This window comes from Chryseobacterium sp. T20, assembly GCF_047345655.1.
Classification (GTDB): Bacteria; Bacteroidota; Bacteroidia; order Flavobacteriales; family Weeksellaceae; genus Chryseobacterium.
The window spans coordinates 458905-516575 of record NZ_JBLFDU010000003.1 but is presented as its reverse complement, the minus strand read 5'-3'; the positions used below and the strand labels follow the sequence as shown (position 1 = coordinate 516575).

The 57671-nt window shown below is 37.4% G+C and carries 51 protein-coding genes (2 of these 51 only partly in view); 31 read left to right on the top strand and 20 right to left on the bottom strand.

Features of this window, described 5'->3' with window-relative positions; translation table 11 throughout:
• On the top strand, positions 1–210 hold the final stretch of the coding sequence (locus ACMA47_RS10795) for a sulfurtransferase (RefSeq protein ID WP_413929794.1). 627 nt of this gene lie to the left of the window's left edge; only the last 210 of its 837 coding nucleotides appear in the window; the start codon falls outside the window, past its left edge; its stop codon occupies positions 208–210.
• 53 nt (positions 211–263) lie between these two features.
• Here ACMA47_RS10795 and ACMA47_RS10790 read toward each other — a convergent pair whose 3' ends face one another.
• The 10 genes from ACMA47_RS10790 to ACMA47_RS10745 all read right to left on the bottom strand — a co-directional run bounded on the left by ACMA47_RS10790 (position 264) and on the right by ACMA47_RS10745 (position 7115).
• Positions 264–590 (bottom strand): SUF system Fe-S cluster assembly protein, encoded by a 327-nt coding sequence (locus tag ACMA47_RS10790; RefSeq protein WP_034691980.1) that lies wholly within the window; start codon positions 588–590, stop codon positions 264–266.
• A 3-nt stretch (positions 591–593) separates the two neighbouring features.
• The gene (locus ACMA47_RS10785) at positions 594–1295 is read right to left on the bottom strand and encodes a 3'-5' exonuclease (RefSeq protein ID WP_413929793.1); all 702 of its coding nucleotides are present in this window, start codon (positions 1293–1295) and stop codon (positions 594–596) included.
• A 19-nt stretch (positions 1296–1314) separates the two neighbouring features.
• Complete coding sequence (locus ACMA47_RS10780) at positions 1315–1662, bottom strand: tRNA-binding protein (protein WP_034691975.1); 348 nt, start codon at positions 1660–1662, stop codon at positions 1315–1317.
• Positions 1659–2168 carry a hypothetical protein gene (locus ACMA47_RS10775; RefSeq protein WP_413929792.1) on the bottom strand — a complete coding sequence of 170 codons (510 nt, stop codon included), beginning with the start codon at positions 2166–2168 and terminating at the stop codon, positions 1659–1661. The genes ACMA47_RS10780 and ACMA47_RS10775 overlap by 4 nt, the downstream gene beginning before the upstream one ends.
• A 126-nt stretch (positions 2169–2294) precedes the next feature.
• A complete protein-coding gene (locus tag ACMA47_RS10770; RefSeq protein WP_413929791.1) occupies positions 2295–3305 on the bottom strand; it encodes a trypsin-like serine peptidase in 1011 nt (336 codons plus the stop codon).
• Positions 3306–3378: 73 nt separating this feature from the next.
• Positions 3379–4224: a caspase family protein gene (locus ACMA47_RS10765; RefSeq protein ID WP_413929790.1), complete on the bottom strand. Its 846-nt coding sequence runs from the start codon at positions 4222–4224 to the stop codon at positions 3379–3381.
• 262 nt (positions 4225–4486) lie between these two features.
• Positions 4487–5131 carry a response regulator transcription factor gene (locus ACMA47_RS10760; RefSeq protein WP_034691955.1) on the bottom strand — a complete coding sequence of 215 codons (645 nt, stop codon included), beginning with the start codon at positions 5129–5131 and terminating at the stop codon, positions 4487–4489.
• Positions 5128–5898 carry a sensor histidine kinase gene (locus ACMA47_RS10755; RefSeq protein ID WP_413929789.1) on the bottom strand — a complete coding sequence of 257 codons (771 nt, stop codon included), beginning with the start codon at positions 5896–5898 and terminating at the stop codon, positions 5128–5130. Before ACMA47_RS10755 ends, ACMA47_RS10760 begins: the two co-directional genes overlap by 4 nt.
• Before the next feature lie 13 nt (positions 5899–5911).
• The gene (locus ACMA47_RS10750) at positions 5912–6556 is read right to left on the bottom strand and encodes a hypothetical protein (RefSeq protein ID WP_413929788.1); all 645 of its coding nucleotides are present in this window, start codon (positions 6554–6556) and stop codon (positions 5912–5914) included.
• Positions 6557–6569: 13 nt separating this feature from the next.
• Positions 6570–7115 carry a hypothetical protein gene (locus tag ACMA47_RS10745; protein ID WP_413929787.1) on the bottom strand — a complete coding sequence of 182 codons (546 nt, stop codon included), beginning with the start codon at positions 7113–7115 and terminating at the stop codon, positions 6570–6572.
• Positions 7116–7361: 246 nt separating this feature from the next.
• On the opposite strand from ACMA47_RS10745, the gene ACMA47_RS10740 reads away from it, so the two are divergent.
• Positions 7362–8231: an ATP-grasp domain-containing protein gene (locus ACMA47_RS10740; protein ID WP_413929786.1), complete on the top strand. Its 870-nt coding sequence runs from the start codon at positions 7362–7364 to the stop codon at positions 8229–8231.
• A 142-nt stretch (positions 8232–8373) separates the two neighbouring features.
• Here the strand turns inward: ACMA47_RS10740 and ACMA47_RS10735 are convergent, their stop codons facing one another.
• The gene (locus ACMA47_RS10735) at positions 8374–9198 is read right to left on the bottom strand and encodes a universal stress protein (RefSeq protein ID WP_413929785.1); all 825 of its coding nucleotides are present in this window, start codon (positions 9196–9198) and stop codon (positions 8374–8376) included.
• 229 nt (positions 9199–9427) lie between these two features.
• Here ACMA47_RS10735 and ACMA47_RS10730 point away from each other — a divergent pair, with 229 nt between their 5' ends.
• The 16 genes from ACMA47_RS10730 to ACMA47_RS10655 all read left to right on the top strand — a co-directional run bounded on the left by ACMA47_RS10730 (position 9428) and on the right by ACMA47_RS10655 (position 30364).
• Positions 9428–10546: a sensor histidine kinase gene (locus ACMA47_RS10730; RefSeq protein ID WP_413929784.1), complete on the top strand. Its 1119-nt coding sequence runs from the start codon at positions 9428–9430 to the stop codon at positions 10544–10546.
• The gene (locus ACMA47_RS10725) at positions 10543–11307 is read left to right on the top strand and encodes a LytR/AlgR family response regulator transcription factor (protein WP_413929783.1); all 765 of its coding nucleotides are present in this window, start codon (positions 10543–10545) and stop codon (positions 11305–11307) included. The genes ACMA47_RS10730 and ACMA47_RS10725 overlap by 4 nt, the downstream gene beginning before the upstream one ends.
• A gap of 270 nt (positions 11308–11577) precedes the next feature.
• Positions 11578–12699, top strand: coding sequence for an efflux RND transporter periplasmic adaptor subunit (locus ACMA47_RS10720; protein ID WP_413929782.1), 1122 nt, complete (start codon positions 11578–11580; stop codon positions 12697–12699).
• A 29-nt stretch (positions 12700–12728) separates the two neighbouring features.
• The gene (locus ACMA47_RS10715) at positions 12729–15887 is read left to right on the top strand and encodes an efflux RND transporter permease subunit (protein ID WP_413929781.1); all 3159 of its coding nucleotides are present in this window, start codon (positions 12729–12731) and stop codon (positions 15885–15887) included.
• Entirely contained in the window at positions 15874–17289 is a 1416-nt protein-coding gene (locus ACMA47_RS10710) for an efflux transporter outer membrane subunit (RefSeq protein WP_413929780.1), read from the top strand. Before ACMA47_RS10715 ends, ACMA47_RS10710 begins: the two co-directional genes overlap by 14 nt.
• Positions 17290–17546: 257 nt before the next feature.
• A complete protein-coding gene (locus ACMA47_RS10705) occupies positions 17547–18125 on the top strand; it encodes a DUF4840 domain-containing protein (RefSeq protein WP_413929779.1) in 579 nt (192 codons plus the stop codon).
• 103 nt (positions 18126–18228) lie between these two features.
• A complete protein-coding gene (locus ACMA47_RS10700) occupies positions 18229–18795 on the top strand; it encodes an RNA polymerase sigma factor (protein ID WP_413929778.1) in 567 nt (188 codons plus the stop codon).
• Complete coding sequence (locus tag ACMA47_RS10695) at positions 18788–20185, top strand: outer membrane beta-barrel protein (protein WP_413929777.1); 1398 nt, start codon at positions 18788–18790, stop codon at positions 20183–20185. Before ACMA47_RS10700 ends, ACMA47_RS10695 begins: the two co-directional genes overlap by 8 nt.
• Before the next feature lie 42 nt (positions 20186–20227).
• Positions 20228–21190, top strand: a complete 963-nt coding sequence (locus ACMA47_RS10690; protein WP_413929776.1) for a T9SS type A sorting domain-containing protein — start codon at positions 20228–20230, stop codon at positions 21188–21190.
• Positions 21191–21658: 468 nt separating this feature from the next.
• The gene (locus tag ACMA47_RS10685) at positions 21659–22048 is read left to right on the top strand and encodes a hypothetical protein (protein ID WP_413929775.1); all 390 of its coding nucleotides are present in this window, start codon (positions 21659–21661) and stop codon (positions 22046–22048) included.
• 99 nt (positions 22049–22147) lie between these two features.
• Positions 22148–23032 (top strand): DUF3347 domain-containing protein, encoded by an 885-nt coding sequence (locus ACMA47_RS10680; protein WP_413929774.1) that lies wholly within the window; start codon positions 22148–22150, stop codon positions 23030–23032.
• Between the two features lie 30 nt (positions 23033–23062).
• On the top strand, positions 23063–23704 hold the full coding sequence (locus ACMA47_RS10675) for a DUF3347 domain-containing protein (RefSeq protein WP_413929773.1): 642 nt from the start codon (positions 23063–23065) through the stop codon (positions 23702–23704).
• A gap of 2 nt (positions 23705–23706) precedes the next feature.
• Positions 23707–24168 (top strand): heme-binding domain-containing protein, encoded by a 462-nt coding sequence (locus tag ACMA47_RS10670; RefSeq protein WP_413929772.1) that lies wholly within the window; start codon positions 23707–23709, stop codon positions 24166–24168.
• 10 nt (positions 24169–24178) lie between these two features.
• Complete coding sequence (locus tag ACMA47_RS10665) at positions 24179–26473, top strand: multicopper oxidase family protein (protein ID WP_413929771.1); 2295 nt, start codon at positions 24179–24181, stop codon at positions 26471–26473.
• A gap of 321 nt (positions 26474–26794) precedes the next feature.
• Positions 26795–29155 (top strand): TonB-dependent receptor, encoded by a 2361-nt coding sequence (locus tag ACMA47_RS10660; protein ID WP_413929770.1) that lies wholly within the window; start codon positions 26795–26797, stop codon positions 29153–29155.
• A 6-nt stretch (positions 29156–29161) separates the two neighbouring features.
• Positions 29162–30364, top strand: a complete 1203-nt coding sequence (locus tag ACMA47_RS10655; protein WP_413929769.1) for a hypothetical protein — start codon at positions 29162–29164, stop codon at positions 30362–30364.
• Between the two features lie 152 nt (positions 30365–30516).
• On the opposite strand, the gene ACMA47_RS10650 is transcribed toward ACMA47_RS10655, so the two are convergent.
• Entirely contained in the window at positions 30517–32640 is a 2124-nt protein-coding gene (locus tag ACMA47_RS10650) for a TonB-dependent receptor domain-containing protein (RefSeq protein ID WP_413929768.1), read from the bottom strand.
• A 10-nt stretch (positions 32641–32650) separates the two neighbouring features.
• Positions 32651–33859 carry a PepSY-associated TM helix domain-containing protein gene (locus tag ACMA47_RS10645; RefSeq protein ID WP_413929767.1) on the bottom strand — a complete coding sequence of 403 codons (1209 nt, stop codon included), beginning with the start codon at positions 33857–33859 and terminating at the stop codon, positions 32651–32653.
• Between the two features lie 282 nt (positions 33860–34141).
• Here ACMA47_RS10645 and ACMA47_RS10640 point away from each other — a divergent pair, with 282 nt between their 5' ends.
• The 3 genes from ACMA47_RS10640 (at position 34142) to ACMA47_RS10630 (ending at position 39678) form a co-directional block, all read left to right on the top strand.
• Positions 34142–35677: a YifB family Mg chelatase-like AAA ATPase gene (locus ACMA47_RS10640; RefSeq protein WP_413929766.1), complete on the top strand. Its 1536-nt coding sequence runs from the start codon at positions 34142–34144 to the stop codon at positions 35675–35677.
• A gap of 441 nt (positions 35678–36118) precedes the next feature.
• Complete coding sequence (locus tag ACMA47_RS10635; RefSeq protein WP_413929765.1) at positions 36119–39226, top strand: amino acid adenylation domain-containing protein; 3108 nt, start codon at positions 36119–36121, stop codon at positions 39224–39226.
• Between the two features lie 161 nt (positions 39227–39387).
• On the top strand, positions 39388–39678 hold the full coding sequence (locus tag ACMA47_RS10630) for a hypothetical protein (RefSeq protein ID WP_413929764.1): 291 nt from the start codon (positions 39388–39390) through the stop codon (positions 39676–39678).
• Between the two features lie 160 nt (positions 39679–39838).
• On the opposite strand, the gene ACMA47_RS10625 is transcribed toward ACMA47_RS10630, so the two are convergent.
• From ACMA47_RS10625 to ACMA47_RS10615, 3 genes are all read right to left on the bottom strand, one after another.
• On the bottom strand, positions 39839–41065 hold the full coding sequence (locus ACMA47_RS10625; protein ID WP_413929763.1) for a spondin domain-containing protein: 1227 nt from the start codon (positions 41063–41065) through the stop codon (positions 39839–39841).
• A gap of 132 nt (positions 41066–41197) precedes the next feature.
• The gene (locus tag ACMA47_RS10620) at positions 41198–41674 is read right to left on the bottom strand and encodes a YdeI/OmpD-associated family protein (protein ID WP_413929762.1); all 477 of its coding nucleotides are present in this window, start codon (positions 41672–41674) and stop codon (positions 41198–41200) included.
• A gap of 78 nt (positions 41675–41752) precedes the next feature.
• Positions 41753–43960, bottom strand: coding sequence for a S46 family peptidase (locus ACMA47_RS10615; RefSeq protein WP_413929761.1), 2208 nt, complete (start codon positions 43958–43960; stop codon positions 41753–41755).
• An 86-nt stretch (positions 43961–44046) separates the two neighbouring features.
• Between ACMA47_RS10615 and ACMA47_RS10610 the strand changes: the two genes are divergently transcribed.
• Positions 44047–44481, top strand: coding sequence for an META domain-containing protein (locus ACMA47_RS10610; protein WP_413929760.1), 435 nt, complete (start codon positions 44047–44049; stop codon positions 44479–44481).
• Between the two features lie 111 nt (positions 44482–44592).
• Here the strand turns inward: ACMA47_RS10610 and ACMA47_RS10605 are convergent, their stop codons facing one another.
• From ACMA47_RS10605 to ACMA47_RS10590, 4 genes are all read right to left on the bottom strand, one after another.
• Positions 44593–45012: a hypothetical protein gene (locus tag ACMA47_RS10605; protein WP_413929759.1), complete on the bottom strand. Its 420-nt coding sequence runs from the start codon at positions 45010–45012 to the stop codon at positions 44593–44595.
• A gap of 6 nt (positions 45013–45018) precedes the next feature.
• A complete protein-coding gene (locus ACMA47_RS10600; protein ID WP_413929758.1) occupies positions 45019–47541 on the bottom strand; it encodes a beta strand repeat-containing protein in 2523 nt (840 codons plus the stop codon).
• A gap of 6 nt (positions 47542–47547) precedes the next feature.
• Positions 47548–48021: a T9SS type A sorting domain-containing protein gene (locus tag ACMA47_RS10595; RefSeq protein WP_413929757.1), complete on the bottom strand. Its 474-nt coding sequence runs from the start codon at positions 48019–48021 to the stop codon at positions 47548–47550.
• A 150-nt stretch (positions 48022–48171) separates the two neighbouring features.
• Positions 48172–48879: a LytR/AlgR family response regulator transcription factor gene (locus ACMA47_RS10590; RefSeq protein WP_413929756.1), complete on the bottom strand. Its 708-nt coding sequence runs from the start codon at positions 48877–48879 to the stop codon at positions 48172–48174.
• 194 nt (positions 48880–49073) lie between these two features.
• Here ACMA47_RS10590 and hflX point away from each other — a divergent pair, with 194 nt between their 5' ends.
• From hflX to ACMA47_RS10545, 9 genes are all read left to right on the top strand, one after another.
• A complete protein-coding gene (hflX, locus tag ACMA47_RS10585) occupies positions 49074–50297 on the top strand; it encodes a GTPase HflX (protein ID WP_413929755.1) in 1224 nt (407 codons plus the stop codon).
• The gene (locus ACMA47_RS10580) at positions 50297–50932 is read left to right on the top strand and encodes a DUF4919 domain-containing protein (protein ID WP_413929754.1); all 636 of its coding nucleotides are present in this window, start codon (positions 50297–50299) and stop codon (positions 50930–50932) included. Before hflX ends, ACMA47_RS10580 begins: the two co-directional genes overlap by 1 nt.
• A 20-nt stretch (positions 50933–50952) precedes the next feature.
• On the top strand, positions 50953–52239 hold the full coding sequence (locus tag ACMA47_RS10575) for a cation:proton antiporter (RefSeq protein WP_306595895.1): 1287 nt from the start codon (positions 50953–50955) through the stop codon (positions 52237–52239).
• Between the two features lie 8 nt (positions 52240–52247).
• Positions 52248–52964 (top strand): DNA alkylation repair protein, encoded by a 717-nt coding sequence (locus tag ACMA47_RS10570; protein ID WP_413929753.1) that lies wholly within the window; start codon positions 52248–52250, stop codon positions 52962–52964.
• 133 nt (positions 52965–53097) lie between these two features.
• A complete protein-coding gene (locus tag ACMA47_RS10565; protein WP_413929752.1) occupies positions 53098–53766 on the top strand; it encodes a hypothetical protein in 669 nt (222 codons plus the stop codon).
• Positions 53767–53783: 17 nt separating this feature from the next.
• Positions 53784–55802, top strand: coding sequence for a hypothetical protein (locus ACMA47_RS10560; RefSeq protein ID WP_413929751.1), 2019 nt, complete (start codon positions 53784–53786; stop codon positions 55800–55802).
• On the top strand, positions 55803–57041 hold the full coding sequence (locus ACMA47_RS10555; protein ID WP_413929750.1) for a hypothetical protein: 1239 nt from the start codon (positions 55803–55805) through the stop codon (positions 57039–57041).
• A gap of 29 nt (positions 57042–57070) precedes the next feature.
• Complete coding sequence (locus ACMA47_RS10550) at positions 57071–57409, top strand: DUF6122 family protein (RefSeq protein ID WP_413929749.1); 339 nt, start codon at positions 57071–57073, stop codon at positions 57407–57409.
• Between the two features lie 66 nt (positions 57410–57475).
• Positions 57476–57671: the 5' end (the start) of a calcium:proton antiporter gene (locus ACMA47_RS10545; protein ID WP_034691860.1), read on the top strand. Its footprint extends 875 nt past the window's final position; 196 of the gene's 1071 nt are visible here — the first part of the coding sequence; the start codon lies at positions 57476–57478; the stop codon falls past the right edge of the window.

Sequence of the window (57671 nt, the reverse complement as noted above, 5' to 3'; positions counted from 1 at the left end):
TTTCTGAGCCCAGAAGTCTTAAGAGAAAAATATGCTAAGTTATTACAAAATAAGCCTGATCATCTGATCATTCACTGTGGATCGGGAGTTACTGCCTGCCATACTATTTTAGCTCTGGATTATGCAGGATTTCCCATTCCGGATCTGTATGTAGGTTCATGGAGTGAGTGGAGCAGGAGAGAAGGAAAAGAAATTGCTAAAGACATTTAAAAACAAAACCCCGAAAAATTATTTTCGGGGTTTTATATTGTTAAAGGTAATTTTTAAAGCATTCCCAGCTCAAACTTTGCCTCTTCGCTCATCATATCCTTATTCCAGCTTGGTTCGAAAGTAAGCTCTAAATCTACACTTTTTACGTTCTCTACTTCAGCCACTTTATCTTTTACTTCCTGAGGAAGGGTTTCTGCCACAGGGCAGTTGGGAGTAGTAAGGGTCATTATAATTTTTACGTCAGCATCATCGGAGATCTGGACATCGTAAATCAGCCCTAATTCGTAGATATCTACCGGAATTTCAGGGTCATATACGGTTTTTAGTACACCAATGATTTCCTCACCAATGTCAGCAATTTGATCGTCTGTAAATTTCATTTTTTAATCTAGATTGATATTCCTTTTCAACAAATCTTCCTGACGCATACGCCGGAAAATATTTGCCAAAGTTAAGACATCTTTTTCACAATAGTCAACAATTCTCTGCAAGTCTTTTTCTATGTAGTAAATTGATGAAACCATTGAGCCGTCAATATCATCTTTCGGAGTAGGAATACCAAAGACATGGGCCAGTAATTCCAGCGATACAAAACTCTTATAATCTCCAAATTTCCACAGTTCCATTGTATCGATGTGAGGAACTTCCCATGGTTTTTTTCCAAACATCTGAAACGGAGCAGGAGGCTGCATTCCATTGATAAGATAGCGTCTGGCAATCCACGGAAAATCAAATTCTTTTCCGTTGTGGGCACAGAGAATCACATTGTAAAGTCTTGGGCTGTTGAAAATTTCTCCAAATTCCTGAAGCATTTTCTTTTCATCATGTCCGGAAAAGCTTTTTATTTTTAAGGTTTCATTCTTTTCAACCATTCCGATGGTGATGCAGATAATTTTTCCAAATTCGGCCATAATACCGGCTCTTTCATAAAATTCTTCTGCGGTGACATCATCTTTTCTCTGAAATTTTGTTTTTTTGTCCCACAGATACTGATCGGTTTCGGATAAATCGTCCCATGATCCAGCTTGTGGAACGGTCTCAATATCAAGGAATAAAACTCTTTCTAAGGGGATGTTCTGTATCATATGTGTTTTTGTTGGGTGTCTATCCTACCTGCATTCCATTTTTTGTAGGCAATGAAGGAGCTAAAAGAGTAACATCTTTTTTGTCCTCACCATATAATCCTAACACAAGACATTCACTGAAGAAATTGGCAATCTGCTTTTTAGGAAAATTGACAACCGCTAAAATCTGTTTTCCTACAAGTTCTTCTTTTTCATAAAGAGAAGTAATTTGTGCCGACGATTTTCGGATTCCTAGGTCTCCAAAATCTATTTCCAGCTGATAAGATGGGTTTCTTGCTTTTTCAAAATCATTCACAGAGATGATGGTCCCGCATCTGATGTCTATTTTTTCAAAATCTGCCCAGGTGATATCTGGTTTTACTGTCATGGTAATTCGTTGATTAAATGTTCTACTTCTACTTTCTGTTCTGCATATTTTTGTTGCAACACTGAGCCTTCACCCATTCTTTTATAATATTCCAAGGCCTTTCCTCCAAAGAATTTTTTATGAAAATCTGAAACCTCAGGAATCTGCGGAAATACTTTGTGAAAAAGCATCTCATAATACGCCTGAAACTCCCTTTCATTTTTGTCTTCAATAACCTGTCCGGGAGCCTTTTGTCTTACATGAAGCATTTCATGGGCTACCATATTCAAAACAAGGTTCAGGTCAAAATCAAATAAATTTTTCGGGATCATTACAGTCTGTGGTCCTCCCAGCTCTCCTTCTGCCGTAAGAAGCATTGAAGTAGGAGAGAGTTCTTCCCTGAATCCGAAACCTGCAAAGTTTTCATGCTCCAGCTCAAATGAATGGATCAGGTATTTTGCTGCATCCAGAATCTGGTTATGTTCTTTGTAAGCTTCAAGGTGTAAGTTGATCTGCTCGAAATTCATCTGAAATATGTTTTAAACAAATGTATTAAAATATTGAGAATACTGACTCAATTGGTCTGTTATTTTAGTTTACATAAAAAAGCCTGCCCCGAAAGGCAGACTCTTGATTGAAGCTAAAAAAATAAATTAAGGATGTTCATTTCTTGCTCTGATGACCAGATTGACTAAATCTGAGCCGCCACTTGCAAAATTATCGCTTGGATTATGCGCGCTTTGAGTAGCCACAGCATACGGAGAACCGTCCCAATATCCCCAAAAAGGACCTCCGCTTTGTCCAGGCCATATATCTGCCTTATGGCTCATGCTTTCGTTGTCATCAGCACTCCAGAAATCTCCATCCAGTGCGATACCTGTTTGGTAGGTAGGTCTTTGCGTTCCTGTAAGGTCTCCCGGATATCCTGCGTGAGTCCAGTAAGCTCCTCCATCCCATGAATCTGAGTAGGATTTTGAGCCTAACCAGCCTGTGCTGTTTCCGATAGGTCTGTCTAACACAATCACTACATAATCGTATTGGATTTCTGTAGAATCAATCGTTGGGCCAGCAACTTTATACTTGTAATAGGTTAATGTACCCCAAGCCGTTCCGTATGGAGCGCTTCCGTTGTAATACATTGGGGTGAATTTCAGCCATCCTGTGGTATTATTAGGCTGCCAGTCTACAATATGAGAGCAGGTAAGAAGGTGTCTTGGTCCGATCATCACACCACTTCCTGATCCTAAAGAACTTTCCACTCTTCCTACACATCTCCATGGATAGGCTGTAGAATTATATACTTTTCTCTGATCTGCTCCAAAAATAGTTCTTGCATTTTCCTGAGTCAGGAAAGAATCTCTTTCAATAAATTTAGGTTTACGGTCTTTTTTAGGTTCCAGTTTTGGATTATATTCAAAATCAGCATGGGTAGGGTAGAAATGGTCAGTTTCCAGAGATCTGTTTTCTGCTGTTTTTTCATCCATAGGCATTCCTATAGTTTTCATCCCTTTAGGAAAAGTTCTTCCGTTAATGGTTTCCATAGCCGGAGCCTGGTTGAATAATTTTTCAATGGCTGATGGTTTTTCAGCTGATTTTGCTTTAACAGTTCTAAGTCTTAGAACTTCTTCAGCGGTCATTGGATTGTTGTTTTCAATTTTAGACATGATTATTATTTTTAATCTGGTATATTCCTACTCTTTTGATGGCTTTTCGGATTCCGCCGTAATGGTTGTATGATTAAGTGAATATTTTTTGTGAAAATTCTGAAGTCATGCTTTCCGTCTGGTTAATTTGCGCTGCTCCCATAGCGGCTAAGGCGATAGCAACCTGTTTATCCAGAGTTTTTCTGACGATATTTCCATTCGTAGCACGCAATATTTTACAGAAATGATAGGTGAAATACCCTCGAATTTGTCCACTGATATTTCCTTCCATCGATACCTGATTGTCTTTCGCTGCAGCCCATAACGTGTGATTCATTCCGGTAACAGGCACAAGGGCTTTAGTAAGAACAGTTGATTTTTTTGAACTTTTAGAAGTCTCCATTTCACTGGCGTATGTCAGATAAAATTCATCCTCAAGCATTGGAGGAATGTAACGAGCGGTTTCATTCAGAAAATCTGCTTCCAGTCCCAGATCCATTTTTCGGGTTCCAGTTCCGGAATAACAGCAGTCGAAAATGACTTCCATATTCACTCCGGCTTTTAGCTTACTGAGAACGGTTTTAAAATCATCATCACGAATCACTCCGTTATTGGCATAATCGTGCGGACAAATAGCTTCATCCAGACCATCCAGTTCCAGATCTGATCCTATATTAGCCACTCTGGTTCCGTGTCCTGAATAATAAAAAACCAGAGAATCTCCTTTTACACTTGTGCTGATCATGGATTTCAGATAGTTCAATATATTCGCTCTTGTAGCATTCTGATTGGTCAGGATTTTAATCTTTGCCGGACTAAAACCACAGATAACCAATGTATTTGCCATGTCTCTCGCGTCATTTACACAGCCGTTAAGATCGGGACCTCCGTATCCGATGGGTGCATAATCATTAATACCTACGATAAGTGCTTTTTTCATTGTATTAGTTTTAAAAATATTCCCTACTCTGTTTCGGCTTTTCGGGGGCTGCCTTTCTGTGTTTTTTTCTATGACAAAATTCCATCATTCCGAAGGACAAAAACAGAGGAGAAAACCGTATTTTGAAAAAGGAAAAACACCTTTTTATTTGTATATGAATGGGTTATGAAGAAAAAATCCGGCAGCTTGAAAAGCTGCCGGATACATAAAAAGAATGTAAAGATGTTTGTTTTTTCAGGTAATAATAAGGTTGAAAATTAAATTAGCACAGATCATGTTTCATGGCAAAAAGCACCAGACCCGCTCTGTTTTTTATATCCAGTTTCACAAAAACCGAATCTCTATAGCCGTCAATAGTTTTTGGACTGAGGCACATTTTGTCAGCTATTTCTTTGTAAGTGAGTTCACTGCAGGCCCATTTGATAAACTCTTTCTCTCTGTCTTTCAGCTCTGAAAGCAGAGATGCATTTTTGGCCTCTTCTGTTTTTACTTTTAATAACTTTTGAGCCACAAAATCAGTATAAAAGCTGCCTTTCTCAAATACCGTATCAATAGCCTGGAAAAGAATGGAGGGCTGCATGTCTTTCAGCAGATAGCCTTTAGCGCCTGCTTTAAGCATTTTAATTAATATTCTTTCATCATCATCCATGGTAAGGGCAATGACTTTAATATCGGGATAATGCTCTGTAAGCCATTCTGTAGTTTCTATACCATTTTTATAAGGCATATTAACATCCATCAGTACTACAGCAGGTAATTCTGAAGCCTTTTCCACACCAGCAATAAATTCTTCTCCATTGGGATGATTCATAATGACCCGATATTGAGTGTTTTCTGTGATCATATTCTCCAGTGCTTTGGAGATTAAGGTATGATCATCAACGATCGCTATGGGAATAGTTTTCATAATAAATTTTTATGATAGGTTATCAATGTTTGTGTTCCTTTATTAAGTTCTGAGTGTATAGACAGTTCGGCATGAATCAGCTTGGCTCTCAGTTCCATATTTTTCAATCCTGAGCCATCCTGAATAATGCTTGTATCAAAGCCTTTTCCATTGTCTGAGATACTGATGTGTAGTTGTTCACAATCATCCTCCATTTGTATGGAAACATTTTTGGCTTTGGAGTGTTTCAGAATATTGTTAATACTTTCCTGAATAATCCTGAAAAGGATCAGGCCATGTTTGGGAGAAATATCAATATCCTGTTTTTGGGTGATAAATTCTATTTTCAATAATTTTAGTTTTTTGATCCTTTTAACTTCTCTTTCAATGGATTCTGCCAGTCCGAAATGAATGATCTGTTCAGTAATCAATGTTTTAGACAGGTTTCTGATATCCTGTATACATTCGCCCAATAATTCATTGAGTTCGATGAGGTCTTCTTTTTCTGTATTTTGGAGTTTGGTAATCAGTTGGTTTTGGCGCAAACGAACGACGGATAGTTTCTGTCCCAGATCATCATGCAATTCCTGCCCGATATAATTGAGGGTCTGTTCTTTCATTTCTACCTGAGAAGTCGCCAGTTCCTTTTCAAACCGAAGATCTTTTTCTTTTTGCGCAATCAGCAGTGTTGTTTTTTTCTTGATAAAGACCGCATAAATGAAGATCATTGTCAGTACAACGATGAATAAAGTAATCGTAAAGATGATGACCAAATTATTCTCTTCCATATCTGAAAAGCATTTATCTTATTCTTTCCTGTTTATTCCAGATTAAACCTAATATAATTATCCCGTTACTGATCAGATTCAGCATAAATAAAATAAAGAAATAAATAGTCTCCGAAACAGTAGTTCTGAAAAAAAGTATCGGAATACTTCCAATAAAAAATATCATTAAAGATACTGATATCCAGAAGGGTAAATAGTTTTTAATTTCTAATATTTTGTCAGAATTAAAGGTTTGGTACAGGAACAAAATAATTGAAAACAGCAACAGAAGAATATCTACATAGAGCATATTAAAAGAAAAATGATGAAGCAGATCATCTTCTGTATAAAACATAACAACAATATTGAGCACAAAAAGAATCAGAATAATCATCTGTATCTTTTTGAGCAGCGGAACATACAGTAATTGGTAATAATAAAATAAATACAGAAAAAAGACAATCATTAAAAAACCAATCACATAAAAGATGTCCGTAGGCAGATTTGTCAGCTTGAAATAGAAATAACAGGAAATATCAATCAGGGAAAACAACAGATATCCAATGATAAAAAATAAATTTTCCTTTCCGGTTTTTCTATATTTTATGATCATTAAAATCATCACTATAATGGATATGATCATCGATATCTGTTTCCCTGTTTCAATATTCCAGTTCATAATTTTGTGTTTTTTAAGGCATTGTTCCGGATAACGTTTTTGGTGGAGGTGCCAGATTGGTCATGTTCATAGATTCTATAGAAGGAACATCTGTATTTTCTTCAGTTGTTGCTGATCTGGCCATGGCCTTGTCTCTTTCTCTTTTTTGGGCGGTAGGAACCAGAAATATGGTTTGATAGCCTGCATATTCAGGTTTTGCCATTCTGTTTTTAGGATGATTCATTGGATATTTTCCCATGTAAATCCTGATTCCCGGATTTTTTAATTTTTGTTTTCTGGCATTTTCTTTTACATATTTAATATAACCTTCCATATCTTCAAGCGAAAACCAGTACCATCGCGAATCGGGTTCACCGTTTCTGTACTTCATGAGAATTTCATGATTGGTTCTGGTGTACTCATCAAAAAGAACCCGGCCTTCACGATAGCTGATCAGTTTCTTTTTATAACTGTTGCTAACGGGTTCTTTAGGAGGTTCGGAGCAGCTGATCAGACAAGAAGTCAAAATAAATGCTGCACAAAGCAGAGATAAAATCTTAGTAAAAAAGGAAGTTTTCATTTTTATGGTTTTTAATTTTATGGAACAAAATTAGCTAACGGCACAACTATAAAAAAGAGGGAAAACACTGTTTTTATCCTTTACTAAATTTACGACTTTTTGATACTCAAATAAATAGAATGTGTTAATTTGTTTTTCTTTCCGGCAAAATACCCAATTGTATCCTTCAAAATAAAAAGATCTGTGTCTCTGTTTATGGGCAGAATATTCCGAAATTGAATCAGAAATAAAACTCAGAACAGAAGCATGAAAATCACAATCACAGGCTATAAAAAAGAAGAAAAATTTTTACAGGGAGTAACCAACGATGAGGATACGGAACTGATTAATTTTTTACTCAATAAAGGATTAGACATCGTTCCCACCATCTGGAATGATCCAAATGTAGACTGGAACAGCTATGATGTAGTTGTCATCAAATCTCCGTGGGATTATCACAATCATTTAAGTGAATTCCTGAACTGGCTGAACAACCTCAAAAATTCAGGAATAAAAGTATTGAACCCTGTTGAGATCATCCAATGGAACAGTGATAAGCATTATCTGAAAGATCTTGAAGAAAAAGATCTTCCTGTAATTCCCGCAGAATATATTGAAAAAGGATCTGTATTGGGAAAACATTTTTTTGATCATTTTAATACTGAAAAATTGGTGGTAAAACCGTGTGTAAGTGCCGGAGCACAAAATACAATTACTGTAAGCAAAGATAATTTCAACGAACGTTCTGCAGAAATTGAAACCCTTCTGAAAGAGCAGGATTATATGGTGCAGCCTTTTGTAGAGGAGATTAAAAATGGAGAATGGTCATTTCTGTTTTTTAATGGAAAATACAGTCATTGTTCATTAAAAACACCTAAACAGGGAGATTTCAGGGTGCAGCATTATCATGGAGGAAGCATCAGTTATCCTGAACCGAATCCTTTGCATATAGAACAAGCGGGGTTGTATTTGAAAAGTCTTCCGGAAGAAACTCTTTATGCAAGAGTAGATGGCGTTTTAATCAATAATGTATTTCATTTAATGGAATTGGAGCTTATAGAGCCTTATTTATTTTTGAATGGTAATCCTGATTTACTGGAAAACTATTATGAAGCACTAATGGCTCTGACAAAATAATTTAGAGTGAATAATTTTTTAAAATTAAAATAAAAATAGGACCGGAAAGAGATTTCCGGTCCTGTTAAACAAGATTAAGTGTAAAATTTAGCCTTTAAAGGCAAAAAGGATAATTCAAATGTGAACAGATTTTTATTGATGCTTAATCTATGTTTAGGGGAATTGATAGTAATGGTATTTTATTCTTATAAGCCATGATGGCTGTTTTACTTCGATGAAACAGGGATTCCACAAGATTATATTTATAAGGAACCATGGTTAAAAGGTCTGGCCCCGTCAGTCTTATTTCCTCTTCAATCGCCTTGATCACTTCAATAGATTGAATCATTTTAAAACTGTACTTGATATCATCCAGATCATATCCCGAGTTCAGGTCAATATCATGAATAACCTCAGCAAAATCTTCTAATCTTTCACTTACATTGAATACCTCAATCTCAGCATTAAACTCATTAATAAAATGGTAAATATCATTCATGGCAGACCAGGTCATGCTTTTGTGAGTATCATAGGCAAAAAGTATTTTTCGGATTCCCGTATATTCTATGTGGGCAGGAATAATGAGTATCGGTTTTTTTATTCTGTGAATGGCCCTTGTCACACTGTTTCCTAAAAGCTTTTGTTCCAGTGTTTTCTCCGCCATTCCCATCACCACAAAATCACATTCGTGGAGTTGCATACAGTTTTCAAGCTCTTCAATAAAATTGCCGGAAGCCAGATGATGTTGGGTTTCGACAGCATATAATCTTTTAAGCTCAGCTACCTTATCCTCCAGATGTTTTTGATTTTTAATCGTTTGAGTGTAGAAAAAATCAGCTGAAGCCTGTGCATTCAAAGCATGGATAGAAACGGTTTGCAGATTAAAAAGGATAACCCTGTATTTATTTTCTTTAGCCATAGAAGCTGCATAATGAGTGGCGTTTTCAGCTTCCTGGGAAAAATCTGTGCAGACAATTAATGTTTTCATTGTACCGGATTTAATACCACAAAACTATGATAGACAGCTATTCCCTTACTCTAAAAATGATGTGATGTTGCATAAAATGATGATGAAATGTCTTTTTCAGGTGATGAACCGTCACATCCATTTGAACACTGTTATTTTACGTTTCATGTCCTGTTTTGGCGGTCTCGTCTAAAATGGAGGATACTCATATAAAATCTATTTCTATATTTACATTCATAAAATCCCGGATATGAATAGGATTTCTACCATCAGGAAAAATATAGTACGGAATAAGAAGATTCTTTCCACCATGAAAAGGAGGCTCGTAATCTGGGCTCTGGCTGTAGTCACTTTCTGTGTTTTCTCCTACCTTATTGATCCCTTTGATCCTGTTTGGAAAGGATATCTGGACGCTCCCATGAAGATGATTCTGGAAGATGCCACATGGATTGTCTTTTTTTCCATCATCATTTCAGAGGTAAGTATATTTATTGACAGAACACTCAATAAGTGGCTTCCCTGGAGAAACAGAACCGTAAAACGACTGTTCATCCAATGCTTGCTCCAGATCGTAGGAAGTGTGATGATCGTGATCATTATTAATGCTATCGTAGACTGTACCTCAGTGACATTACCCGAAATGGATTCCCGCAAAGAATATACACTCCTGGGACAATGGATTGCAACCAATATTGTAATATCGTTGATTATCAGTGCTTTTAATACCGTAGATTATTTATTGGAAAACTGGAAAAAAACAGCAGTAGAAGCGGCTCAACATAAACTGAGGGCTTCCAAACATAAGCAGGCTGCGATGGCTGCTGAACTTCAGGCTCTTAAGCTGCAGATAGATCCTCATTTTATTTTCAATAATTTAAGTGTATTGTCAGAACTCATTCTGGAAGACCAACAGCTGGGCTATGATTATTCTGAGAAGTTTGCAAGAGTATACAGATATCTTTTAGTCAATTCCAAAAAAGACATCATTGCCGTAGAAGAGGAACTCAAATTTTTAGAATCCTACATTTTTCTGATTGAAAAAAGAATTGGCGAAGGCGTTATATTCAAAATAGATATTGAAGAAGAATACAGATCCAAATTTACCCTTCCACTGTCTTTACAATTGTTGGTTGAAAATGCCATTAAACATAACCAGACTTCAAAGGTAAATCCTTTGGAAATTCATGTTTATACGAATGCTCAGGGCGAGCTGGTAGTCTCCAATACATTTCTGCCCTTAATCAATAAGCCGGATTCCTCAGGAGTAGGGCTTACCAATATTGTTGCACGGTACGAAATCTTAGGATATCCTAAACCTGTGATTGAAAGAACAGAAGATAAATTTATTGTAAAACTCCCATTGATATGAAGATTAATAAAGTTTTAATCGTTGAAGACGAAAGACCGAATGCTGACAGATTAAAAAGACTGCTGTTAAAGTTAAGACCACATATCGAAATTCTGTCTGTGGAAGACTCGATCACCTCAACGGTACACTGGCTGGAAAATAATGTGGTTCCGGATGTTATCATGATGGATGTGCGCCTGGCAGATGGACTCAGCTTTGAAATATTTAACAAACATGAAGTTAAAAGTGCTGTCATATTTACCACAGCATATGATGAATATGCAGTACAGGCATTCAAATACAACAGTGTGGATTATCTTCTGAAACCTGTTGAAGAAGAAGAACTGGATGCTGCTTTAAAACGCTATGAAACCTTTATGGAATCCGTTCCGGTAGTAGGAACAGCCATTGAAGGACTGTTGAATTATATCCAGCCGAAAGACTACAGAAAACGTTTTCTGATCGCACACAGAGACGGATATAAAACCGTTCTGGCAGAAGATATCTTATACTTTTACACCGAATTGGGAATCAGCAAAGCGATGCTGAATACCGGAGTGGTAGAAAATGTTCCGCAAACTCTTGAAGAACTTGAAAAACAGTTGGATCCTAAATTCTTTTTCCGCGCCAACAGACAATTTATCATCCATATCAATTCTGTAAAACAGATTTTTAATCATTTTAACGGAAAATTAAAGCTTGAATTGAGGAAACAGCCTGATCTGGAGGTCATTGTAAGCCGGGAAAAAGCTTCCATTTTCAAATCCTGGATGGATTATTAATTCTTTAAAAATATAAACGAGATTGCTTTTACCTAAGGCAATCTTTTTTGTTTCACTTATGAAATGCCTTAATTCCTCTTTGGCGATTTCACTCTTATTTCCACCCGAAAATCTCTTTTTTATCACAATAATAAACGAAAATAGCGGTTTTCTTTTCATTTTTCCTATCATACGTTTCACCTGCGATTAACGACACTTCACCCAACTTCTGAATGAATATCACTATAAGATGAAGTTATTTTGCTCCTGTAAAATTTAAAAACCAATGTTATGAATTACAGAAAAGGATATCTGGTACTTTCACTTACAGCTGCAGCGATATTGTACTCATGCGGTTCCGGGAACGGCCAGGAAAATGCTCAGCAGATGCAGCAGGCATTGCCTACAGATTTTATCCAGGTGAAGTCCGGAGATGCAGATGTGTCTACAGGATATCCGGGAAGCATAGAAGGACAGGATAATGTAGATATTAAAGCACAGGTGACAGGATATCTGGAAGCAGTATATATCAAAGAAGGACAGTATGTAAGCAAAGGACAGACCCTTTTCAGAATAAATCCATCCGTATACAACGAACAGGTAAATACCAATGAAGCCGCCTTGAAATCTGCTATTGCAGCCCAGGAAACAGCAAGACTTGAAGTGGAAAAGCTGAAACCTCTTGTAGAAGGAAAAGTAGTTTCCGATATGCAGTTGAAAACAGCACAGGCAAGTTACAAAGCAGCATCGGCACAGGTAGCACAGGCACAGTCATCCTTAGGATCATCAAAGATTAATGCCAATTTTACCTACATCAAAGCTCCGGTTAGCGGATACATCGGTAGAATTCCCAATAGAGTAGGAAACCTTATCAGCCCGTCAGATGCTTCTCCGTTGACAACACTTTCAAGCATCAACAGTGTGAATGTATACTTTTCAATGAATGAAGCTGATTTTATTGCGCACAGCAAAGCATCGGCATCAGGAAATACTGCAGAAAATGTAGAGCTTATCCTGGCAGACGGTTCCACTTACTCTCTTAAAGGGAAACTGGAAACTGCCAGCGGAAACTTCGACAGAAACACTGGAAGCATCCAGATGAAAGCTGTTTTTCAAAATCCTGATAAATTGTTAAGAGCCGGAGGAACAGCTAGAGTTATGATTCACAATGCCCTGAACGGAGTGATCAGACTTCCGAAAACATCTGTAAAAGATATTCAGGACAGATTCTTTGTCTATAAACTGAATGGTAAGGATAAAGTAAAAATGACTCAGATTACCGTTTCAGGAAGTACTTCTCAGGATTACTTTATCAAAGAAGGTGTGAATGCAGGAGATAAAATTGCCATCAACAGAATTGATGCCCTTACAGACGGAGCACAGGTGGTAGCACACACCGTTCCTTTGAAATAGTTGTATAACCATTCTTAGAAAATTCAAAAATGTTAAAAAAGATAATAGACCGTCCGGTATTGGCGACGGTAATATCCCTTATCATCGTCATTTTAGGGATTATAGGATTAAACCAGCTGGCGGTGACCAGATTTCCGGATATTTCTCCACCTACGATTACTGTTTCAGGATCGTATCCCGGAGGAAATAGTGAAACGGTGATCCGTTCTGTGGTAACGCCGCTGGAAGAACAGATCAATGGGGTGGAGGACATGGAATACATGAAATCCACCGCAAGTAATGATGGTACATTTTCCATCTCCATTATATTCAAACAGGGAGTGAATGCCGATCAAGCTGCGGTAAATGTGCAAAACAGGGTACAGCAGGCCACTCCGATCCTTCCGCAAGAAGTAGTGAGAATGGGATTGACCACCTCCAAGCAGCAGAACAGTATGGTGTTGATTTTCAATATTTATACTGAAGATAATAAACAGTATGATGAAACTTTCCTTCAGAACTATGCGAATATCAACCTTATTCCGCAGGTAAAAAGAGTAAAAGGAGTAGGGCAGGCCATGGTATTCGGATTGAAAGATTATTCCATGAGAATATGGCTGAACCCTCAGAAAATGTCTTCTTACGGACTTGAACCGGCAGATGTTTCCAGAGCCATTGCAGACCACAGTTTGGAGTCTGCGCCGGGTAAGCTGGGAGAAGAATCGGATGCTGCTTTAGAATATGTTATCAGATATAAAGGAAAAAAGAACAAGCCTGAACAATATGAAAATATTATCGTTAAAAATACAGGAAGCCAGGTCATCAGGTTAAAAGATGTAGCCCGTGTAGAATTCGGAGCGATTTCAAATACCGGAGATAACCTTTCCAATGGGAAAAATGCGGTTACGGTAGCCATTATGCAGACCACTGGATCTAATGCCAATCAAATTGAAATTGGAGTAAACAAAGCCCTTGATCAATTATCAAAATCATTCCCTCCGGGTATCAAATATACGAAGGTAATGAGTACCAAAGAAAGATTGGATGAAGCTACAGGACAGGTGAAATCAACATTGATAGAAGCATTTATTCTTGTATTTATCGTGGTATTTATCTTCTTGCAGGATTTCAGATCTACGATTATTCCGGCAGTAGCCGTTCCGGTAGCGATTATCGGTACCTTCTTCTTCCTTCTGGTTTTAGGATTTACGATCAACGTCTTGACCCTTTTTGCCCTTGTACTGGCCATCGGGATTGTAGTAGATGATGCCATTGTAGTGGTGGAAGCTGTTCACAGTAATATGGAAGGGACAGATCTTTCAGGAAGAGAAGCTACTCATAAAGCAATGAGTGAGATTACAGGAGCGGTTATTTCCATTACATTGGTGATGTCGGCAGTATTTATCCCCATCGGATTTATGTCCGGTTCTGCAGGATTATTCTATAAGCAGTTTGCCTATACATTAGCCATTGCGATCATTATTTCAGCGGTTAACGCCTTGACTTTAACTCCGGCTTTGTGTGCCGTGTTTTTGAAAAACAATCACTCAGGAGAAGGTAAAAAACCAAAAGGATTCGGGCAAAGATTTGCGGTAGCATTCAATGCTGGATTCAATAATATGACCAATCGTTATGCAAAAGGAGTACGCTTTTTAATAGGAAGAAAATGGATTGCAGGAGGATTAATCGTAGCCGTTATCGGGGTTGCAGGCTGGCTGATGTCAAGCACACCTAAGAGTTTTGTGCCGATGGAAGATGATGGATTCTTTATGTACACGTTAAGTATGCCTCCTGGGACAGCATTGACCAAAACGACAGAAGTTTCCAACAAGATCAATGAAATCTTAAAAGGAGTAGAAGCAGTGCAGGAAAATACTTCCATTACCGGATATAACCTTCTTAGTAACAGTGCAGGACCCGCTTATGCAATGGGATTTGTTAAGCTGAAACCTAAGAAAGAAAGAGGTGAGATTCAGGACATTCAGGAAGTGGTAGATATGGCGAATGCAAAACTGGGAGTGATCAAAGAAGGAAGTGTGATGACCTTCAGAATGCCTCCGGTAGAAGGATACGGAATGACGAATGATGCCGAAATTGTCCTTCAGGACCGTATGGGAAGAGATCCTCAGGTTCTTAAAGCCAAAGCAGATGAATTGATCGGCCAGCTGATGCAGGTTCCGGAAGTGGCATTTGCCTACACCATGTTCAGGGCAGATTACCCTCAGATGGAGCTTGAAGTGAATGAAGATAAAGCAAAACAACTGGGAGTAAGCATTTCAAACCTGTTGGGAACGGTTCAGACCTATTTCTCAGGAGATCAGTCTCAGAATTTCTCAAGATTCGGGAAGTTCTATAGGGTGAATATTAAAGCGGACGGAGTTTTCAGAATGGATGAGCAGGCGTTTAACGATATTTTCGTAAAGAATGAAAAAGGAGATATGGTTCCGGTAAATACACTGATCACTTTGAAAAAAGTCTACGGTCCGGAATCCGTTCAACGTTACAACCTTTACAACTCGTTAAATATCAACGTATCTCCAAAACCTGGAGTAAGTAATGGAGAGTTAATGGGCAAGCTGGAACAGACTTTAAGCAAATTACCATCTGACTACAGCTACGAATGGACCGGATTGAGTCTGGAAGAGAAATCAGCAGGTAACCAGACGATTGCCATCTTTGGACTGTGTTTACTTTTTGTATATCTGTTGCTGGCAGCTCAATATGAAAGTTATATTCTTCCTCTGGCCGTAATGCTTTCTATCCCAACGGGAATTGTAGGAGCGTTCTTAGGAATAAAGGCAATCGGGCTGGATAATAATATCTATGTACAGGTAGGATTGATTATGCTTATCGGGCTTCTGGCCAAAAATGCGATCCTTATTGTAGAATTTGCCATACAAAGGCGAAAAGCAGGTCTTTCCATTCTGGATTCTGCACTGGAAGGAGCAAAGGCAAGATTACGTCCGATTATCATGACTTCATTAGCCTTTATTGTCGGAATGATTCCGCTGATGATTTCTACAGGAGGAATGGCTTCAGGAAACAAATCCATCAGTACAAGTGCTGCCATGGGAATGTTGAGCGGAGTGGTTTTAGGAGTTTTTGTAATTCCTGTACTCTACATGTTCTTTCAGTATCTGGATGAGAAATTCTCTACCAAAAAGAAGTATACTACAACAGAAAATCAATTGACAAATGAGCATATTTAATATAAAGAATTTCCTTATTTCAGGCGCAATGGCATCACTACTGATGTCTTGTGCTGTAGGGAAAAAATATACAAGAACAGATCTTCAGATTCCCGAAACCTATAAAGAATCTGTACAGGTAACAGGAGATACGGTAGTACTGCCATGGAAGACTTTCTTCAAAGATCCCAAATTGATCGGTTTAATAGATAAAGCCCTTTCAAGAAATAATGAAGTGAATATCGCTTTGAAAAATATAGAACAGCTGGATCTGATTTATAAACAAGCTAAGCTGGGGCTGATGCCAACATTAGATCTTACAGCAGGTGCCAACAGAAGCTGGGCTTCCACTAATACGCTTAACGGCTCTCTGAATGAACAGTTTGTGGGTACAAAATATATGGATGATTTCAGTGCTGCCCTGAGACTTTCATGGGAAGTAGACATTTGGGGAAAAGCGAAAATGCAGAAAGAATCTGCAGCTGCAGAATATTTTGGACAAAAAGAAAATTTAAATGCCATCAAAAGCAGAATTGTTGTTCAGGTTGCTCAGGCGTATTATAATCTGATCAGCCTTGATGAACAGCTGAAAATAGCCGAACAGAATATTGAGCTGAGCAACAATACACTTAAAATGATGAATCTTCAGTTTACAGCAGGGCAGATTAATTCATTAGCCGTTCAGCAGTCAGAGGCGCAGAAGAAAACCGCTGAGTTGCTTATTCCTTTGGCGAAACAGAATATTTCTGTTCAGGAAAATGCATTGAGTATTCTTTGCGGAGAATATCCAACAGGAATAGAAAGAGAAGGAAATCTGAAAACAATGATTCCTGAAAATAAACTGTCAGAAGGATTACCAGCGCAACTGCTGAGCCGAAGACCAGATCTGAAGATGGCAGAGTTTAACGTTATCAGTTTAAATTCCAAAACCGGATTAGCAAAAGCCGCTATGTATCCAAGTATTAGTCTGAGCCCGCAGATAGGAGTAAATTCCAATAAATTCAGCTCATGGTTTGATATTCCCGGATCTATTACCAAAGCAATTGCTGCCAATCTTGCTGCCCCTATTTTTCAGAAAAAACAGTTGAAAACAGCTTATGATACTGCTTTAATTGAACAGGAAAAAGCGGCCATCAATTTTAAACAGTCGGTAATGACTGCGGTGGGAGAAGTTTCCGATGCTATGGCGAAATCTAAAGGTTCTTCAGAAAGATTACAGCTTTTAGAACAGAGAACAGCTATTCTGGACAAAGGAATCAATGATGCACTGAAGCTGTATAAAAGTGGGATGGCGACCTATCTGGAAGTTATCACTGCACAGAATAATAAGCTTCAGAATGATCTGGAAGCCATCAATGTGACCCTTGAAAAATTAAATGCTGAGGTAGATCTTTACAGAGCACTTGGCGGTGGAGTACAATAAAATACAATTGGTAAATAATGAAAAGGAAGCTATGTCATGTAGTTTCCTTTTTGCTGTTTTATAAAAGATAAATAGGGCTTCATTTTGATAACAGGTACGGAATTTGCAATGAGATGATGAAATTTTATATTCACAAAATCAATTGGTTATAATTTTTTTTTATTCTTTTTTTAGAAAAGGATGCAAGATTTTCAGAAAACAGGATTTATATAGATGAGTACTCGAAAATAATTAATGTTTAACGAAAATGTAATGCAATGAAAAAATTGACAGTACCCCGATTTTTTATAACAGTTTTAATGGTTTTAGTAGGATTTACCCTATACTCATGTAATGATAATGAAGGACCGGATATTCCACCTGTAAAAATAGAAAACTTACCAGGTAACTATAAAGGAAAACTGATTATTGTACAGGGAAATATCAAAAGAGAAGGTGTAAAAGAGTTCAAAGTAAAGAAAGACACGATCTCATTTGCAGAATTTCCAATAAGTGATATTGTAAAGACTGTGGTAAAAGATCCTGTAAAAGCAGAAAAAGCCATACAAGCACTGGGAAAAGTGAAATATGACGTTAAATATGCTGCAGTAATCAATACAGCGAATAATGTGATAGAGCTTACTTTGACCCCGAAAACAATGGAACTTCAGATTCCTGTAGACGGTGTGAATAAAAAGACAGTGGTAGAATTCGTTTCTAAGCAGAAAGGATATTATGTAGGGTTGGATCAAACGCTTAGATATGCTCTCACAGCAGAAAAAATTACAGTAGATGGTACATTGGTTACTCCTTATGAGGTGATTGATTATAATTTTCCATTCTGTATAAAAAATTAATTAATAGATATTATCATCAATGGATTGCGCCTTATTAAAAAGATGCAATCTATTTTTGCTTGACAGTTTAACATCCCAGCGGATACGGAGGCAGCAGCATTATATGGAAGAAAGTAAAGAACAGATTTTGGTAAAGCACCTTCTGAAAAAGGAGGAAGCTGCCTGGAAAGAGCTTTTTGGAGCTTATTCCAGAAATCTGTCCTATGTGTGCTCCCGTTATCTGGCAGAAAAAGAAGATGTTCATGATGTACTCCAAAACAGTTTTATTAAAATGTTCCGTTCGATAGAATCTTTTGAGTACAGAGGAAATGGTTCTTTAAAAGCCTGGATGACCCGTATCACAGTCAATGAATCCTTGAAGCATATCAAGCAGAAAGGAGATTTTAAATCTGCTGTAGAAGTAGATGATCTTCCCGATATTCCTAATGAAGAAGAACCGGATTTTGAGGAGATTCCCCGTGAAGATATTATGATGATGATCAGAGCACTTCCTGATGGATACAGAACTGTTTTTAATCTGTATGTGTTTGAGAAAAAAAGTCATAAAGAAATTGCAGTACTGCTGGGGATTGCAGAAAATTCTTCTGCGTCACAGTTTCACAGGGCAAAAGGAATGCTTGCTCAGAAAATAAAAGAATTTAAAATGTCAAAAAAAGCACAATATGAATAACGAATGGCTAAATAATCTGCGAAGCAGAATGGATGACCATGAAGAGGACGTTCCGGAAGGGTTGTGGGATGACATTAAAGATGAATTATTTTCTGGAGAAGAAAATAACAGCATTCCCGGATTTATTCCTGAGATTCATGAAGGGGGAGCAAAGAAAGAAAAGGGAACAAATGCAGGAAACAGATCCATATTTTATCGCGTTGGAGGGATTGCAGCGGCCATTGCATTATTGTTTTTGCTGACCAGAATACTGCCCCAGAATGATACCGGAAAAACTCTGTCTCAGAAACCGGCAGATGGGAAAGGAGAAAAGGAAAAAAATTATGTAGAAACTACAGAAAATGAGAATGTTTCAGGCAGTGAAGTAAAATCAAAAACAGATGATTTTTTAGCTGAAAATATATTGAACACCGGTGCTTCGGAGAAAACGTTGACACAAAGATATGCTGATAATGGAGCGGAAAATCAGGCTGGAAACAATCAGAAGATCCAGGATGTCTTCAAGCTTCCGACAGCATCGGAGTCTTTTCAGCAGGAAAGTAAGATCGCTCAGAAAACATCAGTTATTGATGATACCGTGAAAGAAACTGTAAAAGAACAGACTTCTGATGAGGTTCTTTTTAATCAGGAAAAAGTAAAGGAAGTCTATGCTGAAAATACACAGCGTAAAGCCACAAAATCCAGAGATAAAAAATCATGGATGTTAGGTATGCTTACAGGAAATATGGGTTCCAATTCTGCAGAACAGCAGTTTCCGGGTTATGCTTCAATCACTGGAAAAGCGATGAATGTAGAGCAGGTATGGGCTACGGCCGAATATCATGATGATCCTCTGACGGCTATATTACTGGCCAATCAAAGTCAGCCGGTAGAAGCGAGAATCAGACATAAAGTACCGGTGACATTCGGGCTTTCCGTTTACCATAATTTGGGGAAAAGATGGGGAATAGGAACAGGGCTGAATTATACCAAGCTGTCTTCTGAGCTGCATTCCGGAAGTGACAATAATTATATTAAAGGAGATCAGACAGTTCATTATATAGGAATTCCTGTTCAAGTTAATTATAATGTCATTCAAAAAGGGAAATTCACAGGATATATTACAGCTGGAGCGCTGGTAGAAAAACCAATAGCAGGCAATATTACAACAACTTATGTTGTAGATGATCAAATTAAGGAGTCCTCAAAAGAACGTGTGGAGCCTAAACCTTTGCAGTTTTCTGTCAATACAGCTGTAGGACTTCAGTTGAAGCTTATTGATAAAGTTGGAATTTATGCAGAACCGGGAATAGGATACCATTTTAAAGAAGAAAATGCTCCCAATACCATTTATAAAGAAAAACCTCTTCAGTTTAATATGAAATTCGGAATAAGAGTACTGCTGGATTAAGGCAGACCATTTTTACAACACCAAACTTAATAATCTATATATATGAAAACAAAACTAATTTTTTTAGTGGTGGTACTATTCAGCATTCTGAATATTAAAGCACAATGTACACCCACAATTACCAGTGCAAGACTTGGACAAAAGTATCCGGGAACGATTTTATTCTGTAATACTGAAGATGAGGTTCTTTCCACGACACAGACGTACACAACGTATCAGTGGTACAAACAGGAATGGACCTGGCAGACCCCTAATAATAATCCATGGGTAGCTATTCCGGGAGCAACATCTCAGCAGCTAACCATTAGTGGGAACGATCAGTTGAATTATTTTAAAGTAGTGGTTTCTGAGGGCGACTGTACAGCAGAAAGTCCTACAGCATTTGCAGATGGCTTTGTATATGGACTGCCGGCAATGATGACTACTTATACACCGGGCACCTATGAAGAAAATATGGGAACAGTGAAGGTCTGCAACGGAGCTTCAGTACAGTTTGACAATATATTTCCTCTGGTATATGGCAAACACACGTGGTTTAAATGCGTACCCGGAAGTAATCCCCCGGTAGCAGGAGATCCTTGTATTATTGCAGGTGTAGTAGGTGATACCTACGTTGCAACCAGCTCAGGGAAATACGGATTTTATGCCTGTACGGAATACTGTCCGGATCAATGTGAGATGTTAGACCCGTTTGCATTTGTTGAGGTGACTTTCGGGGATTGGGAATTCTGCAGCAATCTGGGAACAGGAGAAACAAAAATAAAAGATAATAATCTGAAAATTTATCCTAATCCTACGGCACAGCACCTTTATATTGGGAAAGAATCGGATAAAGTTTATAAGGAAGTTATCATCATTGATATGTCCGGAAAACTTGTCCTGAAGAAAGCAGATCACAGATATAACCAGGCGATTGATGTAAGCAGTCTGGTACCAGGAAATTATATCATTGTGTCTAAAAGCACAGATGGAACAGAATATAAAAATAGATTTATAAAGAAATAATAGGATTATACAATCTGAAGATGTTTAAAAATTGATTGTGGGAAGGAAGAATGGATGTCAGAGGAGAGATGTTCCTTGTATTGAAGAAGAACTGAAGTGATTTATTTTAATACTTTACGCTCATAGATACATTTTCATCCTTGTTAATCTAATGACGGTCATAATTACCCCCAAAAGGAGCCCTCTCTTTCCGGCATCCGGCTTCCTGACTCACACTTATTTTTTTCAGTATTCAGACCAATAATCTTTTTCGTTAGTTTTTAATAATGGTTGAGTCGGTACAAATTTTTTTGTACCGGTTTTTTTATTCTATGATGAGATAAATTCTTTTGTTGCAAGCTTTCCCTGAGGAATTTTCTTTTCAGAAAAACATTGATTTTTTTGTAAATAATATCAAGCTGCAGAAAAATTCACAAAAATTATTTCATAAAAAAAGATATAAATGATAAATATTGTAACTTTGTTTGGTTGAAAACTTATAACAAACATATCGGCCACATTCTTGTCCTTTGTCTGGTGCTTTTCTTAGTACCGAACTTAGGCTTTGCGTGTACCAAGAAAGATATAAAAAAGGATGAAACCTTAGGTTATAAGTGTCAGACCAGCAGTTTATCAGATAAATTCTGCTGTAAACCCGGTTTTTGTAAAAAAGATAAAAACCATAATGACTGTAACGGCAAATGCAAACACAATTCCTGCCGATGCGGAACAGTGATCTCATTAACAGGGCTTCCTGTTATGGCCGATCTGAAAATCAAAAATCATTTCAGAGAAGAAACGAAACTTAAATTCAGTTTCAGTCAAACCTATTATTCTTCAGGGTTTTCTTCTATCTGGCAACCTCCCAAAATAGGATAATTAACTGGCCGTACAGCCAGAAATAGGTCTTGTCGGAAGCAAACTGTTGTTTTCGGACAATCTGTTGTATTCCAATTATCAATTTTTAAAAATCAAAAAATGAAATCATTATCAAAAATATTGATGGTAATCACTGCATTACTATCATACACCATAGGCTTTGCACAGATAAAAAATGCAAAGACAGAGACGGTAAAAATATATGGCAATTGTGATATGTGTAAAACCAATATCGAAAAAGCCGGGAATCTAAAGAATATTTCATCCGTAGTATGGAATGAAGATACCAAAATGGCTACCCTGAATTATGATGCCCAAAAAACAAATCAGGAAGAAATACTGAAACGTATTGCTTTAGCCGGTTATGACAGTGAAAAATTCTTAGCTTCGGACGATGCTTACAATAAATTAGCAGGCTGCTGCCAGTACAAAAGAGAATTAAAACCTGCCAGCATGAATAAAGATCAGGAGATGAATATGAATAATGAACACGCCAATCATGATCACAGCAAAATGACTCAGGCTAACACTTCTGAAAATAAAAACGAATCTCAGCTTAAAGCGGTTTTTGACAATTATTTTTCTTTAAAAGATGCTCTCGTAAACACTGATGCTGGGACTTCATCGGCAAAGGCTGCCTCTTTGGTAAAAGCCATTCAGAATGTTGAAATGGGAAAACTTTCCAATGAAGAACATACTGTTTGGATGAAAGTTTTAAAAGACCTGACAGCACAGGCAGAAAAGATAGCAACTACTAAAGACATTGAAAAACAGAGAGGCACTTTTGCACTTCTGTCTGAAAATATCTATGCTCTTACCAAAGTTTCAAAACAGAGCGAAACGTTGTATTACCAGCATTGTCCAATGTTTAATAATGGAAAAGGAGCAAACTGGCTTAGCAAAGAAGAGGCTATCAAAAATCCGTTTTACGGGTCCAAAATGCTTACCTGTGGCAGTGTTCAGGAAACGATTAGCAATAAGTAATAAAATTTTTAATAAGTAAGTATCAATACAATGAAACATATAATAGTATCAATCATCATATTAACAGCCGTAATTTCCTGCAAACAATCCCCAAACAAAAACACTGAGCTAAAAGCACAGGACAGTACATCTATATCTGAAACAAAGACAGCACCATTACAGGATTCTGTTGTTTCTGCTGAACCGGTAAGCACTCCGGATCAGAAACCTGAACCGGTTAAAACAGAGGCTCAAACCCAAAACTTTAGCATTGAACCTATTGTTAAAGATTATTTAGCCCTTAAAAATGCACTTGTTGCAGACAATGACAAGGGAGCTGCCAATGCAGGAAAAAAATTACTGGCGACCATCAAGAATGTGGATGTGAAAAGTATTCCTTCCAGTAAACAAAAAGAGTATCAAGAAATAGCAGACAACGCAAAGGAAAATGCAGAACACATCGGTGATAATGCAGGAAAAATTGATCATCAGCGTGAGCATCTGGCTTCTTTAAGTAAAGATGTTTCGGATCTTATCACATTATTTGGCAGTTCTCAAAAACTGTATCAGGATCATTGCCCAATGTATAATGATGGTAAAGGAGCAGTATGGATCAGTGAAACCAAAGACATCAAAAATCCTTATTATGGAAATCAGATGTTAAGCTGTGGTTCTGTGAAAAAACAGTTCTGAGAATGAAACAAATACTGAAAAGAGTTTTGGTATTTGTTCTGTTTCTTTTTATTGCAATACAATTGTACCAGCCCGCCTTTAATATAGACAAAGGCAAGGCTGTTACAAAAGATTTTACAAGAGTATATAAAATGCCGGCTGAAGTACAAACTCTGTTTCGGAATTCCTGCTATGACTGTCATAGTAACAATACCGATTATGTTTGGTACGACTATATACAGCCTGCAAGAGCACTTGTAGAAAACCATATTAAAGATGCAAAAAAAGACCTGAATTTCAGTGAATGGGAAACCTATTCCAACCGGAAGCAGGAAAGATTGTTGAATTCAATAAAAGAACAGATTATAAACAGACAAATGCCATTGTCGTCTTACACTCTAATGCATAGAAAAGCAAAACTGAGTGATGACGAAATTAAAACAATGACCGAATGGTTAAAAGAGCAGAGCAAAGTTTATGAATAAAAATAATACAATGAATATACCTCAGAATATCACCATAAGATTACTTCAGGCAGTTTTGATTTTCTTCTGCTGGCAAAGTGTTTTAGCACAGAAAGTAGTACGATATGAGCTATATGTAAAAGATACCCTGGTCAGCTATGCCGGAAAAGAAAAAAGAGCCATCGCCGTTAACGGACAGATACCAATGCCTACTCTTACTTTTACAGAAGGAGATACCGCAGAAATTGTGGTGCATAATCAGCTGAAAGAAAGTACATCACTGCATTGGCATGGAGTGTTTTTGCCCAATAAAGAAGATGGGGTGCCATGGCTGACCCAAAAGCCTATAAAGCCTGGCGCTACCTATACCTATCGTTTCCCGATTATTCAACACGGAACACACTGGTATCATTCCCATTCCGGGCTTCAGGAACAGATTGGGATGTATGGAAGCTTCGTCATGAAAAAAAGAGAGGATGACAAAACCTTCAGAAAAGGAATTGATGACCTGCCGACTGTCCCAATTATTCTAAGTGAATGGACGAATCTGAATCCTGATAATATCAACAGAATGCTGCATAACGCAAATGACTGGGCAGCGATTAAGAAAAATGCCACACAGTCTTACGTGGAAGCCATTAAGGAAGGTCACTTTAAAACAAAACTGACCAATGAGTGGAAACGCATGCTGGCCATGGATGTAAGTGATGTGTATTATGATAAAGTACTAATCAATGGAAATAACAGTACAGATTTAAGAACTGTAGATGGCAAACAACTCAAAGCAGGAGATAAAGTACGGTTAAGGATCTCAAACGGAGGAGCTTCTTCCTACTTCTGGTTACGCTATGCAGGAGGTAAAATTACCGTTGTGGCCAATGACGGTAACGATGTGGAACCGGTAGAAGTAGACCGACTCATTATTGCTGTTTCAGAAACTTATGATATCGTAGTAACCATTCCTCAGGATGGCGTTTCCTATGAATTTTTAGCCACTACAGAAGACAGAACCCAGTCTGCAAGTTACTTCGTAGGTAATGGAATCAAACAGCTTATTTCTCCTCTTCCCAAACTTAAATATTTTGAAGGAATGAAAATGATGAATGACATGATGAAAATGAACGGAGATCTTAATGATATGGGTATGAAAATGAGCCTTAACCAAATGGATATGAACGTGGTGATGTACCCTGAGATCACAGGTGATGGCAAGAAGAAGCAGGATCACAGCCAGCACAATATGAATGCTGATAAAGGAATGGATAAGGAAATGAACATGGATAGCAACAGGTATAATGCCAATGCTTTAGGCAATATTAAAACCCTGAATTATGCCATGCTGCAATCTCCTCATAATACAGAACTTCCTAAAGATGCTCCGGTAAAGGAATTAAAATTTACCCTCACCGGAAATATGAACCGCTATGTGTGGAGCATGGATAATAAAATCTTATCTGAAACCGATAAAATCCCTGTAAAAAAAGGAGAAATATTACGGATCACTATCTATAATAATTCCATGATGAGGCATCCGATGCATTTACACGGTTTTGATTTCAGAGTGATTAATGGCAAAGGAGAAAAGTCTCCCCTTAAAAATGTACTGGATGTGATGCCAATGGAAACCGATACAATTGAATTTCAGGCTAATGAAGAAGGAGACTGGTTCTTCCACTGCCATATTCTTTATCATATGATGGCAGGAATGAACAGGGTTTTTGCGGTGGATGATTATAAAAATCCGTATTTACCAGACAAAAAAGAAGCCTATAACATGCTTCAGAAAGAAAGCAATATGCCTCATTTTATGATTCAGAATGACTTTGCAACCAATGGAAATGACGGGGATGCAATGCTTCAGAATGCAAGATGGAACCTCTCTACAGAATGGCGTTTAGGTTATAATGATATGCACGGATATGAAGTGGAAACGCATTTGGGAAGATACATCGGGAAGATGCAGTGGTTCATGCCGTTTGTAGGATTCGACTTCCGTTATAGAAAAATGGGAATAGATGAGCAGGAGAAAAATATCTTTGGACAAAAGAATGAAAAAGATACCCGAAGAGCGGTCAGCTTAGGTTTCGTGTATACTCTTCCGATGCTTGTGAACTTTCAGGCAGAAGTATATCATGACGGTATTGTTCGTTTACAGTTGATGAGAGAAGATATTCCAATCTCAAAACGATTGAGAGGAGGCTTTATGGTCAATACCGACAAAGAATACATGACCGAATTAAAGTATATTCTTAATAAAAATGTAAGCATTCGTGCCCACTATGACAGTGATATGGGATGGGGAGCTGGAATTTCTTTAGCTTATTAAATGATAGGGAATAAGAAAGATTAATAATTACTCAATTACAGGAAGCAGCTATTTAATAGCTGCTTCTTTCTTTTATATCTATGGGACGAATATGCCTTAGCGGTATGTTTTGCTTTCCACATGACTTTTTTCATACAGACAAAAATAGAGTAGCTCAATGCTTTTATATTTATATCTGAATGTTAGCTTGTTATGATTTTAAAGAAAATTTATCAATCAATCAATATTAATTATAATTAGAACAATTAAAAATAAAATCCTTTTTCCTTTGGGAGTTTACAAGTGAACCTTTAATTTTGCTATTTATAATAATTATAAATAATGAAATTGTATCAGCGTATTTTTATCTTTCTCATTTTTACCCTTACAATTTCCCTCATTAAAGCACAGGATGCTGATTTTACAGTTCAGGGAGCAGTACAGAATCACGCAATGCAGGGATTAAACGGAGTAAACATTTTTGTTGAAAACACAAAAATAAATACAAAAACCGATCAAAACGGAAATTTCAAGATCAGTTACAAGAAAGGAGAAGCTACCTTAGTCTTCAGCCTGGATGGCTACAAAAAACTCAAAAAGAAAATAAACTTCGGTAGCAAAGTATCTCCGCTAATTATTCAGTTAGCTGATGATCATGCGGCTGTGCAAGAAGTTGTAGTACACGGCAAGGGTAAAGTAAAAGCACTGCAAGACGGTGCTTTTACTGTTAATGCTATTGATGTTGCCAAATTGGCCAATACCACAGCAGATCTTAATCAGGTTCTGAACAGAACAACAGGGATTAAAGTCCGCCAACAGGGAGGTATAGGTTCCGATTATAACTTTTCTATCAATGGAATGTCTGGTAAAGCAGTGAAATTCTTTATCGATGGTGTTCCTTTGGAAATGCTTGGAAAAGGAGTGGATCTGAGTACATTGCCTGTAAATATGGCAGACCGTGTTGAGATCTATAAAGGCGTAGTTCCTATCCATTTAAGTACAGATGCAATGGGTGGAGCGGTCAATATTATTACGCCGTCAAGCAGCAAAAATTACCTGGATGCAAGTATAAGTCTTGGTTCTTTTAATACCCAGCGTATCAATCTGAATGGACAGTTTAAAGATGATAAAACCGGAATTATCATGCGTATCAACAGTTTTTATAACCATTCGGATAACAACTATCTGATGAAGGATATGAAAATCTGGAATGCCGCTAAAAACGAATATGAGCTAAAAGACCTGAAACGTTTTAATGACAGGTATCAATCTGTTTTTGGGATGGCTGAAGTAGGATTGGAAAACAAAAGCTGGGCAGATTCTTTCTTTGTGGGAATGTCACAATCCGTTTTTGATAAACAGATCCAGACCGGTTCCAATCAGGAAGTCGTATATGGTGGGGTAAAGCAAAACGGACAGGCTCATAATTACTTTATGAAGTATAAAAAAACAGGGCTGTTCAATGATCATCTGGATGTGAATGTGTATGCCGGTTTCTCAAAAAGCGTTCAGAAAGCAACAGATACCCTTATGCGTAAATACAGCTGGGATAACACTTTTGAACCTTCTGCTACCAGTGAAAAAGGAGGAAGAACAATCATCATGCAGCATGAAGACCGTCTTTACTCACAGGTAGGAGCTACTTACAAAATCGTTGAGCATCACAAGCTTATCTTCAATTATGTGCTTGATTACCTTAAGAATACCACATTCAATCAACTTGAAGAGGAAAAAAAGAATGTACCTCCGGCGAAAATGACCAAACAGATCTTGTCTATGGCTTATCAACAGGAGTTTTTCAATAAGCACTGGACTAATATTTTCTTTGCTAAATATTACCAGGTAGGACTTCAGAAAATGGTTTTCGATCCGGTGACCAGAACTGATAATCCGGCAAAAGACAATTTTAGCAGCTGGGGCTATGGCTTTGCTACCACTGTGAAAATTACAAAAGGATTGGGAATAAAAGGATCTTTTGAACGTTCTTATCGTTTGGTAGAACCACAGGAAATTTTCGGAGATGGGGTTGCTGTAACCAGTAATATGAATCTGAAGCCTGAAACCAGTAATAATGTAAACGTAGGGTTGTACTATGGTCACCATTGGGGGCAGCATGCGTTCCGTATAGAAGGAGCAGGATATATTCGGGATACAAAGGATTTCATTTATACCGTTCCCAATTTATATAACAGTACTTTCAAATATGAAAACCTGTCTAATATCTTTACACGAGGACTTGAAGGAGAGATCGGTTACCAATACAAAAGACTCCTGAACGTGTTAATGAATGTGAGCTACAACAAAGCGTATGACAATACAAAATTTGCCAATAACAGTGATGATGTCGTTTCGGCTACTTACAAAAAAGATGTTCCCAATCAGCCTTGGTTATTTGGAAATGTAAATGTAAGTCTTGGTAAAGATGACTGGTTTCAGAAAGACAGCAGGATAGAGCTTTACTACGGACTACAGATGACAGAATGGTTCTACAAAAACTGGAAATCCTATGGAAATCCACGAAACATTCCGATTATTCCAAGACAAACCCTGCATAATATAGGTATAAGTTATTCCATGAAGAACGGAAGATATAATCTGGCGTTCGATGTAAGCAACGTTGGAGATGCACTGTCCTATGACAACTTCAAACTTCAGAAGCAGGGACGTGCTTTCTATTTAAAATTCAGATACCTACTTAAGTAAAAGATCATGACACAATATTTCAAAAACAGTATACTTTTAATACTTGCATGTTTAACCATTTTTAGCTGCGAACGCGAACCTGGTTTCGGTGACTCTGAAAGTGGTGAAAAAGACTATAAATATTTTTTACTTTCCGCTCTCGGAAGCTGGCCCAATACGGTACATTACATGACGGCTACCAATGACCTGACAAAAGGCGAAATGGATATTACCAAAGAAGGAGATGAAATTAATTCCAAAGGAACCTACTCCTACATTGTAAAAAATGGCTTTATCTACAACTATAAAACCGATCAGGGTATCTTCAAAAAATTTAAATATACACAGGATAGGCTGACGACTGTAAAAGAAGTGCCTTATACCTATATCAGTGATATTGCCAGCTATGTTTGGATAGATGATCATACTTTGGTTGTTGTAGGAGATACAGGGGATGGTCAGCATATACGCTATACTGTTTTCAATGCTGCTGACCTTAGTATTATCCGTCAGGGTGAGATTGAAGGATTTCAGCCTTTTCCAAATGCATATAATTTTTATTCGCTGGGTGCTATGACCTATATGGATGGACAGATCTATTTGCAGTACAGCTTCCGCGATGGTAAATGGCTCACTCCTGAATTTTATAATTTTGCTGTAATAGATTATAACACCTTCAAAGTAAAAAATTCCATAACGGATAACCGAAGTTCTGGGGTAGCCAATGGTTCTCCTTATTTCAAAACGACTTTTACCAAAGATAAAGAAGCTTTTTACTATACCTGTTTTCCACGTGCAGGAGCTGGGACAAGTGATATTTTCCTTTTCAGGGCTCTTAAAGGGGCAACTTCGCCTGATGCAGGATATCAGATCAATCTTACCAGTCTTGTTGGAAACAAGCCTCTGGAAACAGTTATCGATTATATTGGTAACAATAAAATGGTAGTTCTGTACCGTGATCAGGCATTAGGAGGCAGTTACAATGGTCGGTATGCTATTATAGATATCGAAACCAAACAGTTGGTGAGGGTTCTGGACGAATTGCCGGGAGATGAACCTTACGAACAAGGTATGTTTGTTCAGAATAACAAATTATACATCGCTGTAAATGCCAGTAAAGGAGGAAACTATGTCTGGATTTATGATCAGCAAACGGATAAAATAACTAAAGGAATGAAGCTTCCCAGCAGTATTTCCGGATTTGCCCGTTTCGATAAATTTTATGACTAATTATAGCGTATAAATTTCGTAGAAAATATAAAATGTTTATTTGATTGAAAACCGGGTCTCAAAAATTTTTGAGACCCGGTTTTTTGTTAAACTATTGTCGATCATTTGTTTAAAAAAACCTTGACAAGGCTGAACTACAATGTCCGGAAATATTAAAGCTTATAATTGAATGACAGCGTTACTACCCGGCTGTCCAGATTGTATTTTTGTCGGATGGTAGAACTGAAATTATTTCCTGTTACACGGTAATTATTGGTCTTTAATAAGTCTGTCACAGCAAGTTTTACGGTTGCTTTATCCTTTAATAATGTTTTAGAAACTCCTAGTGTCAGGTCAAAATAGGCATCACGGATAAACAAGCCAATATTGGATTTCGAAAAATACTGTCCATTAGTCTCTGCTTTCAATCCTTTTGCAATGCTGAAGCTGTTTTGTGCGTTCAACGTAAATGCCAGTTGTGAACTGTTGACCGAGTAATTCTGGTAGTTACCCTTATATTCACTGTTGAATACATTCAGCATAGAAGTAAGCGACCACCATTTAAAAAGCTTTGTAGTGGCTGTAATATTGGCACCATATACATAAGACTTGTTTAGATTATCCTGAGTTTTTACCAGGATTCCTGTGTCTGGCTGATAGTTATATACTTCTGTCATGACATCATTTGTAACACTAAAGTAGGCTGATGCAATAATGTATTTTCCCCAGGTATATCCCAATTCTGTTGCGTGGGTAAATTCCGGATTCAGATTCGGGTTTCCTTGCCAGTAGTTGAAAGGATCATCATAAAAACGGAACGGATTCAAATCGAAGTGGCTTGGTCTGTTGATTCTTTTACTGTATGAGGCATAAAATCCATGTTGATCATTCATCTGGTATTTGATGGATGCACTTGGGAAAAGGTTGGTATAGTCTCTTTTTCGCTGTTCCTGGGAAGTTTTCTGGTTGATGTCCGTATGGGTTACTTCTGTTCTCAACCCCAGCTGAAATGTCCATTTCGTCAGATTAAGCTTGTAGTTGGCATACAATGCATGTATCTGCTCTTTGTATGAATATTCATTACTTGCTTTATCATCATTGATCCATTCATTATCCTGTTGTATAAAATACTCCGAAGGATTGTTATTAGACTTTATAGTCGACTTTAATCCTGTTTCCAGATTATGCATTTCGCTGAAAGGCAACGTAAAATCTACCTTAGCATTGAAAACTTTCAGACGGGAAGCAATGTTGCCTCTTCTATTGTTGAATTGCTCTGTTCCCAGATTCACCAATACATCTGAAATCTGATTCTGACGGGAAGAAAAACGTGAAGTTTCATATTCCAGATCCACATCTACCTTATAATCTTTATCGTTGAAGATATGTGTACCCTTTAAATTATAGGTATAATCGTACCAGTTTTCCTTGCTTTTATTATCTGAAAGTACATGGGCAAACAGGTTATCTATTGGCTGAAATATTCTGTTTTCCCCTTTAGAAAAATCTTCATATCTCCCTATTTTAGCATCAAATAAAGCCCCAATAGTTGTTTTATCACTAAAAGCATAATCAGCACCAAATTTAAAGTTATTAGAAGTTAAAGGCTCATTGGTCATGGAGTTCTGATCTGTTCTCCGGGTCATTTGCTGAGGTTGTTTTTCATCAAAGAAAATCTGACTGAAGTTCCGTCTTTCTTCTTCCCCACGGAACGTATAGCTGTAATCTCCGTGTAGAGAAAGTTTATTGTGAGTATAGGTCAGGCTCAATCCTGTATTTATCCTGTTTTTACGACCTCTTCCTCCGTTCAGATAATAGTTGCCACTCAGTCCTTCTGATGAGCTTTTTTTCAGGACAATATTAATGATACCTGCATTTCCCGCAGCATCGTATTTAGAGGAAGGATTGGCAATTATTTCAATATTTTTTACCAGGGTGGAATTGGTAGAACGTAACAGGTTGGCCAGTTCTTTTGCCGACAGTGAGCTCAGCTTACCGTTAATCATTACACTTACTCCTTTTTTGCCTCGTAATGAAAGTTCCCCTTCTTGCGAAACTACCACACCGGGAGTTTTGCCAAGCAATTCCAAAACAGAAGTACCATCAGATAACACACTATTTTCTACATTAAAAATCATTTTGTCAGCTTTTTGCTGGAAAACGGCTTTACTCCCTTTTACTACAATGCCACTGATCTCTGAGATTTTATCTGTCTGTAAAGAGTCGTTCTGAGTTTCAGTCTGTCCGTAGGCATTCAGACTCGCCATTAAAGGGAGCCATATATAGTGTTTCTTCATGATAATAGATTTAGGTTGTTGGTTTTTTTTTATTTTTTCTGCCCCACCAGATCATAAATCCGGTTATGGGCAATGAGGCACAGAATAAACTCATGATAAAGGCCAGAATTTTTCCGGGCATTCCGAAAAAAGCTCCCACGTGAAGATCATATGTAGCATCTGTAGCTCTTTCTGCCATAGGTTTGTCTTCGTGGGGATGGTTAAATAAAAGTTTTCCGGAATGTTCATCGAAAATCATCATCGAAGACTCAGCATACGTAAACTCTTTATCTTTGATCCAGATGCTTAAATTATCGTGTTTGTGATCTGCTTCAGCATGGTCTTCCAGATCAATTCCAAAAGAATAAGCTTTTGGATAATGAGTTTTTACCTGTTCTATAATACGGTCGATGGTGGTTACAGTTTCCACAGATTCCGGAGCGGTTGTTTTATATTGACTGAAATCTGGGGTTGCAGTGGAAAAGCCATTGAGTAATGCATATACCCACACTTGAGTAATACGAAACGAATACATAATACCCGTGATGGCTACAACAATCGCAAGAAAAGAGGCATAAAACCCAAGGATATTGTGTACATCATAATTTTTACGTCTCCAGCCTTTTACTTTCTCCCAACGGAACCATAGACGTTGTTGACGCATTTTTTTATTCTTCGGCCACCATAGGATAATTCCCGTAATCAGCATTATGACAAAGATGATGGTAGATATTCCCACGATAGTACCGCCAATTTTATTGCTTAGCAGCAACGAGCGGTGCAGAGTCATGCAGATGAAGAAAGGATTGTTTTTTACATCATATATGGCAAGTACCTTCCCGGTATATTGGTTTACATACACGTTTTTATAAACAATAAAGGTATTGAAGTGATTCCAGCCCTCTTCATTAACTTTAATCAGTCCGAACTGATAAGAGCGGGCAGGATCTATAGGAATCGTTACTTCATCTGTTTTTACGATTTCATTTTTCAGCTGGGCATTCACAATATCTTTTAACTCGCGTATAGGAATCGGTTTTTTATGCTGAATATCTTTTTCTCCATGGAAGGTTGTTTCCTTGCGCAAGGCAGCGGTAATGTCTTCATTGAAAACAAAAAAAGCACCTGACAGCGAAACTATTAGTACAATGCTACCTGATAATAATCCGAGCCATAAATGAACTTTCAGAATATATTTTTTAAAGGTTCCTTTGGATTTTTTGTTACCGGTCTGCTGCATTTTATATCTATTTAGTCTTATTAAAAATAAATAAGCCACAAATATAACTTTATTTATATTAATTCTAAACAGAGAGATAACTTTATTTCTCCTTTAAAACCTGATTTTTATTAGGATGTATGCAATCTGAACAATATAGAAATCTTAATAGCTTTGAAGAAAGTATCTCAATGCTCTTTTATTAATATGTTTTTAGATATGCTTATTTATATAGAAAATCATTAATCTAACTTTCAGATTTTCAAAATACTATATTGTTTACTTTTACTCCAAAAACACACCATGCTGATCAAAATTTATGGAAGTGCCATTCATGGAGTGGCTGCACAGACCATTACTATTGAAGTGAATGTAGATACCGGAGGAGTAGGGTATCATCTCGTTGGACTTCCTGATAACGCTATTAAGGAAAGCAGCTACAGAATTTCTGCAGCTCTTAAAAATGTAGGATTTAAAATCCCTGGAAAGAAAATAACCATTAATATGGCTCCTGCAGATCTTAGAAAAGAAGGTTCTGCCTACGATCTCAGTATTGCCATTGGTATTTTGACGGCTTCAGATCAAATACTGGCAGAAAACGTTAAAGACTATATTATTATGGGAGAACTTTCACTGGACGGAAGTTTACAACCCATTAAAGGTGTTTTACCCATTGCGATCCAAGCCAGAGAAGAAGGCTTTAAAGGAATCATTCTTCCCAGACAAAATGCCAGAGAAGCGGCCATTGTCAATGATCTTGATGTATACGGTGTAGAAAATATTAAAGAAGTTATTGATTTTTTTAACGAAGGAAAAGCGCTTGAAAAAGTAACATTGGATACCAGAAAAGAATTTCATGAAAAAATCAATGATTTCCCTTTCGATTTCTCCGAAGTTAAAGGCCAGGAAACAGCCAAAAGAGCGATGGAAGTGGCAGCAGCAGGCGGACACAATATTATTCTGATCGGTCCGCCCGGAAGCGGAAAGACCATGCTGGCCAAAAGAGTTCCCAGTATTTTGCCTCCACTGACATTGAAAGAAGCTTTGGAAACAACAAAAATTCATTCTGTAGCCGGGAAGATAGGAACAGAAACATCATTGATGACAGTTCGCCCCTTCAGATCTCCACATCATACCATATCCGATGTTGCCCTGGTAGGAGGAGGAAGTTACCCGCAGCCAGGAGAAATTTCCCTTGCTCATAACGGAGTTTTATTTCTGGACGAAATGCCGGAATTTAAGAGAACCGTGCTGGAAGTCATGAGACAACCTTTGGAAGATCGTGAAGTAACGATCTCAAGAGCCCGGTTTACGGTAAATTATCCGGCAAGTTTTATGCTGGTAGCTTCTATGAACCCCAGTCCGAGTGGATTCTTTCCCGATGATCCTAATAATACCTCATCTGTTTACGAAATGCAGCGGTATATGAGTAAACTTTCGGGGCCGCTTTTAGATAGGATTGACATTCATATTGAAGTTCAAAAGGTAGAATTTGAGCAGCTTTCCGAGAAAAGAAAAGGAGAGAAGAGCAAAGAGATCAGAGAGCGGGTTTTGAAAGCAAGAGATATTCAGAATAAAAGATATCAAAACCTCAATATCAGCAGTAATGCCCAAATAGGACCGAAGGAAATTGAAGCCTATTGTGAACTGGATGAAGCTTCTTTCAGTCTCATCAAATTGGCAATGGAAAAACTTAATCTTTCAGCAAGAGCTTATGACAGAATCCTTAAGGTTGCCAGAACAATAGCAGATCTTGAAGAATCTGAAAATATTCTGTCTCACCATATTTCCGAAGCCATACAATACAGAAGCCTGGATCGGGAATTCTGGAACGCTTGATTTTTGTTCTATTTGATTGATTTAAAACTAAATACTCAGTTTTGTTTTCATAAGTTTAATTCTTACATATGGAATTAACATAGTAATTATGTAACGCATAAGTTAAAATATTATGTTAAGTTTGATTGCCAAATTATTTAAAATATCACATTATGAAAATCAAATTCATAAATACTACGTAGGAAGTGTATCCCACTTACAAAGGATAGACGAAATATATTCTTCCTTCTTTTTCGAATAGATACATAACGTTTGAATACGGACTGCCGGCCCACTCATAGAAAGGTTGGTGTATACCCTAAATCATTCAGTTTTGAGAAACTATCAGGAAACACATTTAGTAAATAAACAGTGGTTATCCCTCATGTCTTTACTTTTTAGATGTTTTCTATAGCTGAAATTCCACTTACAAATTTTTAAACCAAACCAAATCAAATTATTATGTCAAACACCATTCCCTCATTAGAACCTTTGTCATTAGGTTCAGCTGTGTTACTGTCATCTGAAGACAGAGAAAAACTTTTAAATCAATTCAATAAAACCGGTTGGGAGTATCATCATGAAGAAACATTGGAATCTCTTTTCAGGAAGCAGGCAATCCTCCATCCTGATAAGACTGCCGTGGTTTACCAGGATCAGGAGATTACTTACGGAGAGCTGGATCAGAGAAGCAATCAGGTCGCCAACCTATTATTGAGTCGTGGTATCAAAGATGGAAAATATGTTCCTATCTGGCTGGACCGTTCTTTGGAATGGGCCATTGCGATACTTGGGGTTATCAAAACAGGAGCAGCCTATGTTCCGATAGATCCTGCGTATCCTGTCAAAAGAGTAGAATATATTCTTTCCGATACCTCTGCTGATCTGATCATTACGAATCAAATTCTTAAAGAACTTTTATCAGAAACCGAAAAGTCAAAAGTATTTGATTTGAGCAATATGGAGAATCTTAATCATTTATCATCAGAATATCCAGGAATTAATATCCATCAGCATGCCCTGGCATATACAATTTATACCTCAGGCTCAACGGGTAAACCCAAAGGAGTGATGGTAGATCATCAGGCTATACAACATCTGGTAACATGGCATAATCATCATTTTCATGTGGATCATAGTTCAAAATTAACTCTTGTCGCAGGGTTGGCATTTGATATCTCTGTTTGGGAAATGTGGTCTGCTCTTGCTTCCGGAGCTACTATTTTTATTGCTGATAATGAAGACAGAACAGATGCATTTGCTTTACTTGATTATTATAGACGAAATCAGATTACACACGGTTTCGCACCTTCTGTTTTGGCTCCGCCAGTAGTTAATTATTCCCGTAATTATCATGATCTGAAACTGAAATATCTCTTTACGGGAGGTGAAAAACTAAAACCAGTGCTTACCTCAGAATTAAGCTACGAGCTGATAGATTATTACGGACCAACCGAGTGTACCGTATTTGCGACATTCAAAAAAGTGAAAGATGTTAATGGAAAATATGTTTCATCTATAGGCAGGCCGATTGCCAATGCAAAAGCCTATATTCTGGGAGAAAATAAAGAATTACTGCCTGTAGGAGCTGTAGGAGAACTCTGTATTGGAGGAAATCTTTTAGCAAAAGGATATCTTAATAATAAAGAACTTACAGATACTAAATTCATTATCAATCCATTCAACGAGACAGAGAAAATATACCGTACAGGAGACCTTGCCAAATGGAATCCGGATGGTGATATTGAATTCTTGGGAAGAATTGATAATCAGGTGAAAATTCGTGGTTTCAGAGTTGAGCTGGGAGAGATAGAACGTTCATTGACTCAGCAGGAAAATATTAAAGAAGCTATGGTTATTGGTAAAGAAACAGAAGGGAGCACCAAATATCTGATTGCTTTTATTGTATTAGACTCTGGAGCAGTAGCAGATATTTCATCAGTCCGAAATGCATTGAAAGAAGAACTTCCGGGCTATATGATTCCTGCACAAATTATTTTTATAGATAAAATTCCGTTAACAGCAAATGGAAAAACAGATACACAGATATTAAAGGATCTGGCCGATAAAGAAGCAAAAGAATTGATTTCATTTGAACCACCCACCAACGAGACCGAAAGAATTATTGCAGATGTCTGGTCGTCTGCATTGGAACGCCCAGTCATCAATATCACAGATAATTTCTTTGACATTGGAGGAAACTCTCTGTTGGTTGCAACGGTAGCGGTTGCTTTGCAGAGAAAGCTGGATGTAAAAGTGTATCTGCGGGATATATATCAGTATCCTGTATTGCAGCAACTGTCAGAAGTTCTTATTAACAGATCAAGAGAGGCAAGGGAAGCAATCCCCATGGAAGATGTAGAACCGTATGTTGAACTTCAGAAAGATGTTTATCTTGCTCCGGGAACTGTTTTTGCAGGTGGATTTGATCCTCAACAGGTGGAAAATCCAACAACCATATTTTTAACAGGTGTCACAGGTTTTGTAGGAATTCACCTGTTACAGGAGCTTTTGGATACTACCAATGCTGATATTTACTGCCTTGTAAGAGCTCAGGATGAGTTTTATGCAATGGAAAAAATTGACAGATGTTTTAAGCAATATCATATTCCTCAACATGTAGAACAGAAATCAAGAATTATTCCTGTCATCGGAGATCTGGCTCTGCCATCCTTAGGATTGGCAGAAGAAACATTTACAAAACTGGCAAAACAAACCGACTTGATTTATCACTCCGGAAGCTCAGTTAACTTTATCGAACCTTATTCCTATATGAAAGCACCCAATGTAGAAGGGCTAAGGGAAATTATAAAACTGGCAGGAGCAGAAAGAACAAAATGTCTTGCCTTGCTGTCAACCATTTCCGTATACAGCTGGGGACATCTATTCACAGGAAAAACGGTAATGCTTGAATCCGATGATATTGAACAGAATCTGATGTCTGTAAGCAAAGATATTGGCTATGTAAGAAGTAAATGGGTGATGGAAGCCGTTGCTGATTTGGCTGCAAAAGAAGGACTTCCATTAATTACTTACCGTCTTGGATATGCCATGTGCCACAGCGAAACAGGCGCAAGTGCATCCTATCAGTGGTGGTCCGGATTGGTGAAAAATTGTATAGAGTTCAAATCTTATCCAGCGCTCACTGAGCTTAGAGAGGGTCTTATTACCGTAGATTATATGACGAAAGCCATGGCTCATATCACGAAAAATAAAGAGGCAATAGGGAAGAAATTCAATCTGATTGCCCGTCCGGAAACGAATCTTACCTTGGAAGATTTCTTTGGACTCATGAAAAAAAATTACCCTTTTACCCTCAAAGACCTTCCTTATAAAGAATGGAGAAAACAGTGGGAAGATGACAGCAAAAACCGTTTGTATCCATTGACGAGTCTTTTCAGAGATAATATGCATGAAGGCTTATCTACCGTAGAACTTTACCAGAATACTTATGTATGGGATTGCTCCAATGTTATTCAGTATCTGGAAGGGTCAGGAATTCAGGAACCGGTATTTGATAAAAAAATATTGGATTCCTATTTACAATATCTTGGAATTCCGGTTGAATAGAATTTGATAATTGAAAAAGCCCAGACAGATCCTGCCTGGGCTTTTAATTTTTTGTTGAATAAATACGTCAAGTTTTGTCGTGGTTGAGAAAGATATTTGTATCAGGGTAATGAGAAAGGCTTATTTCATTTTTAATTAACCGAAAACCAAAGAAAAAATAAATGGATACTATTATTGTATTGTCTAAAGATTTTGCGGCTAACGAAAGTGCTGTGGTCGATCTTAAATCCAGTGGATTTGTCAACCCATTGAGGGCCCTTACGTTTCAAAATAAAACAGGACAATCTGCAAAGTTTCTTTGGCAGGGAGATACAGTCTATAACAGAGACAAGGCAGGGTATTTTAAAGAAGTAAATAATGATCTGGGAGTAAAGGTGAGTCACTATGAGGGTTTTATAACCATTACCAATGGAGGAGGAGAACAGTATTTGGAAGGAGAACTGAAACTCTGATAGAAAGATTATATTATTTTGTAATTAAAAAAGTTGCCTCAAAAGTGTCATTCTGAACGAAATGAAATGGAGTGAAGAATCTCAAATTGTAAATTCGACATAGTCCATAACAAAAGTCAAATTACTTTACTTTTGAGACAACCTCTTTTTTATGTGAAGATTAATTAACGGTTACTTTAATCACATTCTGTACTGCAGGAACAGGATAAAAGTTTCCTACTTTGGAAATAACCTTATTTTCGCTTTGTGGAGTTCCACCGAATAAAGCCTGATGATTTCCCGCACCCGGATATTGGTCAATACCTGTCCCGGAATCAAATAATGAAGTTTTTAAGCTGAGGTCTCCTTTAGTATTAGCATCAATACTTTGTTCATTAGCATAGAACCAGTCATTGGAAAAACCAAACATGGTTGCATAGGCAATTTTATCACCTGGCTCAGCATTAAAGTTGGTGGTTACCTTACTTCCCGGAGTTACAGGAGCATTTCCTGCAACATATACTCCTTTTACATTAGGTAAAGATTTTAAACTGTTTTGAAGCTTGGCTACATTTCCAAACTGTGCAATATCTTTCAGTCCCATTCCACTGTCTAATTTGCCTAATTCATAAATTGGATTTTTATCACCACGATAAACAACCACCAAGGCAGGAGAAAGCCCAGTCATAATTCCTGTATTGGCATTCAGTTTCGTCATCATTTTACTGATATTTCCCATTTGAGCAATATCTGTGATTTCAGGATTGGATAAAGCATTAGGTGTAAAAAATGGAGCACTGTTCAGCAGCTGAGATCCATTGTAGTTGGAAACTGCCCATACACCGGGAGAAAAAGGAGTTTCGTTGGCTGTTCCGCCAGAGGTATTGGTAATGGTCAGGGTAAATTCTGAAGTTACGTCATTGTAAGTAAGGTTAAGCTTCATAAGTTGTGAAGCATTGACATTAGGAACCTGCATAATGGGTTTGCTTTCAACCTGTCCTGTGATGTCATCTTTGCTTCCGTTATCCCACAATCGGACACTTGAAGAAACATCTCCGGTAATAGCATTTCCATTTGAGTCAAACAATTTGATACCCGGCTGCTGGGACGCGAAAAACCAGTCCTTTGAAGCTCCGTACATTGTTGCAAACATTAAAGCCTGTGCTTTTCCTGCACTGAATTTAACAGAAACAGATTGTCCGGGTAAAATAATAGGAGGCGTTCCTGTTCCCTGAAAACTTCCGCTTTCTACAAAATCTTTGGGTGTTACAACGTTTTCAAAAGTAATGGATCTTTGAAAACCCATGTCCATCATCATGTCGTTATTAGAATCACTGCATGAAGTTAAGGAAAACGCAGCTAGAGTAGCTGCAGCTAAAATTGATGTTCTGAAAATAAACTTGTTCATAAAAGTAAATTTTTATAGTTATAATTGATATCTGTAACTATAGTCGGCTACTTTTTGAGATCCTGACAAAAAATATTTTTTTATTTCAATTTTTTTTAAATGTATCGTTTTGAGAGGGAAAAGTAAAGCGGTCTATATTCCCTTTTTTCCATCCAGAATCATCTGGATCATTTTTATCTTTCTGTTTTCTCTCGTTTCCGGTTTCTTGGCTTCTTCAATCCAACGGATATATTCCTTTTTGTGAGTATAGCTCATTTTGTCAAATAAGGTTTTTGCTTCCGGATTTTCATTAAAAACAGAAGCGATATCATCTGCAATTTCAACTACTCTTTCCTCCTTGTCTTCAGTAAGAGCAACAGAGACTTCATCCCCGAAATTCTTATTCAAAAGCTTTCTTACTTCCTGAGTAAGCCCTAAAATATGACAATCTGATTTCATTTTGACAAGGCTACCACGGTATTCAACTTTACCGTCAAATAGGGCTTTAATTTTTACCTGTCCTTTTTTATGAAACAATTCCTCTGTAGAAAATGGAAATTCTACGAATGCAGCATTCATTTCTCCGTTCTGTTGAATAATGGCTATGAATTCAATAGGGTTAAGATTCATGATGAAATATTTTAAGAATCAAAAATAAAAAAACCGTGAAAGTAAATTTCACGGTTTTCAAAAATAGATCAAATAAGATTATTTTTTGTTTATTTTCTTAGGGGTTGTTGTAGTCCCTGAGTTTTTAGTTTTTGTATCAGCCGGAGTGTTTGCATCTCTTACAAGCTTCAATTCGTCAACTAATCTTCTTGCACCAGCATATTTATCGATTGTCCAAAGAACGAAACGAACATCTACGTTGATGGTTTTCTGCCATTCAGGCTCGAATACGATATCTCCGCTTAATGCTTCACTGTTTCCGTCAAAAGCAATACCGATAAGGTTACCGTCTCCGTCAATTACCGGAGAACCAGAGTTACCACCAGTAATATCGTTGTTAGAAAGGAAGTTTACAGGCATATAACCTGCAGCATCAGCATACTGACCGAAATCTTTAAGGTTGTAAAGATCAATCACTCTTTGAGGAAGATCGAATTCTTCGTCACCTTTCTTGTATTTTCCAACAAGACCAGTCATATCTGTATAATAGTTATCCGTAATACCGAAATAATTTCTGTCATTTCTGATAGGCAATTTATCTACAGTACCGTAAGTTAATCTCATTGTAGAGTTAGCATCCGGGTAGAATTTCTTCTCAGGCATAGCTTTCATTAAACCAGCTAAGAACATACGGTTCTTTTTAGCAAAATTATCATCTACGTTAGCATATCTTTCAGTGCTCATTTTTTGATCTGCAACAATTCCGTTAGCAGCTTTCCAAAGTGGATCAGCATCAAGTTTCAATGCATCCGGGTTCAATAAGAAGTTCGTTGCAGAAGTTTTGTTAGCGAATATAGAAGAGTAAGCCAGGTTAGAAATTGTTTTAGCATCTAATCCTAAAATAGTAGCAGAAGCAATTTCTTTATTAGTAACTCTCATCTGATATAGGTTTACCATAGAAGAAAGCATTTCTCCTTCTAAAGATGGATTGAAGTTTTCATAAGCAGCTTTAATTGCAGCTTCAGTTTTAGCTTTCATCGCTAATCTTCCTTGCATGTCCTGAGCGGCATACGCCTTAAGAACAGAACCTACCTGTAGAGCAAGAGAGATATATTTTGCATTTCTTGAGAATTGAGACGCATAGTTTCTCTCAACATTTCTCTCAGAAACCTGCTTGTAGTAAATTGCAATATCTTCCAGAATACCATCATAAGCCTCATTTCCAGACTTCATAGACCATTGTCTGAAGATATCCTCTGTTTTTTGCTTATCGGCTATGGTTCCGTTTTTCTCTACCGCATCGATAGTTCCCTGTCTGTTTTTCCAGTAGTTCGCTACAGAAGCATATTGAGAAGCATAGTTAAGTTGAGTAGCTTTATCCTTGTCCATGTATTTTTTCATTACATCCATAGCCAATTTAGAAGCTTCAACCCATGCCGGGTAATCTTTAGTTACCATCTGCTGAATTCCGTAAGAAGTCAGGTAACGGTTTGTTCTTCCAGGATATCCTAAGATCATCGAGAAGTCACCAGGCTTAATTCCTTTAAGAGAAACCGGAAGGAAGTGCTTAGGCTTCAAAGGTGTGTTGCTTGGAGAATATTCAGCAGGGTTTCCTGCAGCGTCAGCATACACTCTGAAAACTGTAAAGTCTGCAGTGTGCCTTGGCCATTCCCAGTTGTCTGTATCTCCCCCGAATTTTCCTAAAGATGAAGGTGGAGCACCTACCAATCTGATATCTTTATAATCCTGGTATACGAAATAGTAGAATTCATTTCCGTTGAAGAAATCTCTTACTACTACCGTATATTTCCCATTTTCAGAGTTTTCAGTCTGGATTGCTTTAGTTTCAGCATCAATCACAGCTTTTCTCTCTGCTCCGGTCATATTGTTGTTTAGTTTAGAATTGATTCTTTGCGTAGCATCATCCATTCTCACTAAAAATCTTACATAAAGATCCTTTGCATTGAATTCGTCTTTCTGTTTCATTGCCCAGAAACCGTTCTTCAAATAATCTTTTTCTGGTGTAGAAGCCGCAGCAACAGCACCGTAACCACAGTGGTGGTTGGTAAATATAAGTCCTTTATCCGAAACGATTTCACCAGTACAGAAACCACCGAAACTTACGATAGCATCTTTTAAGCTTGAATTGTTCACAGAATAAATTTCTTCAGGCGTAAGATGTAGACCTTCTTTTTGCATATCAACACCGTTAAGTCTTTTGATGAGCATTAGCAGCCACATCCCCTCATCCGCCCTCATCTGAGCAAAGCCCAGTAAGAAAGTGAATAGTAGAAATAGTCTTTTCATTTTATAAAATAATTTTTGTGTCGCTAATTTACTAATTTTTACGAGATTCTGTCCCGGAATGGTATGAAAATGGGATGATAATCCGCATGAAAAAAATACTATTCTCACTTTTTGCAGTTTTACTTTTAGGACTCGTTTTAAATTGTTCCTCAGTGCCCACCAAAGATCCCTTTCTTCAAAGGCAATGGATGCTCATTTCTTTTGATGGTTTTTCAAAAGATCAATTAATAGCCAATAAAGCCGAAATGAACCTGACAGCCAATAGGGTAAAGGGTGAAATTCAGGCAAACGCTTACATGGGATGCAACCGGATGTCTTTTGTTTCTGAATTTAAAAAAGGAGGAAAAGTAAAATTTTCAAAAGGAATAAGTACAATGAAAGCCTGTCAGGATATGAATCTTGAAAGCTCTTTTCAGAAGAAAATTGAAACCATGACCAGTTATTCTATCAAAGGACATTTCCTTACCTTATCCGATGATCATGGAAATACTATGAAATTTGTAGCTGCTGATTGGGATTAATAATATCATTTCACCCTATAGAAAACAAAAGTCCGCATAATAGCGGACTTCTTTGTTTGAAAAATCTAGTTTGGTTATCAGCTTTTTGAGGTTACCAGTTTTTGAGAGTCATTAGTTTTTGGGAATTGTTTTTTTTATTTCTTCCAGGGTTGCTGTGTTAGGCAGCCCGGTAACTGTCGTTTTTGTGTTCCTAGAATTTATACTGTTGTGATATGCCTGTCTGTTTGGGATGGTTTTTTTAATATCTTCAAGACTTGCCGTATTGGGGAGAAGCTTTCCTGAATGGTCTGCAGCTGCTTTAGGCTTGGATTCCTGTTTTTTAACTTCCAGGCCTCGATCAGAGGCCAGCCCAGTACTTACCGGAGTTTTTTCAGCTCTTTCCTTATCAGCCTGAATTTGGGCAGCCTGTTGTTCTTTTGCCTGTTTTACAACCAGTGCCTGATCTTCTTCTACAGGAACCGTTTTTTTACTTTCCTGAGCATAAATAAAAGTGCTTAGGAATAATAATGGGATGATATATGCTATTTTCATGACGGTTTATTTTATGTTGACTAATACTTGAATTTTTCCAACCTCTTTTTGGTCATAATCCTGAAGTGCTTTTCCGATGACCTGTCCAATTTTTACTTTTGTGAGATTGGCTTTCATGGCAACACCTGCTTTAGATGAAGTTACCAGAAGGTCTCCTCTTTTTATTTTTCCGTTCTCAAGGCATACTTTGGTTGGAATGACACCAATGACACCCATTGGCGCTTTATTGGAAATATCAATATCGATATGTTCTTCTGTAAGCAATACACCAGGTTTAGTAGCATACACTCCGGCAACAAGAGTAGAGTAGGGTGTTGATGATTTTTCAACCGTTCTGTCTGCTTTTGTTGAGATAACCAGAATATCCCCAGGTTCATATTCCGAAATGTTTCCGTTGACATCAAAAGCTTCAGCAACGTCAGCACCACTGTTTTGTGTACCGCCGTTGAAAAATCCTTTTCCTGTATTATCGATACGGGCAACATTTACGGTTCCCGGGTTTCCTGATTTAAACAAAGCCAAAGATCCTGCACTATGAGTTTCTACGGTAAGGGCTGCATTGGTATTAGATGTATTAAAATTCACAAATCTTGCGGCTCGTCCATTACTGAAATTAGGAACCCATGCAAAAATGGCACTTCCTGTCCCATCTACAGTGGTTTCAACTCCATCTCCGCCATTTGAGGCATTGGCTGTGATACCATTTCCATTTCCGTCAGCAATAGCAACTAATGCCGGGCCATTTCCGGCAGGATTGCTTGCATGAAATAACCCTGCGAATCCTCCAGTTCCGGAAGATACTCCATAGATTCCGGCTGTTCCAAAATTGGCAAATTGGGAATTGACTTCTCCTTTTACCGCAGGAGATGTTCCCGTCACTTTATCTACTTTAAAATTTCCACCAATACCGTTTCCTACAGTTGTTACTGTAATCACATCGCTGGTGTTGGATTCGTTAAAAATATTAAATCTTCCAGCTCGGCCAGTGGCAAAAGAAGGAACCCATGCATAAAGAGCATTTCCGGCACCATCAATATTGGTTTCAACACCGTTACCATCTTTTCCGGCATTGGCAGTGATGGCATTTCCGTTCCCATCAGTCAGAGCAATCAATGAAGCTCCGTTTCCGGCAGGGTTTGATGCATAAAATAAACCGGCACGTCCTCCGGTTCCAGAAGAAACTCCAAAAACTGCGGCTGCACCAAAATTTCCGAAAATAGTATTTACTTCCCCTCTTACTGCTGCTCCCACACTATTTGTATTGTCAACAATGAAGGAGGCTGCGTTTCCTTGAGTATTATCAGGAATATTTCCATTTCCATTCGTTTCTACCTCAAAAGTATTCCCTGTTGTATTGGTTTGGTTGAAATTCTCAAATCGTCCTGCACGGCCGGTACTGTTATTTAAACCTACCTGTCCGTAAACTCCGATACCAGTTCCTGAAGTATTGGTAGCCACAAATCCTCTCACCCCATATCCACCTCCATCATTACGGCCCACAACCGCTCCGGCAATATCACTGGCCGTTCTACCCACAACTGCTTCACCTGCTCCGGTATTATCTCCTATAATCCCTGCAGATGACTGGGAAGAGGTGATTCCATGAGCACCAAAACCTCCCGCAGTAGAACTTAATATTCCGGCTCCGGTACCTGTGGTAGAAACATTGATAACCGTTCCGTTCCCTACAGTAGATGCTGTAAGAACACTATTGGCGTTGGCATTATTAACGATAGAAATATTGGCAGCAATACCATTGTTACTGGTGGCATTTAAACCTGTTCCTGTATTACTGTTTGCATAAACTCCATATCCGTTTCCGCTGGAATTTCCGTAAACTCCTAAACCGTTGGGAGTAACACCATATACACCCCAGCCGCTTCCGGCCTGGCTTCCCCAGACACCAATTCCCAGTCCGCCGGTTCCGTTATTGATACCGCGTACTGCTGAAGAAAATCCGCCAGGGGCTGTATTGCTTACAATTCCTCTTACAGCAGCAATACTGGATGTGGTTGTGCTGTTGGCTCCTTCCACAGAAGTTCCATCACCATCATTGATTAATGAAAATAAAGTGGAGGCATTATTTACCGTATTGGAATAGGGAATTGTAAAGCTTCCTCCGCTCACTCCGGCAGATTTAGCATACAAAGCATAAGGTACACTTAGTAATTGACTGGTTCCTACTATGGTATAGTTGGTTCCACCGGCCGGATCTGTTTCTGTTTTTAAATAGTAGCTTGCCGAAGACCAGTCGATCGTGGCGAATGTTCCGGTAAGGATAGTTCCTGTTCCTATTTCGAGACTAACAAGTCCGTTGGCGTTGGTATTTCCGGTGAGTCTTTCAGAGTAGACTGCTGCTCCGGCAGGAGATCCCTGCAATATGCTTACTCTTATCGCAATTCCTTGATTGGCTAAGAGTTGTCCGGAACCATTTCTCATGACAGCCTGGTAGCTCATTTTTTCCGGAGCCTGGGACAGTCCCATAAAGAAACCTGTCAGGATCCAAAACAGTGATAATATTTTTTTCATGGCATTTTATTTTTTTATGATTTTGAAAGTTTTGATATTTTCTCCATTTTGAGTAATCCTGATGATGTACATAGCGGAAGGAAGTGAGGAGAAATTAAGCTCAGATTTTGATTGTGAAATCTTATCCTTTTTTACCAGTTTGCCCTGGGCATCGAATAGCTGGTATTCTGATCCTTTAAAATTATTTGATGTAAAATCTAAATACAAATAATCTCTGAAAGGATTAGGATAGAGCAAAATACCTGTTTGTTCAGAAGAATTTTCAAGAGTGGTAAGGGTGATGATTTCGTAAGGCTGTTGAACGCCTTCCAGAACTTGTCCTGTTCCTTTTTCCAGATAGGTGGTCTGACCTACGCTGTAAGAAACAAAACCATTAGCTGCTGATGCATCCAATCCCGTTGCCAAAACTGCAGATTGAGCGTGCAGTATGGGGATGGAAAAGACAGACAGAATAATACAATAAATAGATATTCTTTCCATGGATAACAGTTTTGGTGATTAATAGATATGTGTTTTTCTTGGGGAATTTGGGAAGACTAAATTACCACCTATCTCAATCAATTGGAAAGAAAATAGACCAACGGCAGAAATAATCGACCAATGGCATTTTGTGAATTATGACTATATTTTTTAAGGATTAAAAAAAGACAGGTTGTCTTTGTAAGTACGGCCAATAGGGAGTTTTATGTGATGAGCGAGCTCTATTTCATGACAGCTTTTCCCTCGGATAAGATGACGTGGGACAGCGTAGCTTCTGTGTATTCTGACAAAAGAATCAAAAAAGTTTTTTTGCAGAAGATTTCCCAAAGAATTTAAAATACAGTGATTTTTTTCAAGAGTGATAATTCTGGTATAATCTTTCAGAGCCTCGAGATAGAGAATATCTTTCATTTTAATCTGATGAATATGACCTCCTTCTTTTATTTTGATGCAGTTTTCTCCTACCATAGCATCATAGCACTCACATTTTTCCTTTACTTCAAAAAAATCAAAAAGCTTTTCCATGGAATGATGAAAGCGTTCTGCGGTAAGAGGTTTGGTAATAAAATCCAAAGTATTGATCTCAAAAGCTCCGGCAGCCAGCTCAGGATGTGAGCTTACGAAAATACAGGCAGGTATCTTATGGGCTAATGTGCGGAGTTCAAGACCGCTCATACCCTTTAAATTGGTTTCAGTAATCAGGAGATCAGCAGGAAGATCAAGGTAGGGAACCGCCTTTTCTGCAGAGTCGAAAGTGGCAACAATTTCAATGTTTTGATATTGCCTGATATAATGCTGAAGAACCAGCCTGTCCAGTTCATCATCATCAATAATCATACATCTAATATGGGTAATCATGATATTCCGGAGATTAGTTTTTTAATTTAAATATTTAAAAATCAGAATTTTATTATATAAAGTTATTGATTTTTTATATATCATTCATCGGTAAACTTAAATTTATATTAAAATATGTTATTAAATAAAAATTGATTTTGTTTTTTTTCTGAAAAATATTAACTTGTAAAAATCATAAACATAGACAGAACTTAATGTTAGAAAAGAAAGAACATAACTATGAGAAAGCAGTCTTGGTGGGTGTTATTACACAGAATCAGGATGAAGAAAAACTGACGGAGTATTTAGATGAACTGGAGTTTTTAGCTTTCACAGCAGGAGCAACCGTACAAAAACGTTTTACCCAAAAACTAACTCAGCCGGATTCCAAAACCTTTATAGGAAGCGGAAAAGCTATTGAGATAAAAGAATATGTAAAAGAAAACGAGATCGGAACCGTAATTTTCGATGATGAACTATCTCCTTCACAGCTTAAAAACCTGGAAAGAGATATGGAAGTTAAGATCCTGGACCGTACCAATCTTATTCTTGATATTTTTGCCCAAAGAGCGCAGACTTCTTATGCAAGAACTCAAGTAGAATTAGCACAATATCAATATCTTTTACCACGACTGACAAGAATGTGGACCCACCTTGAGCGTCAGAAAGGGGGAATTGGGATGAGAGGTCCTGGTGAAACGGAAATTGAAACTGACCGTCGTATTATCCGTGACAGAATCACCTTGCTGAAAGAGAAACTGAAGACGATTGACAAGCAAATGGCTACTCAGCGTAACAACCGTGGAAAAGTGGTTCGTGCAGCTTTGGTAGGATATACCAACGTCGGAAAATCTACTTTGATGAATTCTATTTCAAAATCTGAGGTTTTTGCTGAAAATAAACTATTCGCAACCCTTGATACCACCGTAAGAAAAGTGGTGATTGGAAATCTTCCGTTTTTGTTGACAGACACAGTAGGATTCATCAGAAAACTACCTACTCAGCTTGTAGAATCATTCAAATCTACGTTGGATGAGGTTCGTGAAGCTGATCTTTTGATTCATGTGGTGGATATTTCTCACGAAAGCTTTGAAGACCACATAGAATCTGTAAATCATATCCTGATGGAAATCAATGCACATCAGAAACCAATGATTATGGTTTTCAACAAAATTGATGACTTCAGTTATGAGAAAAAAGATGAGGATGATCTTACTCCTTCTACCCGTAAAAATGTTTCTCTGGAAGAATGGAAAAAGACATGGATGGCAAAATCAAAATATCCAACAGTTTTCATCTCTGCATTAACGAAGGAAAACTTCCCGGAAATGAAGAAAATGATCTATGATGAGGTCATGAAAATTCATATTTCCAGATTCCCATACAACGATTTCCTTTTCGAATATTTCGACAACGACGAAGAAGAAAGCAACAATTAATGAAATACCATTTTTTCCTTTTATTCATCCTGTTTTCGGTTTTTGGATTCAGTCAGAAATCAAAAATTGATTTAAAAGCTATTGAGAAAAGTCTCAGGACTTCCGACTCTCCGTACAATTACGACAAGCTTATTTTCAAATTTAAAGGATATCCTAAATCTCTGGACAGTATAGAATCTCAATATCTGTACTACGGAAGAAATTTTAGAAACGATAAAATAAGTACATCAGATGATAGCTTTAAAAGTCTGGTAGAAGCCTTTAAACAAAACAATTTTGCAGATTGTATCAAACAGGGAAAAGCTTTGTATGATAAAGATCCTACCAATCTGGATGTACTGCTGATTCTTCTCAGGGCTTACGATTCTGTAAAGGATGGAAATAACTTTATCCATCATCTGAACCAATTCCGTGCACTTACTGAAGGGATAAGAAGTTCGGGGGACGGAAAGTCAGAAAAAACAGCCTATATCGTTAATTCTGTAGGAGATGAATACATTCTGCTGAATATTCTGAATATAGGACAGGACTATACGAGGAGTTCGAAAGCTTCTAAAGATGCCATGTTTGACATCTGGGAAAAGGATGGGAATCAAATTTATATCAAAATACTCTATTTGGAACTAACCAATTAATCTTAAAATAAAAACACTTAGTGGAATTATATTATTCATTTTCAGCATTAATCGTATTAGCATCAATATTTGCCTATCTTAACTATAGGTTTTTAAAACTTCCAAGTACCATCGGAATTATGGTGATCGCCATTGTCGTATCAATTTTTCTGGTACTGTTTGGAGAAACGGTTCTTCCGAGAACTTTCGGACATCTTCACAACCTTATGAATGGTATTGACTTCACGGAGGTGTTGATGGGTGCTATGCTTAATTTTCTACTCTTTGCAGGGGGAATCCATATTAATATTAATGACCTGAAAGAACAGTTCAGACCTGTAGTGATATTTTCCACAGTAGGTGTTGTGATTTCTACCTTTGTCGTAGGATTCGGAATGTTTTATCTGCTTCCTTATGTAGGAGTAAAACTTCCTTTTATCTATTGTCTTGTTTTTGGTGCCTTGATTTCTCCTACCGATCCGGTAGCGGTTCTGAGTGTACTGAAACAGGCGAATGTATCCAAATCACTGGAAACAAAAGTAGCTGGAGAGTCTCTTTTCAATGACGGTATGGCTGTTGTGGTTTTCACGGTGATTTTACAGCTGGCGATTGGAAAAGAAGTGGATCTGAGTGTTGAAACAATCGGTTTGCTTCTGCTTAAAGAAGCCGGAGGTGGTCTTTTACTTGGAGTGCTGTTAGGATGGGTTACTTCAAGATTGATGCGTGAAGTGGATGATTATATTATTTCCGTATTAGTAACACTTTCTGTTGTCATGGGAGGCTATCTTATTGCCCGTCAAATGCATATTTCCGGACCATTGACGATGGTTGCTGCAGGATTGTTTATGGGAAATTTCAACAGAAGCTTCAAAATGAAATCGGTTACTCAGGACTATCTGATTAAATTCTGGGAATTGATTGATGAAATTCTGAATGCGGTATTATTCCTGTTCATCGGATTTGAGCTTTTGATGATTAAAGATCTCAGACATTTCATGATTCCGGGCGTAGTTGCCATTGTGGTCGTTTTGTTTGCAAGATTTATTTCTATCTGGGGGCCTACAAAATTTACTTCCCTGAGAAGAAGTTTCAGCCCGCAGACGGTGAAAGTTCTGGTTTGGGGAGGAATTCGGGGAGGAGTTTCCATTGCATTGGCGATGTCTATTCCTAAAAGTGAATACAGTGAAATTATTTTAAGTATTACCTATTGCGTTGTCGTATTCTCCATCATTGTTCAGGGCCTTACCATTGCTAAGGTGGCGAATCCTAATAAGATTGCCAAAGAAGAGGAGGAGCAGGAAAATATTGCTGTAGAAGAAAACGCTTAAATTGTCATATGAGCATCGTTAAAGAAATACAGGAAGCACTTGCTGTTTTATCCATTCCTGAAAAGGCGGAATTTTTTCCAAGATTTTTCAAAACAGGAAAAGGTGAATATGGCGAAGGCGATTTGTTTCTGGGAGTGAAAGTTCCGGATCAACGTTCTGTGGGCAAAGAATATTATTCGAAAATAAATTTAAAAGAACTCAGTACATTACTTTCTTCAAAATACCATGAACACAGGCTGACAGCTCTTTTTATGCTGATTTCAAAGTTTGAGAAAACAAAAGATAAAGCAGTAAAAGAAGAAGTGGTCGCTTTTTATCTGGATCATCTTCCTTATGTGAACAACTGGGATCTGGTAGATTCTACCTGTTATAAGATTTTAGGAAGGTATGCTTTTGAAAATCAGAAAGAAAGTCTTCTTGTAGAGCTTTCGGAATCTGAGGAAATGTGGCATAAGAGAATTGCTGTAGTGGGGACAATGCATTATATAAAAAAAGGTTCATTTGATCTGACCAAAGAATTCGTAATCAGAAATCTGAAACATCCTCATGATTTGATGCACAAAGCAAACGGATGGCTGCTAAGGGAAATGGGAAATAAAAATGAAGGCGAGCTGATCAGCTTTCTGAATTTATATTACAAAGAAATGCCCAGAACCTGTCTTCGGTATGCTATTGAAAAACTGGATGAAGATCTTCGCCAGGATTATCTTAAAGGACGAGTTTAAAAAATAATATACGGAAATAGTACCGTATTTTCCCCTGAAAAAGTACCGGGAAACAGCTATTTATGCCCAAAAAATCAAAGATTATAAGGATTTAAGGTCAGAATTAAGTAATTTTGTGCTTTTAAACCTAATCATGAAAAATTTTCTCAAATTATTTCTTCTATGTATTCCTTTGCTGTTCCTGACAAGCTGTTTCGATATTCTTGATAAAGTGAATATAAAAGCTGACGGAACAGGAGAATATACTATTATTCTTAACGCCAGCAAGAGCAAAACACGACTCGCTTCAATTTCTAAAATGGAAACCATCAACGGAAAAAAAGTTCCTAAAAAGTCAGAAATTGAAAATAAAATCAATGAAGCTGCCAAAATCTTCAAAGCAACTCCGGGAATCAGTAATGTGAAAACATCTATGGATTTTGATAATTACATCATCAAGCTGAGCTGTAATTTCAAAAAGATTGAAAACATCAATGCAGGTTTGGAAAAACTGAAAGCCCAGAAAATATTGGGTAAAATGGTTCCAACTCAGGTTTACAGCCAAAATCTTGAAAAAAAGACCTTGACAAGGAATAAGGTCAATACTTTCAAAGTTGATTATGACAAGATGAGTAAGGGTGATAAAGAAGTTTTTAACGATGCTCGGTATACTTCTATCATGCAGTTTGAAACTCCAGTGAAATCACAATCGAATACTACTTATGTGCTTTCTCCCAACAAAAAGGCTCTTAAACTGGAAGCAGATATCCTGGATTTAATCCTTCAGAAAAAACAAATACAAAACACCATTCTTTTTCAATAAATTTCTAAACTATAGTCATGAAATCTATCTTTTTAAAAACGCAAACCATTATTTTCGTTCTCTTTGGCTTTACATTGATTTTAGCCCAAAAAAGCATGAAAATCCCTTCCGATGCCGTATTTTATATGGAAGTCAACGGAAAACAGCTTAATAATAAAATCAACTGGAATAAACTGAATCCTTTGCTGCATGAACTCAGCAAAAAGAGCAAGGAAAATCTTTCATGGACAGATTACTCCAAAACAGGAATCAAATACGATGCTGTTCAATACCATTATGCAAGTTTTAATGACTCCATTAAAGCCTATAATACCCATTTTATTATTGATAATAAGGAAAAGTTTCAGGAGTTCATTAATTCTGTAAAGAAGAAAGGGCAGGAGGTTTCAAGCAGAAAGAACTATTCTTATGTAGATATTAATGATGATGTTTTTGTAGCGTGGAACGGGAGCCGTGCTGTTCTGAGCATGATCAGCTATACAAAACCTTATAAGGATCTTTGGGCAGAGGAAGCAGTTGCAGACAGTACTGCGGTTGCAGTGGTTGACTCCGCTTACGCAGAGCCGGGAGATACGGTGTATACAGAAGAACCGGAAAAACCGTTTGATTATAAAGAAGAAATCAAAAGTCTGAAGGATGATATCAAGTATCTGAAAGAAAGCATAAAAGATAACAACAACGAGATTGCAAGAATCCAGAAAGATATCAAATACCTGGAGAAACATCATAAATATCCTGCAGAGAAAGAAACTGCTGAAAATTCTGAAAACGGAGAAGAAATGCCTGAAGATGCTTATGATGAGGAAGAAGAGAAGGCTTTTCAGAAAGAGCAGGATTCTATCCGCAGAGAAAACTTTATGGTTGTTAAAAAGAACGCAGAAGAACGTTTTGACCAATATTTCAGTTCAAATTTAGAAATTGAAGTCCCAAAAGAAATGCTGTCGTTCAGAGATGCTAATTCTGATGTTTTTGTATACACAGACTACGGAAGAATCGTAAACGAAGGAATCTACGGAAAAATGACAAAGTATTACGGATATGGACAGTTTTTCAAAAACATGTACAATTCCAACTATGCATACAATCTGTATTTTGATAAAGACAAAGTAAGACTGGTTAATAATTATCAGCACAAAAATGCTGACATTCAAAAGAATATTTCTGCCATTTATAAAGGGAAGAAAAACAAAAAATTGCTGGAGCTGATCAATGAGAAAAGTGTTGGTTACTATGCCATGAATGTGAATGGAGCAAAATGCTTTGACATGATGTACAGTCTTCTTCAGAACTCCGGAGAAAACGAGTACAAAAAGGAAATGGAGCTGATCATGGAAACCATGAAAATTGTACTGGATGAAGAGGCGATTACCAAAATTGCACCCGGAAACGGAATCTTTGTTTTGAATGAATTGAAATCCAAAACCGTAGAATACACCGATTATGAATACGATGCTGATTTCAATGAAAAAGAAGTAAAGAAAACAAAAGAAATCGCTGTTCCTAACTTCACTTTCGCTTTTGCAACAGAGAATGAAGGATACTGGAACCGTATTTTTGATTTGCTGACAACCAACAAAAAACTGTCTAAGAGATTCTCTAAAAAAGGAAACCTTTATACCTTTAAAGAAGAGAAAAACGGAGGATATGTAGATCAGTTGTTTTTTACTGTGAAAGATGGAGTAGTATACCTGATGAGTGCTGCAGATAATAATTTACCGGTAAACCAATCTGATATTTCCAGAAAATGGGCCAAAGACTCTGCTAAATATCCATTGTCCGGCAGACTGGATATCCAGAAGCTTTTAACAGGATTAGACAAAGAATTCAAAAGTCCGAAAGAGAGAAAAACATTAGAGGCGATCAAAAAAAATGTGGGTGAGCTGTATTATAAAACTGAAGTAAAAGGAGAAAGTATCCAGACTGAGATGAACTATAACATCAAAGATTCTTCAGAAAATAGCTTAATGTATTTCTTTGATATATTCGATCAGGTTTTTAAAGCTAAAGAAACAGAAAAGAAGCCTCAAATTTTATAGATGAAGAAAAAGAAGATTATTGTCCCGTTATTTTTATTGCTTGCTGTTGCAGTATATTTTGTAGCTTTTCACAAAGATAAAAGCCTTCAATATATTCCTGATAACGCAGATGCAGTGGTCTTAATTGATACGAAGAAATTAACGGGACAATACCTCTTCAGTTTAGTAACCCATCCTTCAAAATGGTCCGGAAGCAAAGCAAAGAGTAAAACCTCCGGTTCACTGAAAGATGCAGGAATCAGAATTCCGGATTTTCTGCAGATATTCCACGTTAAAGACACTAAATTTTCAGAATGGTACAGTGTTTTAGAGCTTAAAGATTCGCAAAAATTCATCACCTATTTAAAGAAACAAAACTTTGTTGCTAAAGGAAATAACCGTTTTCAGAAGGATCAGTTTTTCTTTATGATAGATGGAAATTACTGTATTGCGGGAACTTCAGATCATGCTTTTGAAACCCTTCAAAAAAAGCTTCTTCAGAATTCTGTACATCAGGTTTGGGATGCAGACCGTTTTATTCAAAATACGTTGGGAAGTATTTCATTCATTTCAGGAAAGAAAATTCAGAACTTTTCTATCGACTTAAATGATGATGAAATTGAGATCAAAAATAACTCAGATCTTCAGACTTTTAATACAATTGCTTCAAAGCTTCAGAAAGGAAATCAATTTTTAGAACTGGAGTTAGACAAAGAAAACATCAGAAACTTTACCCGTTTTTTTAATAAGAGTATCGTAGATTCCTCACAGGCTGTTTCTTTAAAAGCCACAGCAAATCTCGAGCAGGTCAATGATACCATTATCAGTTATGAATATGATGATAATTTCAATGAGGTTGAAAAGAAGACCTTCCAAAAAATTACCCAACCGAATTATACCATTGATATTACAAGTAATGATCCCGAAAAGACCTGGGAATACTTTCAGTCTAAAAAGTGGATCAATGCTGAAAATCAATTCACAGCTATTCCTTTTCAACCCAATGAAATCAAAAGAAATCATAAAGGGATTATCATAAAATCGACCCGAAAACCAGTACCATTATCTCCCCAGCTCAAAGAAAATTACATGCTGATCAGAAATAATGCTTTGCTGTATTCTTCTTTGAAAACATTGAATAACACTGAAAAAAAGATCATTTCTGACATTGATTACATGTTGTATGGGAACAAGGCTCAGAATTATTGGATAAAAATAAAAGCGAAGAAAGGAGAATTACCCTTAATTTTACGGTGGTAAGCATAAAAACCGAATAAAATTTATCATTAATGGCTCCATCAGACATCGCATTGCTCAAAACCTTTACTCATTATTTTTTACATTTCGTTTTTCCGGTCTTTATTGCATTGGTTTTTTATCGTAAAAATTGGAAAAAGGCATATTTTATTCTTCTCGCTACCATGCTGGTAGATCTGGATCATCTTTTCGCCAATCCTATTTTTGATCCGTCAAGAGAAAGTATAGGTTTTCATTTTTTACATTCCTATTATGCGATTGCGGTGTATTTTTTGCTGTTGTTCTTTAAAGGAAATATCAGGATTATAGGAATCGGGCTTCTGTTTCATATGTTTACAGATTATCAGGACTTTAACTTCTGGCCTCATTAAAATATTATTAATATTTTCTTTTGATATTAAAAATTTCATAGATTTTTTGTATTTTGTAGTCACGATATGAGACTAAAAGAACTTTTACATTATACCTATATTTTTCCTATTCTGGCGGTAGGATACTACTTTTCCGGATTGATGGGAAGTGGTGTTCTTTATGATATCCTTGCCGGTATTTTACTAATCGGAAGTGTTTTATCAGCAGTACATCATGCTGAAGTTGTAGCTCATAAAGTAGGGGAGCCTTTCGGAACGATCA

Bases quoted from the DNA above. Each gene is read 5' to 3' on its own strand.
- ACMA47_RS10790 (WP_034691980.1), bottom strand. From the start codon at position 590: ATGAAATTTACAGACGATCAAATTGCTGACATTGGTGAGGAAATCATT.
- ACMA47_RS10785 (WP_413929793.1), bottom strand. From the start codon at position 1,295: ATGATACAGAACATCCCCTTAGAAAGAGTTTTATTCCTTGATATTGAG.
- ACMA47_RS10780 (WP_034691975.1), bottom strand. From the start codon at position 1,662: ATGACAGTAAAACCAGATATCACCTGGGCAGATTTTGAAAAAATAGAC.
- ACMA47_RS10775 (WP_413929792.1), bottom strand. From the start codon at position 2,168: ATGAATTTCGAGCAGATCAACTTACACCTTGAAGCTTACAAAGAACAT.
- ACMA47_RS10770 (WP_413929791.1), bottom strand. From the start codon at position 3,305: ATGTCTAAAATTGAAAACAACAATCCAATGACCGCTGAAGAAGTTCTA.
- ACMA47_RS10765 (WP_413929790.1), bottom strand. From the start codon at position 4,224: ATGAAAAAAGCACTTATCGTAGGTATTAATGATTATGCACCCATCGGA.
- ACMA47_RS10760 (WP_034691955.1), bottom strand. From the start codon at position 5,131: ATGAAAACTATTCCCATAGCGATCGTTGATGATCATACCTTAATCTCC.
- ACMA47_RS10755 (WP_413929789.1), bottom strand. From the start codon at position 5,898: ATGGAAGAGAATAATTTGGTCATCATCTTTACGATTACTTTATTCATC.
- ACMA47_RS10750 (WP_413929788.1), bottom strand. From the start codon at position 6,556: ATGAACTGGAATATTGAAACAGGGAAACAGATATCGATGATCATATCC.
- ACMA47_RS10745 (WP_413929787.1), bottom strand. From the start codon at position 7,115: ATGAAAACTTCCTTTTTTACTAAGATTTTATCTCTGCTTTGTGCAGCA.
- ACMA47_RS10740 (WP_413929786.1), top strand. From the start codon at position 7,362: ATGAAAATCACAATCACAGGCTATAAAAAAGAAGAAAAATTTTTACAG.
- ACMA47_RS10735 (WP_413929785.1), bottom strand. From the start codon at position 9,198: ATGAAAACATTAATTGTCTGCACAGATTTTTCCCAGGAAGCTGAAAAC.
- ACMA47_RS10730 (WP_413929784.1), top strand. From the start codon at position 9,428: ATGAATAGGATTTCTACCATCAGGAAAAATATAGTACGGAATAAGAAG.
- ACMA47_RS10725 (WP_413929783.1), top strand. From the start codon at position 10,543: ATGAAGATTAATAAAGTTTTAATCGTTGAAGACGAAAGACCGAATGCT.
- ACMA47_RS10720 (WP_413929782.1), top strand. From the start codon at position 11,578: ATGAATTACAGAAAAGGATATCTGGTACTTTCACTTACAGCTGCAGCG.
- ACMA47_RS10715 (WP_413929781.1), top strand. From the start codon at position 12,729: ATGTTAAAAAAGATAATAGACCGTCCGGTATTGGCGACGGTAATATCC.
- ACMA47_RS10710 (WP_413929780.1), top strand. From the start codon at position 15,874: ATGAGCATATTTAATATAAAGAATTTCCTTATTTCAGGCGCAATGGCA.
- ACMA47_RS10705 (WP_413929779.1), top strand. From the start codon at position 17,547: ATGAAAAAATTGACAGTACCCCGATTTTTTATAACAGTTTTAATGGTT.
- ACMA47_RS10700 (WP_413929778.1), top strand. From the start codon at position 18,229: ATGGAAGAAAGTAAAGAACAGATTTTGGTAAAGCACCTTCTGAAAAAG.
- ACMA47_RS10695 (WP_413929777.1), top strand. From the start codon at position 18,788: ATGAATAACGAATGGCTAAATAATCTGCGAAGCAGAATGGATGACCAT.
- ACMA47_RS10690 (WP_413929776.1), top strand. From the start codon at position 20,228: ATGAAAACAAAACTAATTTTTTTAGTGGTGGTACTATTCAGCATTCTG.
- ACMA47_RS10680 (WP_413929774.1), top strand. From the start codon at position 22,148: ATGAAATCATTATCAAAAATATTGATGGTAATCACTGCATTACTATCA.
- ACMA47_RS10675 (WP_413929773.1), top strand. From the start codon at position 23,063: ATGAAACATATAATAGTATCAATCATCATATTAACAGCCGTAATTTCC.
- ACMA47_RS10670 (WP_413929772.1), top strand. From the start codon at position 23,707: ATGAAACAAATACTGAAAAGAGTTTTGGTATTTGTTCTGTTTCTTTTT.
- ACMA47_RS10665 (WP_413929771.1), top strand. From the start codon at position 24,179: ATGAATATACCTCAGAATATCACCATAAGATTACTTCAGGCAGTTTTG.
- ACMA47_RS10660 (WP_413929770.1), top strand. From the start codon at position 26,795: ATGAAATTGTATCAGCGTATTTTTATCTTTCTCATTTTTACCCTTACA.
- ACMA47_RS10655 (WP_413929769.1), top strand. From the start codon at position 29,162: ATGACACAATATTTCAAAAACAGTATACTTTTAATACTTGCATGTTTA.
- ACMA47_RS10650 (WP_413929768.1), bottom strand. From the start codon at position 32,640: ATGAAGAAACACTATATATGGCTCCCTTTAATGGCGAGTCTGAATGCC.
- ACMA47_RS10645 (WP_413929767.1), bottom strand. From the start codon at position 33,859: ATGCAGCAGACCGGTAACAAAAAATCCAAAGGAACCTTTAAAAAATAT.
- ACMA47_RS10640 (WP_413929766.1), top strand. From the start codon at position 34,142: ATGCTGATCAAAATTTATGGAAGTGCCATTCATGGAGTGGCTGCACAG.
- ACMA47_RS10635 (WP_413929765.1), top strand. From the start codon at position 36,119: ATGTCAAACACCATTCCCTCATTAGAACCTTTGTCATTAGGTTCAGCT.
- ACMA47_RS10630 (WP_413929764.1), top strand. From the start codon at position 39,388: ATGGATACTATTATTGTATTGTCTAAAGATTTTGCGGCTAACGAAAGT.
- ACMA47_RS10625 (WP_413929763.1), bottom strand. From the start codon at position 41,065: ATGAACAAGTTTATTTTCAGAACATCAATTTTAGCTGCAGCTACTCTA.
- ACMA47_RS10620 (WP_413929762.1), bottom strand. From the start codon at position 41,674: ATGAATCTTAACCCTATTGAATTCATAGCCATTATTCAACAGAACGGA.
- ACMA47_RS10615 (WP_413929761.1), bottom strand. From the start codon at position 43,960: ATGAAAAGACTATTTCTACTATTCACTTTCTTACTGGGCTTTGCTCAG.
- ACMA47_RS10610 (WP_413929760.1), top strand. From the start codon at position 44,047: ATGAAAAAAATACTATTCTCACTTTTTGCAGTTTTACTTTTAGGACTC.
- ACMA47_RS10605 (WP_413929759.1), bottom strand. From the start codon at position 45,012: ATGAAAATAGCATATATCATCCCATTATTATTCCTAAGCACTTTTATT.
- ACMA47_RS10600 (WP_413929758.1), bottom strand. From the start codon at position 47,541: ATGAAAAAAATATTATCACTGTTTTGGATCCTGACAGGTTTCTTTATG.
- ACMA47_RS10595 (WP_413929757.1), bottom strand. From the start codon at position 48,021: ATGGAAAGAATATCTATTTATTGTATTATTCTGTCTGTCTTTTCCATC.
- ACMA47_RS10590 (WP_413929756.1), bottom strand. From the start codon at position 48,879: ATGATTACCCATATTAGATGTATGATTATTGATGATGATGAACTGGAC.
- hflX (WP_413929755.1), top strand. From the start codon at position 49,074: ATGTTAGAAAAGAAAGAACATAACTATGAGAAAGCAGTCTTGGTGGGT.
- ACMA47_RS10580 (WP_413929754.1), top strand. From the start codon at position 50,297: ATGAAATACCATTTTTTCCTTTTATTCATCCTGTTTTCGGTTTTTGGA.
- ACMA47_RS10570 (WP_413929753.1), top strand. From the start codon at position 52,248: ATGAGCATCGTTAAAGAAATACAGGAAGCACTTGCTGTTTTATCCATT.
- ACMA47_RS10565 (WP_413929752.1), top strand. From the start codon at position 53,098: ATGAAAAATTTTCTCAAATTATTTCTTCTATGTATTCCTTTGCTGTTC.
- ACMA47_RS10560 (WP_413929751.1), top strand. From the start codon at position 53,784: ATGAAATCTATCTTTTTAAAAACGCAAACCATTATTTTCGTTCTCTTT.
- ACMA47_RS10555 (WP_413929750.1), top strand. From the start codon at position 55,803: ATGAAGAAAAAGAAGATTATTGTCCCGTTATTTTTATTGCTTGCTGTT.
- ACMA47_RS10550 (WP_413929749.1), top strand. From the start codon at position 57,071: ATGGCTCCATCAGACATCGCATTGCTCAAAACCTTTACTCATTATTTT.